21 protein-coding genes are annotated in these 48,265 nt (G+C 53.0%); 10 read left to right on the forward strand and 11 right to left on the reverse strand.

Features of this window, described 5'->3' with window-relative positions; translation table 11 throughout:
- Both WCO56_08435 and WCO56_08440 read right to left on the reverse strand, forming a co-directional pair.
- The coding region (locus WCO56_08435) for a hypothetical protein (protein MEI7729587.1) at positions 1 to 226 on the reverse strand (226 nt) is incomplete at its 3' end.
- A 194-nt stretch (positions 227 to 420) separates the two neighbouring features.
- A complete protein-coding gene (locus tag WCO56_08440) occupies positions 421 to 1,395 on the reverse strand; it encodes a hypothetical protein (GenBank protein MEI7729588.1) in 975 nt (324 codons plus the stop codon).
- A gap of 121 nt (positions 1,396 to 1,516) precedes the next feature.
- On the opposite strand from WCO56_08440, the gene WCO56_08445 reads away from it, so the two are divergent.
- Together WCO56_08445 and WCO56_08450 are read left to right on the forward strand one after the other, a co-directional pair.
- Positions 1,517 to 1,720, forward strand: coding sequence for a type II toxin-antitoxin system VapB family antitoxin (locus WCO56_08445; protein ID MEI7729589.1), 204 nt, complete (start codon positions 1,517 to 1,519; stop codon positions 1,718 to 1,720).
- Positions 1,717 to 2,160: a PIN domain-containing protein gene (locus tag WCO56_08450; protein ID MEI7729590.1), complete on the forward strand. Its 444-nt coding sequence runs from the start codon at positions 1,717 to 1,719 to the stop codon at positions 2,158 to 2,160. The genes WCO56_08445 and WCO56_08450 overlap by 4 nt, the downstream gene beginning before the upstream one ends.
- 8 nt (positions 2,161 to 2,168) lie before the next feature.
- Here the strand turns inward: WCO56_08450 and WCO56_08455 are convergent, their stop codons facing one another.
- From WCO56_08455 to ispF, 8 genes are all read right to left on the reverse strand, one after another.
- Positions 2,169 to 4,058: a hypothetical protein gene (locus WCO56_08455; protein ID MEI7729591.1), complete on the reverse strand. Its 1,890-nt coding sequence runs from the start codon at positions 4,056 to 4,058 to the stop codon at positions 2,169 to 2,171.
- 29 nt (positions 4,059 to 4,087) lie between these two features.
- Positions 4,088 to 7,624 (reverse strand): AsmA family protein, encoded by a 3,537-nt coding sequence (locus WCO56_08460; protein MEI7729592.1) that lies wholly within the window; start codon positions 7,622 to 7,624, stop codon positions 4,088 to 4,090.
- Positions 7,621 to 8,229: a flavoprotein gene (locus WCO56_08465; GenBank protein MEI7729593.1), complete on the reverse strand. Its 609-nt coding sequence runs from the start codon at positions 8,227 to 8,229 to the stop codon at positions 7,621 to 7,623. Before WCO56_08465 ends, WCO56_08460 begins: the two co-directional genes overlap by 4 nt.
- A 42-nt stretch (positions 8,230 to 8,271) precedes the next feature.
- Positions 8,272 to 9,717: a sulfatase gene (locus WCO56_08470; GenBank protein ID MEI7729594.1), complete on the reverse strand. Its 1,446-nt coding sequence runs from the start codon at positions 9,715 to 9,717 to the stop codon at positions 8,272 to 8,274.
- A 110-nt stretch (positions 9,718 to 9,827) separates the two neighbouring features.
- On the reverse strand, positions 9,828 to 11,381 hold the full coding sequence (locus WCO56_08475; GenBank protein ID MEI7729595.1) for a PAS domain S-box protein: 1,554 nt from the start codon (positions 11,379 to 11,381) through the stop codon (positions 9,828 to 9,830).
- A gap of 59 nt (positions 11,382 to 11,440) precedes the next feature.
- On the reverse strand, positions 11,441 to 12,775 hold the full coding sequence (locus WCO56_08480; protein MEI7729596.1) for a Gfo/Idh/MocA family oxidoreductase: 1,335 nt from the start codon (positions 12,773 to 12,775) through the stop codon (positions 11,441 to 11,443).
- 48 nt (positions 12,776 to 12,823) lie between these two features.
- Positions 12,824 to 13,093, reverse strand: a complete 270-nt coding sequence (locus WCO56_08485) for a hypothetical protein (protein ID MEI7729597.1) — start codon at positions 13,091 to 13,093, stop codon at positions 12,824 to 12,826.
- 13 nt (positions 13,094 to 13,106) lie between these two features.
- On the reverse strand, positions 13,107 to 13,586 hold the full coding sequence (gene ispF, locus WCO56_08490; protein MEI7729598.1) for a 2-C-methyl-D-erythritol 2,4-cyclodiphosphate synthase: 480 nt from the start codon (positions 13,584 to 13,586) through the stop codon (positions 13,107 to 13,109).
- Positions 13,587 to 13,853: 267 nt separating this feature from the next.
- Between ispF and WCO56_08495 the strand changes: the two genes are divergently transcribed.
- On the forward strand, positions 13,854 to 16,691 hold the full coding sequence (locus WCO56_08495; GenBank protein MEI7729599.1) for a DNA methyltransferase: 2,838 nt from the start codon (positions 13,854 to 13,856) through the stop codon (positions 16,689 to 16,691).
- 450 nt (positions 16,692 to 17,141) lie between these two features.
- Here WCO56_08495 and WCO56_08500 read toward each other — a convergent pair whose 3' ends face one another.
- On the reverse strand, positions 17,142 to 17,444 hold the full coding sequence (locus WCO56_08500) for a hypothetical protein (GenBank protein MEI7729600.1): 303 nt from the start codon (positions 17,442 to 17,444) through the stop codon (positions 17,142 to 17,144).
- Positions 17,445 to 17,793: 349 nt separating this feature from the next.
- On the opposite strand from WCO56_08500, the gene WCO56_08505 reads away from it, so the two are divergent.
- The 7 genes from WCO56_08505 to WCO56_08535 all read left to right on the forward strand — a co-directional run.
- A complete protein-coding gene (locus WCO56_08505; GenBank protein MEI7729601.1) occupies positions 17,794 to 18,810 on the forward strand; it encodes a hypothetical protein in 1,017 nt (338 codons plus the stop codon).
- A gap of 49 nt (positions 18,811 to 18,859) precedes the next feature.
- Positions 18,860 to 20,023, forward strand: a complete 1,164-nt coding sequence (locus WCO56_08510; protein ID MEI7729602.1) for a hypothetical protein — start codon at positions 18,860 to 18,862, stop codon at positions 20,021 to 20,023.
- Positions 20,024 to 20,051: 28 nt separating this feature from the next.
- Positions 20,052 to 29,432: a PA14 domain-containing protein gene (locus tag WCO56_08515; GenBank protein ID MEI7729603.1), complete on the forward strand. Its 9,381-nt coding sequence runs from the start codon at positions 20,052 to 20,054 to the stop codon at positions 29,430 to 29,432.
- 213 nt (positions 29,433 to 29,645) lie between these two features.
- Complete coding sequence (locus WCO56_08520) at positions 29,646 to 32,162, forward strand: cadherin-like domain-containing protein (protein ID MEI7729604.1); 2,517 nt, start codon at positions 29,646 to 29,648, stop codon at positions 32,160 to 32,162.
- Positions 32,163 to 32,211: 49 nt separating this feature from the next.
- Positions 32,212 to 33,153: a peptidyl-prolyl cis-trans isomerase gene (locus WCO56_08525; protein ID MEI7729605.1), complete on the forward strand. Its 942-nt coding sequence runs from the start codon at positions 32,212 to 32,214 to the stop codon at positions 33,151 to 33,153.
- A 176-nt stretch (positions 33,154 to 33,329) separates the two neighbouring features.
- Positions 33,330 to 45,032 carry an Ig-like domain-containing protein gene (locus WCO56_08530; protein ID MEI7729606.1) on the forward strand — a complete coding sequence of 3,901 codons (11,703 nt, stop codon included), beginning with the start codon at positions 33,330 to 33,332 and terminating at the stop codon, positions 45,030 to 45,032.
- Between the two features lie 202 nt (positions 45,033 to 45,234).
- A partial coding sequence (locus tag WCO56_08535; GenBank protein MEI7729607.1) for a filamentous hemagglutinin N-terminal domain-containing protein occupies positions 45,235 to 48,265 on the forward strand: 3,031 nt, incomplete at its 3' end.

A 48,265-nucleotide genomic window follows, 5' to 3' on the forward strand; every position in this document is an offset into this window, starting at 1 on the left:
GAATCCGGCGGATAAAGTCTATCCGAATGGGTTCACGGTGAATCCCCGGCTGTTGCTGCCATAAAAGCGGGAAACCTTTTGCAGAAATAAGCCAAAACCATGGCAGAAAAATTAGCTGGCAAAAAAATTGGAACCAAATTCTTTTGCAGAAAAATATACCGGCAGAAAAATGATGTGCAGGAGATAGGAGATGGAAGTCAGAAACTAGAATTGATTGCTTGGACATTGCCGTGAAACGTCCGGGTTCTGGGAATCTGTGGTGAATCCGGTATTTCCAAGGTTAACTGGCTTTCTTTCGTGTTTTTGGCATGGCCGTTTTTCGCGCTTGTTTTCGGCGGGGAGATCGGCTTACATGCAGCCCGACGCGCATAATGGGTTCACGGTGAATTCCCGGCTGTTGCTGCCGTAAAAGTGGGATCTTCAGCGTTTCCCGACCACGTACCGTTTGCAAAAATCGCGGACGGACCGGGTAAAGGTCCAGTCGTCGGTTTCCGGCACCGCCGTCGAGGGAGCGCCCACCCAGCTTTCAATGACAAACTGGTCCGGTGATCCGCCCACGAAGGCATAATCGTTGGCTTGGCGCATGATGCCAATGTACCAAGTGGCGTCATCGGCCAACTTCAAGCTGTTCATTTTGCCATAGTCGGCGGCCCAGTATATCAGGCTGAAGGGAATTTTTCTCTGGCGGCAGGCCAGTTCCAGTTTTTTTACCTCGGGCCAGTTGCCCTGATAAATCCGATTGCCAATGGTAAAATGATTCCAGTCCACATCCAGCCGGAAGAAATCCAGTCCGCGCACGTTCAATTCCTTGAGCCGTGATTGCAAGGCGTCAATCCAAGTGGTCAGATCGTTGAGTTGCAAAAACGGGTAGGGCTCAATATCGCCAATGAGCAGGTCGGGATAATTTTTGCGCACCAGCATGATGAACTGCGCGGTTTCCTCGACGGCATAGGCATCCGGCTTCTTGAGGTCTTTGCGGACACAACAAAGCGGCTCATCCATCGCCAAGGCATAGATGCGCCCGCCCAGCGACTGAAACCGATCCCAATACTTGCGCTCAATGTCAAAGGTCTTCTGGCCGGTGGGGCCCCACGGCTTTACCGCACCAACTTCCAACCCGAGCTTGAGCCCCCACTGGCCGATCATTGGCAGCCATGCCCGCAACTCGTCGTCCGTGAATTGACGGTTCAACTGATGATCGGCGTAGCCCAACACGTGAATGTTCGTGCGCGTTTCCTGCCATTGGTCGGGATGCGCAAACAGTTGCCGCAAACTCTTTCCGTCTGCTGCGCCAGGAGGCATCATCCAGACCTCCCGTTTCGGGACTGCCGCTTGGACTTGAAACAACGTGGCGCAGACATAAATGAGGCTGAAGAGTGACGCGATGCATTTCATGGGCTTGCTGTAGCGGAGTACTGTTATGGCGTCAACACTGGATTTGAAGGGCGAAAATATGCATAAAAAGATGAAAAAAGTGTTGTAATAAGATGCAAAATGATGTATTTCTTATTGAGTTATGAGAATTACAGTAGATATTGACGATTCTATTTTAACCGATTTGATGAAAATAACCGGTGATAATAAGAAGAGCCCAGCGGTGAGCCGGGCAGTCGAAGAATTTGTAAAAAGAAAGAAAGCCCGGGAATTTGGCCGGATGTTAAGAGAAGGGTATTTCGATTATAACACCACCAACGACGCCGTTGAGAAGTTGGATGCGTGACGGAACCATTGCGCACTTCGAATATGGTCATCGTAGATTCATCGGTTTGGATTGAAGCCGCCCGAAAACAAGGGGCGGTGGCGTGCAAAGTGGCGCTGGAAGCCCTACTGGAGGAATATGAGGCGACCTTGTGCAGCCCGGTAAAACTGGAAGTGCTGGGTGGCGCCCGCGCGGAAGACCGGCGCGGATTGGCCGCCGGCTTTGCGGTGATCCCTTACTTGCAAGTGGACGAAACCATCTGGGAACTGGCCGTTAAGAACGCATGGCGACTGCGAGATGCCGGTCTCACCGTGCCATGGAATGATGTGTTAATCGCCAGCTTGTCCATCCACCATATTTGCAGGGTATATGCGCTGGACAAACATTTCGAGCAAATGCAATCCGTGATTGGCGTATTACCATATCGGCCCGGATATGGCGGCAGTTATTCGGTGGATTGATTCCCCATTTACTTTGCGCCCAGCCACACACTGCCGCTCTGGTTGGTACCGAGGAAAGAGCCGACCCCTGCATTTTGTTTCTGCAATACCACCCCATTCATGGTGATCACCTTTCGGGTGGCTGGGTCGGTCATCGTGCCTTGGAATAAGCCCGAAGCGGTAATTGTCAGGCTCAGTTTATTCGAGCCGGTCACCTTGTTATTCACATCCAGCACAACCTGATTGGTAATACTTTGCGGCAAATTACCATCGGCCAGAACCGTTTCCCCGTTGGTCCAATTCAGCAGCCGCAGGCCGTTCGTGAAGGAATAAAGCGAACCCGACACTTCCAGGCCGTTGGTACACACAAAACCATTTGGATAAAATTTACCCGGCTGCGGCAGTTTGATCCACTTCACCACACCAGTTATGTCGGTGTCTGTCTGGTTGGTAAACTGCAGCCAGCCCAGGGCGACGCCTTTTCCAGAATACAGAGGGAGGTAGAAGGGCCAGTCTCCATGCTTGGAGAGAAAGGTGGTTTGAACCACCTTGCTGCCATCGCCCAAGGAACCGCTGAATGCAAGGTTGCCGAGCGCATCCACGCTGACCGTACCGAAGCTGTAACCACCAGGCTGGGTTTGGGAATCTTCACTCCCAAGCAGCATGACGGTGAACTTCCTGCCCGCTTGGGGTGCGGGGTTGGTTTTGGAATAGACGGCACGATTGGCCGTCAGTTCCGCTGTCCACGCGCCATCGCTGATGAATCCGGTGATAACGTCCGTACCCGCCAGACCTAATTGCAGATACACGGAAAGCGGACTCTGCCCCCGTCGGACGATGGTGGTTGAGAATACTCCGCCGACGGGAAATTGGCTGGCGATCGAATACGAGGTTCCAGCTTGTTGCAATTTCGCGCTGAAGCTACCTTGGTCGGTCAGCGTGGCGGTGAATAAGCCGACGTTCGTTGGCGTTACGCCGTTGGTATCAGCGAACAAGCCCGCGTAATTGCCTTTCATCGGGATAAACGGATTGGGCGTGAAGTTGGCCTTTAATACCAGGTTCGTTTGCATGGTGAATTTCAACGTGGCCCCATTGGTCAACACAAGATCCGCATTGTTCACCCAGTTGGAAAACACCCAGCCAACCGCGGGTTTGGCGGTAATGCTGTAGCCTTTGCCGAGTTGCAGACCCTCGCGGCTGTAGTCTGGCGTGGTGGTTCCAAACCCATTGGTCTGCACCACCAGCAGCCGGGTGGAACTCCAATCTAGAATCGGGACATTGCTTACCGTTCCGCTCAACAAGTCTGCCCATACGGCCGGTTTTTTACTGGTTCCCGCTTTGATCAGTTTCCGGATGATGCCGACGTGCGGCGCAAGGACCGCCGTGAGGGCGTTCGTGGTTTGGGTTCCATAACCGGGGATGGTTTCCCGTAAGGTCACGATGATATTTCGACAATCCGAGAAAGTTCCCGCAGGCACCTTGACGGTCCCGGCTTTGGTAATGGCGACCGTATAGGTGGCGGAATAGTTGGAAACGCCTGATTGGCTGACGCTCGTCTCCGTGATTTTCACTCCGCCTTGCTGGAGCAGGGTGTCATTCATGAGCAGGACCTTCGGGTTGAAAGACCGGCTGGTTGAACTGGAGACGGTTTGAACCAGGAAAATGCCATTGGTAGTGACTTCATGCACTTCGTAGTCGGCGGAGTGATGTCCAGTGCCTAAGTTGACTTGGAATTGGTTGGTGTTCCAGATGACAACGCCAGTGTTCAACTGTTTTGTCCACTCGTACAGGAACGATTTTTGATCGCCATTATTCAGCGGCCAGTACAAATCCGTCCATTGCCCGCATAATCCGGGCCAGCTAAACAGCATAGCTCCTATTAGCGTCAAGAATTGACGCGTCACTTTTGTAAGTTTCATCCGTTGTTTAATTGACTTGCAGTCATGGACTATTTCTTTTTCGGAACCCGTTTGAAAAACTCGTCCATCAGGGCCGGAACGAGTTGCTGCGCGGGCGGGTTGGTGCGGACGGTATCGGTTTGAGGCGCGGTGGTGGCGTTGGTGGTGGCGGGCTGACGACTGCCACCCAGCAAACCGCCAAATTTATTGATAAGATCCGCATTTTTATCGCCTAATTTATCGCCTAATAGTTTTTTCGCCTGGGCGGTGGCGACGGTGGTGGCAGTGGCGACCGCTAGTTTCTCAAGTGCTTTCTGCTTATCCATAGTGGGAGCACCCAAGGTGCCCTCGAGTTGGACGAATTGAGGCAGCAAGACATACGTGTCCGTCGGGTTGGCGGGTGCCAGGGATAAATTTTTAGCCAGGCCCCGTGCCAACCAGATATCCACCGGCTGGTTCAACGGAGAATTGGTCAGCACCTCGGCAATGGGGATGACCCCCCGTGATTCCACGATCAGCAGCGGGCTGTGCGCGACAAAGGATTGAATGTTAATTTTACTTTGGCCCAGGGTCAGGTTGGCGCTGATGTGATCCAGCGGCGTTCGCGTCAACGAGGGGGTGCGCAATACTGCGGCAAGCGTCTCCAACAAAGGCTTGATCCGCTTGGAACTCACCACCACGTTGGCGTTGGTAAAGTTGAGGAGAACCTGGCCCGTCAGATTTTTTTGCAGGCTTCGGCCGGTAACACCCGCGCCTTTGATGCGGACATCCGCGATTAAATCGCCCTTGGCAATGCTGCTGTTCTCGGGCGAGAAACTGTTGACGATCGGCTCGGCGGGGATGCCTTGGGCTTTCAAGGCCAACTCATATTCATAACCATCCACGCCGAGGTTGGCCCAGACTTTGGCGCTGACCGGCACGCCATTCAGCGACAACTGGCATGGATCGAGCTGAATCACACCGCGATTGAGACGCAGACCAGTGACTAGGTTGGAAATGGCAATCTCCCGCAGATAGATTCTGGCAATGCTGGTGTCAAAGGTAAAATTGGTGATGGCCAGCAGGGCGGCCACCTTGGGCGGTTCCTGGTTGGCTGGCGTAGCGGCGACCACTGGTTCCGGCGCAGATTCTGGCGTGGCACCGGCCGCCGCGTTTTGCTTGCCAAGCAAGTCGTAATACGAGGTGAAGTCTAATCCGTCCGAACGCAACTTCAGCGCCCCGGTGAGAGCATTCGTATCGGTAAGATTCACTGAGCCACTAAAATCAAGCTGATTGGCCGCCAATTTGGTGGGCGTCAAATTCAGCCGCACTTGGCGCAAGGTGAACACCTTACCGTCCATCGCGGCGTCCAGTTTGACTTTGGCTTCCAGCGGCTGGTTGGGGAGTGACTGTTTGGGATCTTTGACCACGAGTTTGGCGAGGCTCAGGTCACCCGCCACGGAGGCATTGCCCTTGGCATCGAAGCGGCTTTCAGTTTGCAGGCTGATGGATACGGTTTGCAGTTGTTTATCTCCCAAGGCAGCAGCCAGGAAGGGGCGCAACGCATTTTGATTCAGATCGGTTACCAGCAGGCTCGCGTCGCCAGTTTGTTTTTGCAGATCATAATGGCCTTTGATTTCAAACGCTCCGCCGGGGGTGTTTTGCTGGCGAAGGTTGCCGGCCAGCTTGCGGATTTCCGCCTGTGTATCTTTGAGTAAGAGATCGCAATCCATGGAAACCGCGTATTGGTCCAGCACGATCTGGCTCAGGGTGACGCTCAAATCTTCCACCGTCAATTTGCCGGTCACGCTGCGCTCCATGGGCGTCGGTTTGCCCGCTTGTGTCGGCAAAGGCTTCTGTACCACATGGCCGTCAAACCGGACTACTCCGGACTTCACCTGGACATTCGGCACCCCGGCCATTTTGACCAGCGGTTCGAGGAATGCCTGCACCTTGGCATCCAGGATCAAGTCTTGCGTCTTGCTGTCCATCTGCCCCGAACCATCCAGGGTCAAGGCTGTTTGATTCTGGTGCCGTGCGGCCAGGGAAAATTTAGACAGCTTAACCTTGCTGAGGTCATCCACATCGGTGAGCAGTTGCACCTCGAGGCTGGAAAGACTGAGGCGATTAGGACCACTTTTGACGGAAAAATTGTTTAGCCCGGCTTGGAGGTCCACATGGATTTGTTTGCCCATGCCGCGTGAGAGGACGTTTAATTTCATGCTGGCCAAGCCGACCGGATCAGAGCCGGCGGCAAACGCCTTCCAATCGGCCAGATTCAGATTATCCAGCGTCAGCGTGAACACTGACTCGTCGGCGCTGGTGCCGGTTTTACCCCAACCCACGGTCATGGGTTTGGTCAAGCTGCCGTGAATAAACTCCTTCTTGTTTTGCAGACCGGCCAAGTTAAACGAGCGCACCGTGGCGGTTTCGGCGACACGATCCACCGCCAAGTCATACGCAATGTTCACATCCAATTCCGGGGTGGACTGGCCCAATTGCGTCACGCTGAGGCGCGCGGCAGAAACCGCCCCTTGTATTTGGATGGATTTTCCACCATTGGCCAGTTCGACTTGGCCCGAGGAACTGATGGTGGTGGAATTGAAATCCACATTGAAGGCCTTGCCGACCAAGTTCAGCACTTGTTTATCAATGGCAGTGATGTCGCCGCGTAATTTACCTTCGAGTTTCGCGAGGTTCAAGGGGCCGGAAATGGCCAAGGTTCCCAATCCCTTACCGGATTGGGTAATTTGCACCGAGACGTTCTTAAGTTCGGTAGGGGTGAGATCACTAGCCAGGTTCACGGTCAGTCCGGATAGTTGCTGAAAAGTGCCCAGCGCCTGGCTGACAGCCAATTGGGTGCCACCTTTCAGGGTAGCCGGCATCAACTGGTTATCGAGAGCCACTTGGAATTGGCCGGACAACTTGGCCTGTAACGTGTTATTGGTCGTGCCTTGTTTTTGCTCGAATTGAAGGTCGGCCGCCAGATTGACCATCCCTGATTTGCCGTTACCCAAGTTCTCCAACCCAAGGTTAATCCCGTTGACCTCCGCCGTCATCTGGCCACCAGCCTTGTCGGCCTTGGTGTAACGCACTTTGGCATTGCTCAAGGCAAACTTCTTGAGATCAAGCTGAAGGGGTTTCGCCGGTTTGGCTTCGGCTTTGGGTTGGCTGGGCTCCGCCTTTTTGGCGGCGAGCTTTTCCAGTATGGGGTCCAGATTCCTTTTCCCAGTGGCGTCCTCGGTAACCACGATTACGGGAGTACTGATGGCGACTTCATCCACGTTGATATGGCCGCCGATGATATCCATCAGATGATAACGAAGCGCGATGGATGCCACCGTCAAAATCGGTTCCCCCGCGCCGGCCTGCACTTTCAATCCGGAAAGGGAGACGGAGGAAAACGGGCTGATGCTGGCGGATTCGACCGTTACGGTCGCGTTGATTTCCCGCCCGACTCTGGGCAAAACGATTGACTGGAAAAACCAGGCACTCGTGGCGATGAAATAGACTGTGACAAGCAGGGCGACCACCACGCCGGTGGCGATGCCCAACATTTTCAACCAGCTCCGTTTTTTCGGAGCGGTAACGGATTCATTAGTACTCATAAAACATTATTTTGCTGACGGATTGCCACAGGGCGCAGGATTGCCAAGGTTCGGCTGACGATTTGATCCACTGGGCACAACCGGCCAATGCCGTCGTAGCCGCAACTGAGAAGCCCTTCCTCCGGTCCGATGAATTCCACGCCACGAGACTTGAGGGTCTGCACGTTTTTCTGGGTGGCTGGATGCAGCCACATTTTACCATTCATGGCCGGAGCGATCAAAATGCGCGCTTGAGGGTTCAGCGCCAGGGCGATGCAGGTCAGCGCGTTATCGGCCAGGCCCAGAGCCATTTTGGCAATGACATTCGCCGTGGCGGGTGCCACCAGTAACAGACTTGCCGCGTCTGCCAAATGGATATGCGTGGGTTTCCAGCCTTCCGCCTCATCATACAGGCTGGTCACTACTGGTTGCCGGGAAAGGGTCTTGAACGGGAGCGGCGTGATGAATTGCTGCGCGTCCGCAGTCATGACCACATGGACTTCGCAGCCCTGCTTGGTGAGCTGGCTGGTCAAATCCACCGCTTTATGCGCGGCAATAGAGCCGGTGACGCCAAGGATAACAACTGGCGGTTTCACGGTCCCCGATTTCGATTTCGGTAACTTCATAGTTTGCTTCATTTGCCGTAACCCGACGGCAATCCATGAGTATCACCGAATTTTCTGATCTGGCAATTCTTGTTTTACGCCTTCGTCCGGTGGCATTTTGTCCGGCACGGCTCCGGTGCGGACCAATTGCCGGATCAACGCCTGTTGCAAGTCCCGGAGTTTGCCTTGGTAACGGGGATCCGCCGCGAGGTTGAAACGTTCTTCGGGGTCGTTCTTCAAATGATAAAGCTCGGGCAAGTGCTGGTCGGGACGGCCATCCCCGGTGGGATAATGGATATACTTCCAGTCATCGGTGCGCACGCCCCGCACATTGGGGGTGTAGGGGAATTGCTTTTCATAGTTGTACTCGTAAAGAAACTCGGTGCGCCATGGTGCGGATTTACCTTGGGCGAGTTTCACAAAGGATTGCCCGTGGATGTTGGGCAGCGGCGCGACGTCGCACAGATCCAGCACGCTGGGGGCAATATCTTCAGTGAGGACCATTTTCTCCACGGATCGTGGCGTTTTAAACGCGGGCGGATACCGGATCAGCAAGGGAATGCGGATGCTGGGTTCGTGCATCGTGCGCTTGTCCACCATCCCGTGCTCGCCATTGAGCAAACCGTTGTCGCCCATCAGGATGATGATGGTGTTGTCGAGCTGCCCCATTTCCTTGAGTGCCTGCCACAGCCGCCCCACGCTATCGTCCACGGACAGGATGGTTCCCCAATACGCGCGCGTCATGGCGGCAAAATCCTTGACCGCTGCCGGGCTGCGATCCGGGAACTTTTTGCGCCAGTCGAAGAGCGGACCGTAAATGCCGTGCCAGGTGTCCAAGCGCTGCTTGACCCAGTCAGGTTTGCCATCCAGTTGGAATGCGGTATCCGGATATTCGATATTCACATGGTCAAACGTGTTAGAATACTTGGATTCAGGCAGGTAAAAACTATGCGGCGCCTTGTGGCCGAGGATAAGCATAAACGGTTTCTGGTGGGGTTGCTTGAGAAAGTCCAAGGCGAAGTCGGTCACGACGTGGGTGTAGTATCCTTTCATGACTTCCCGCTTGCCGTTGCCGTTGAATTCAGTGTCGTAATATTTACCCTGGCCCTTGTGACTGATCCAATAATCGAAGCCGGGCCGGGGATTGTCGTTGTCCTCGCCCATGTGCCATTTGCCAATATAGGCGGTTTCCCAGCCGTTATCATGCAAGCGGCGCGGAAAGCTGGGCAGGGTTTCCGGAAATTCCGTAAAATTATTAACCACTCCGTGCGTGTGCGCGTACACCCCGCTCAAGATGGAGGCCCGGCTGGGCGAACACAGGGACGTGGTGCAAAAAGTATTGCGGAAACGCACGCCTTCAAACCCGATTCGATCAATATTGGGCGTTTTGAGGTAGGGATGGCCCAAGCAGCTTAAGGCATCCCAACGCAGGTCGTCGCACAAAATGAAAAGGACATTGGGTTTATTGACGGGCTTGGCGGCAATCGTCGTCCAGCCGCTCATAAGCATCAAGTTCAACCAGGCAATTCCAAAACAGAACACTGTACGGTATCTCATCAACATGGCCACATCTTAGAATCCTCCATCCACTTAGACAAGCCCGCGATGCAGAACCAAGATTATGGATTCGGCAGCACCGCGATGACGGTGGTCCCGTTTTCCCCGGTTTCGATCTCCAACCGCCCGCCCAAATGCCGCAGCCGTTCCCGCATGCCCGAGATGCCCACGCCGCGATAGGCCGCCATCATTTTATCGTCCCCCCCAAGGGCCATCGGCATCCCGTGTCCCTGATCCTGCACTTCCAGCCGAATTTCCGTTTTGTTCCGTACCAATTTGACCATGGCGGATTTGCTTTCGGCATGGCGATGAATGTTGAGCAGGGCCTCCTGTAAAATGCGGAAAAAGGTCAGCTCATATTCGCGCGGTAGCCGTAACCGGTTGGGGGGCAAATCCAACACCATTTTGAGGTTGCTGCGCCGGCCAAACTCCTCAGCCATATCGCGAATGGCTCCCACCAGCCCGAAATGCTCCAGTTGCGGCGGATGCAGCAAAAAGGACAAGGTGCGCACCTCGTCAATGCTTTGCTTGGTCAGCAGCATGCTTTCGTCGAGCATCTTGCCGCCCTCCGGGTCCAGTGCCGCCACCCGGTGCTTGAGGGAACTCAGGATTAACAGCAGGCCCACCAACCCCTGGGCGGTGGCATCATGCAGCTCGCGTGCAATGCGGCGGCGCTCCTGGTCCTGCGACAGCAATAATTGCTGCGTCAACTCGCGCGACGCAGCTTCCGCCTGTTTTTGTCTGGTGATGTCATTGAAGATCACCATCAACTGGCCGGTGATAATGGTGGTCATGCCCATTACTTGTCGGGTGGAACCATCTTTGCATTGGATCGCCACCTCCATCGTCGGCATGGGCGTGCCATGCTGTCGAGCTTGCTGGACGGACGTCTCCCATGGCCCAACGATGGATTGACGATACTTGGGATCGGGGTAGGCAAACTGATACCATTGTTCGATGCGCTGGATTTCCTCGTGCCGATATCCGAACCAATGCTCAAACGTGTGGTTGATATAGGTGATCTTCCCTTCAAAATCCGTCAGGGCAATGGCTACCGGCGAGTGGTTCAGCAGCGCTTGCAGCTTTTCCTCGCTCTGCTGCAACGCGGCTTCGGAGCGTTTGCGTTCAGTGATGTCCCGGGAGATGCCCACCACTCCGATCACCCGGCCTTGCGCGTCCTGGCAAATATTTTTGATCGTAAGCAGGCTGGAAGTCTTACTGGGAAAAACGTACTCTTTTTCATATACTTTCATTTTTCCGGAACACAGGACGTTCTGATCCTCCGCCTGGAGTTGCCGGGCAAATTCAGGGGCAAAGAACGCAAAGTCATCCTGGCCGATGAGTTCCGTCACGGGTTTTCCCACCGCTTGGGCCACGGCGGAATTCAGGAAGACGTAGCGTCCTTGCAGGTCTTTCACATAGATAAAATCCGGGATGCTTTCGATGACGGTGGTTAAAAGCCGGTGCTTGGCCTGTAACGTTTCGAGCGTTGACGAAACGGGTTCGTCTGCTGGTGGCGCTACGCGTAATGGGGGCAAGGTCGCTTGCTTCGGCAACTTGGGGTCCGAAGTGGTGATTCGTTTTTTGCGGGCAGACGTTGTTTTTACTTTGGCCATGGCATAGGTCGCATTGTTAGACACTCACGGCACATGTTAAAGCGTTTCCGGTTGATACTTTAGCCGTCCAACTGCGTGCGGCGGCGGTACGGCAGCTTCCACGGGGTGCGGTATTTCGCGCCCACGTACTGATCCGCCACCGGATCGCCGACGACTTCTTCCTTGACCGGGTCCCACGTGATTTTGTGACCGCTGCGGTACGCCACGTTGCCGAGGTGGGCGATGCCCGTCAGTTGGTGGGCCAGCGCCACGTCCATCACCGGCGTCTTGCGGGTGCCCATGCAATCCAGGAAATTCCGCACGTGCGCGGCGCGCGGGTCGCCGCTGCTCTTGTTCTTTTGCGGGTCGAGGCTGGCCTGCTTCTTCTCGATCAGCAGCTCCCAGCCGTCGCTGTTCAGCACCACCGTGCCCTCCGTGCCGCTCCAGGAGACGCCCCAGGGCCGGCCGTTGATGCCCACGCCCTGGCCGCGCTTGTGCTCCCAGGAGAGCAGGTAATCCGGGAACTCATACAGCGCCACCTGCGAATCCGGCGTTTCCGTGTCGTCGTCAAAAATGTATTTGCCGCCGCTGGAGCAGACCGTCTTGGGCCATTCCTGCTTGAGGCCCATGAACAGCATGTTGATCAGGTGCACGCCCCAATCCGTCATCAGGCCGCCGGCGTAATCCCAGTACCAGCGGAAGTTATAGTGGAAGCGGGTCGGATGGAACGGGCGCTTGGGCGCCGGCCCCAGCCACATATCGTAATCCGCGCCGGCCGGGGGAACGCCCTCCGGCGGTTTCCCCAGGTTGGAATGCTTGTCCAGCCAGGCCCAGCCGCGCGCCATCGTGATCTTGCCCAGCTTGCCGGACTTCACGAACTCCCCGGCCTCCAGGATGTGCTTGCAACTGCGCCACTGCGAGCCCATCTGCACCACGCGCTGGTGCTTCCGCGCGGCCTCGACCATGGCGCGGCCCTCGTCAATGGACAGCGCTAGCGGTTTTTCCACATAGACATCCTTGCCCGCCTGGCAGGCCATGACGGCGCACAGCGCGTGCCAATGATCCGGCGTGGCGATCAGCACCGCGTCCACATCCTTGCGGTCCAGCACGCGGCGGAAGTCCTTCACCGTCTCCGGCGGCTTGCGGTCCTTTTTCTTGCAGACCTCCAAGCCCTTGGCGAGCATCGCGTCATCAATGTCGCAGATCACCGGGCAATCCACATCCGCGTTGCCGAACAGGCAGGCCAGGTCCCCGCAGCCCATGGAGCCCGAGCCAATCAGCGCCACCCGGATCTTGCTGTTGGGGCCGGCCTCGGCGGCCCGGGCCGGGTTCAGCCAGGGACCAGCCAGCAGCGGGAGGGCTCCCACAGCGAGCGTGGACCGTTGCAGAAAAGTGCGGCGCGGCAAGTTTTTCATGGTGTTTTCAATCAAAGAAAACGTTGATTACAGTGATTACAGTGCCCCTTACTCCTTCCATTCTGGAAAGCGGTCGCGGATGTTTTGCATGACCCGATGCTCTTCCTCCGGTCGTTGACGGCGGCGCGGGATGGAGCGGCGGACGGCGTCCAGCAGTTCAAGCCAGTCTTCCAGTGGCGGGTTGGGCACCGCCTCCCAGCAATCGTAACGTTTGCCGCGCCGGTAAAAAATCCATTCGCCGCCCACATGCTGGGCGTACACCTGAAGTTTACCGCCTTCTTCCGTTTCCCGTTTCCAACTGATTTCAGCCTTTGGCATACAATTCTTTATTTCACTCGGGCAAGTCCACGCAGGCCACGGCCATTACCGCAATGCCTTCACCGCGCCCGACAAAGCCCATGTGTTCATTGGTGGTGGCTTTAATGCCCACTTTGGCTGGCTTCAGCCCCAAGGCCGCGCCGATGTTGTCCTTCATCGCGGCGGCGTGCGGCATGATTTTCGGCTCCTGCGCGACAATCGCCGCATCCACATTCACGATGCGCCCGCCGCGCAATGCCACCTGGTGTGCCGCCTCCTCGAGAAAGATACGGCTCGGCGCGCCACACCACCGGGGGTCCGTGTTGGGGAAAAACTGGCCGATGTCCGCCTCACCGATCGCCCCAAGGACGGCGTCGCAGATGGCGTGCATCACCACATCGGCATCCGAATGGCCAGCCAATCCCCGACTGTGCGGAATCGCCACGCCGCCGAGGATACACTTTCGATCCGCCACGAGCGGATGAACATCATAACCCATGCCTACATGAATCATAACGGGAGTTAAACAGATCACCGCGCGCAACGGAAGCACCAAAACCGGAAAACTGCGCCGCCCGGCGCCGGGCACCTCGCCGCGTCAACCATGGGCTTCATTGACGCAATCCATCCTCCCGGACGGGATGAAAGAAGTACCTATACGGAGTAGTCATGCGGGGAGATTATGCCAGCCATTCACGATGTCCAACGCGATTTCTAGTTCTCACGCGCCAGCCTCGATTGCCCGGTTGACCTCCGCCCGTTTTTTCCCTACCCTCCGCCCATGCCGATCAGTTGGAATGAAGTTCGCAATAACGCCATTGGTTTTGCCAGGGAATGGTCTGGCGCAACCCGCGAGGAAGCCGAAGCCAAATCCTTTTGGGATGCTTTCTTTCAGGTCTTCGGGCTGAAACGCCGCACCGTTGCCAGCTTCGAGGAACCCGTCAGGAACATCCGGGGCCAATACAGTTTCATTGACCTCTTCTGGCGCGGCGTGCTCGTGGTCGAGCACAAATCCCGCGGCAAAAGCCTCGCCAAAGCCGAAACCCAGGCCTTTGAATACATCCAGGACCTCATCCGCGAGGGCCGCCACGATGAAGTGCCGCGTTACATCATCGTCTCCGACTTCGCCCGGATCGTCCTGCACGATCTGGAGCCGGAAACGGAGGAAGGCCTCCCCCTCTTCAACCAGAAACGTATCCGCACCATCGAATGCCCCTTGGCGGAGCTGCACAAAAACGTCCGCGAATTCGCCTTCATCAAAGGCGAGAAATCCGTCCGGCTCAATCCCGAGGACCCCGCCAATGAAAAAGCGTACCTCACCATGGCCGGTTTGCATGACGCGCTGCATCACGGCGGGTTTACCGGCCATGAACTTGAAGTCTTCCTCGTCCGCATCCTCTTTTGCCTCTTTGCCGAGGATACCGGCATCTTTGATGAACCCAGCATGTTCCAGAACTACCTGGAACGCCACACCCGCGAGGATGGCTCCGACCTCGGCGCCCAGTTGAACCGCCTCTTTGAAGTCCTGAACTCCGCCGAAGACAAACGCCAGCGCACCCTGGATGAAGACCTGGCCGCCTTCCCCTACGTCAACGGCGCGCTCTTCAACGAACGCCTGGGCTTTGCCGATTTCAACCGCGACATGCGCAACGCCCTCCTGGCCTGCTGCCGTTTCCACTGGGCGCGCATCTCCCCCGCCGTCTTTGGCTCCCTCTTCCAGGGCATCATGGACCCCGCCGCGCGCCGCCAATCCGGCGGCCACTACACCAGCGAGCGCGACATCATGAAAGTCATCCGCTCCCTGTTCCTGGATGCCCTGCAAGCCGAACTCGCCGCCATCAAGGCCGACCGTTCCAGCCGCAAAACCGCCCGTTTGGAAGAATTTCACCAGAAACTGCGCCAACTCCGTTTCCTGGACCCGGCCTGCGGCTGCGGTAATTTCCTCGTCCTCACCTATCGCGAACTCCGCCGCCTGGAACTCGCCGTCCTGCGCGAACTCCACGGCAACGCCATCGAGCAACAACAAGTCTTGAACGTCCGCGATCTCTGCCTCGTGGACGTGGATCAATGCTACGGCATCGAAATCTCCGAATGGCCCGTGCGCATTGCCGAAGTGGCCCTGTGGCTGATGGACCATCAGATGAACGTGGAAGTCGCCGAAGCCTTTGGCCAAACCGTCCGCCGCCTCCCCCTGAAAGCCTCCCCGCATATCCGCCAAGCCAACGCCCTGCGGCTCGATTGGAAAACCCTCCTCCCGCCGAAACAATGCAGTTATGTGCTGGGGAACCCGCCGTTTGTGGGGAAACATTATCAAACGCGCCAACAAAAGATTGATTTGAATGGAGTGCTTTCCAATTTTCGTAACGTTGGCGATGTGGATTACGTTGTTGCTTGGTTTAAACTAGCTGCTGAATATATCTATGACACAAACATAAAAGTTGGCTTCGTGTCCACAAACTCTATTACCCAAGGGGAACAGGTTTCCCTGGTATGGGGTGAGTTATTAAATCGATATAGTCTGACGATTCATTTCGCCCACCGCACCTTTGCCTGGATGAGTGAATCAAAAGGTAAAGCCCATGTGCATGTGGTAATAATTGGATTCGGCGTCTTGGGTGGCGGCCCCAAGTTTCTCTATGATTATGACGCTGATCCGGAACATCCAGTCCGCACAGAGGTGAGTTATATCAGCCCTTATCTTACTCCAGGCCCGGACGCGCTGGTCACGAAACGGCAAACGCCATTGGGAGATGTACCAGAGATGCGATGTGGCAACAAGCCTTCGGATGGTGGCCACTTAATCCTAACCGATGAGGAAAAAGATCAGTTTTTGGCCGAGGAACCTGGAGCGAAAAAATACTTGCGCCGCTATACTGGTTCAGAGGAATTTATTAATGGAAATATGCGGTGGTGTCTTTGGCTGGTTGATGCTGATCCGAGTGAATTGCGTGCATTGCCTCGAGTTTTGGAACGTGTGCAAAAGGTAAAAGAATTCCGGAAAGCAAGCACGGCAGCGCCAACGCGCGCTTCAGCACAACAAGCATCGGTGTTTTTTTATATTTCACAACCTGACAGTCACTATATAGCTATCCCGGAAGTGTCTTCCGAGCGAAGAACCTATATTCCCATCGGCTTTTTACCTCCAGAAATCATTGCCAGTAACAAAATTTATATTATTCCATCTCCCAGCCACTTCATTTTCGGCATGTTATCAAGCAGAATGCACATGGCATGGACTAAACAGGTTTGTGGCAGACTAGAATCCCGTTTCCAATATTCAGGCTCCATTGTTTACAACAACTATCCCTGGCCGCAGAAATCGACTGAGAAACAAAAGGCGACAGTTGAAGCCGCCGCGCAGAAGGTTTTAGACGTCCGCATTAAATATTTACCGCCTAAAGGCAACTGTACGCTCGCCGACCTGTACGATCCGTTGGCGATGCCGCCGGATTTGGTGAAAGCGCATGCGGGGTTGGATAAGGCGGTGGATGTGTGTTACCGGCCCCAGCCGTTCGAGAACGACCGGCAACGGGTGGAATATCTCTTCGCCCTGTACGAGCAACTCACCGCCCCCCTGGCCGCCGCCATGGCCGCCAAACCCCGTAGGAGCCGACGTTAGACGGCTGTAACTTCAACATACCCGTAGCAATGAACGCGGCTGCTACCGTCCCACGCCTCCCGGCTATATATATTAGGCCGTTTCCCCCAAGAGCCTTTACTTTAACGCCCGCCACTAAAGCTGGGAATCCTCATTTTTGATGTTTTTGGCGGTTTTTTTGCATAAGTGCCTTATTTTCAGGATGTAACCTACATGGTTTTGGGAGAAAAGTAGGTTCAACCGGCCCAAAACCATCAAAAAACGTCGAAAATCCATGTGGTTTTTCTCCAATCCGCCCTGGGTTTGGATGAATCCGCCCTAGGATTAGGCCAATCCGCGCTAGGATTGGCTCAATCCGACCTAGGATCGGCTCAAACCCACCTAGGATTAGCTCAAACCCACCTAGGATTTGACTGGAACCACATGGGTTGTTGCCAAAGCTACTGACCCTTGAATTCGATTCACGTTGCCCTATGCACTGGCCGCGTAAATCGCCGCCATCCCCGCCGGTCCGCCTGAACCGAAGGGCGACAAGGGTGATCCCGGCGAGGTCACTTCCGCCCGATTGGCGAAGACCATGAGTAACCTCAGCGCGGCGCTCCTTGCCAACCGTAGCGCGAACAGCAACGGGATTTTCACGATGGACTGGACCTTGAGCGATCCCCCAACGGCCTGGGAGATGGGCACGCTGTTTAACACGATCAATGGCTTGATCTTGGCCTTGCGGCGGTTGGCGTGACGGAGCATATCCCGCCCGGCGCTGGCGGTTGACACATTGGTGAAATCACGGTCTTCGCCTGGCGGCACTTCCGCAAGCGCCCATAAGCGCCAACCCGCCCTTGCCCGGGCGTGGGTATATTATCTAAATTTATGATAACTGGAGACCCATAAAAAATCGCGAAAAGACATTTGACACTTTGCCTTATGTGATGTTTAGTAGCGAAGATAATTCGGGTTAGTAGCTTGCGAAAAACAACCTAGGGCATCCGACCGGATGCAGACTGATAGAGGAATGTGTGAAGAAGATGGTGCCATACGCGGTAAGCAACGTCAGGCATTTTGCCGTATTCTCGGCAAGGCGTCATTCCGTTATTTCAGCCCACTCAATCCATCCATCGTATTTATGAATACAAAAAACAGACTTTTCCCAATTCTTCTGTGGGTTGCCGGCCTTTGCTTATGCGGCACCCTCGCTACCCAGGCGGATTCCATCCGCACCCAAACCATCGCGTTGCAGAAAGGATGGAATGCGGTGTATCTGCAAGTGCAACCCACGAACGTAGCCCCGGCCCAGGTGTTCGGGGCGCTGCCGGTTTCCATTGTGGCGGCCTATTTCAACACGGGCAGCTCGGTCAAGTTCCTCAGCTCCCCAACCAATACCGCGTGGAAGAAGGAGGGGTGGGGAGTCTGGTATGCGCCCACGCGGAAGGATGCATTTCTATCCAGCCTATTTTCCATCAACGGTAATCGCGCCTATTTGATTTACGCGAACCAGGCGTGCATCTGGACGGTAACGGGTAATGTTCTATTTGAACCAATGACTTGGCGGAGCGATTCATACAACCTGACAGGGTTCACCTTGGATGCCACCTCACCGCCGACGTATCAAAAGTTTTTCAGCGGTTCAAAGGCCCACCAGCCCTTGAAGATATTCCGATTGCTCAATGACCGTTGGGTTCAAGCGGACCCGATCTTCACCCCGATGAAAGACGGAGAAGCATTTTGGGTGTATTGCACGGGCGGTTCACAGTATCAGGGGCCGTTGGGAATCCAGGTGCTCATGAATGGCGCGTTGGACTTTGGCCTTTCCACCTCAAAATTGGACCTTACCCTGCTCAATGACAGTCCCACGCCATTGGGAATTTCAGTGATCAACAATGGCAATTCCCCTCTGCCGCTGGCGTATGTTTTACAGAAAGTGATGACGGGAAGCATTGTGCAGATGAACATTGATCTACCGCCACAGTTTGATATGCCAACCCAAGACCCATACTCCAGTACCGCTCTCCGGCTAACCCTTAAGCGGGAAAACATGACGGTGGCGCGCCAGGTGAGCCTGCTCAAAGTGGTATCAGACTATGGAACGGTCTTTTGGCTGCCAGTGGCCGGGAGCCGCCCGGATCTGCCGGCGACACCCTAACTCTTTTCATCCATGAACAAACCGGTTTCAACCCTTAACTGAAATAAACATGCAAACCAGATTTCTGTTTCAACAATTTCGACGGCTGCTTGGTATCACTCCGCTATGGTTAGCCATGCTGTTGCCCGCAGCAGCTCCCTCCACCGGCCTCTGGGTGGGCGATGTGACGGTTAATCAAGTAAACGAAGTATCCATCCCCATTAACGCCGCGAACATTCCCATCGCTCCCAACCCAACCACGACCACCCCGACCAAGTCACCGGCCTATTTGCGCCTGATACTGCATGTGAATGGCGCCGGGCAGGTGCGTCTGTTAAAAAGCGTGGCCATTGTGGATACGACCCAAGTCACCCGCACGAACATTGGATCAGTCACCTTGACGAATATTCCCGATTACTCCGGCAGCGGCTCGCAATCGGAAAGTAATATTGTGCTGTTGACCGACCCAACCTTATTCGTAAATTATCCAGGAATTGCCAAACGGTTGGCCACGGCCAGTTATGATTTCAGTGATTTATCAGCGGTAAATGCTGTGCGTGCCATCACCCCAAAAGCGGTTGCCGCCGGAACTGCTGCTTCCACGGCGGCGCTCGGCACAGGCACATCGGATAGTGCAGCGACGATTCAAAACGCAGTCTTCAACGCGGCGCTGGCAGCAGCACTGGCTGCGCCTTCGACTTCCGCAGTGGATATGGTTTCCATGACCAACGTGGTGAACTCCATTGTGGCGGCCACGGTGGATCAATTAAATCGCGTACGAGCCAAACCGACAACCACATCAGCGGATCAGGCAAAAGTCCGCAAGGCTGCGAGTGATACGGCGCTCCTGTCGGTCTCCAGCCAAGTACGCACAATTGGTGCCATCCCTGCGAATCAGGTGCCGCTTAGTGGAAGTTTAAGCGCGGGAAACACGGTAAGGGGTTCCTTCGTGATCGGCGACGATCACCCGACTAACCCCTTCCGCCACAAATTTCATCCTGACCACCAGTATGGCTATGAAATCACCCGTAATATCATATTGACGGTAAATCCGCCACCAACGGGTGGTTCGACTGAGTCAGGAGGCTATGGAGTGGACCGCTTGAGTGGGACTTATCAGGAGGAAATATTCGGACTGCACAAGCCATTGGGCACCAGTCAGAACATCGGTTTGCGCACCGCTGGAACCTTTACGTTGAATCGAATTAGTTATAAAGCGGATCTGAACCAGTAGAATTTAAAACCATTAACCTAATTTTACCATGAAAAAAGTTATTTTGAGCGGTGGAAGGCTGTTGGGTCGCCTGGCCATGTTGATCCTTCTGGTAGTTGGTGCGGCTTGGGAGACAAGCGGTGCCACGTCATTTATCGAGGGGTATAGTGGGTTCAAGCCAGCGGATACTGGTGTGGACACCGATGGCAATACCTATGTGGTCGGGACTCAGAACGGCATCGGCACCATGAAAAAATATGATTCGAGCGGCGCTTTGATTTTTAGCCGTCCGTTAACGAATGCAGTTGGTGCAATCACGCCCAAAAGGATGAAAGTCGCTCCCGGTGGCAAGATTTATATCATGACGCAGGACAGCGTTTATAATGCCAACTACGAAAGTTCTTTGTTAGGTGGTAAATTTACCCCAACCGGTAGTGTTGCGCTAAATGGCATCACCTACTTTCCTGAGATGGTGAATAACCAATTGGTTGGGACGGTTTACATGTGTGGCATGATCGGCGGGCGGTCAATTGTCATCAAAGCCGCCGCAGACTTAAGCGCTGAGACAACGCGCACAACGTATGGTGGCATCAGCATCAGTATTTTTGGTATTACCATAACCTTCCCGGGATTCGTCACCACAGCGGATGACTTGGTCGTGGATGATGCGGGGAATGTTTATGTGGGCGGCGCCATGGGAGCCTATGCACCAGGGTTGGTCACTGCGGATTTTGGTAATTTCAACTTGGCGAACGGCTGGTTGCTGACCAAATACGTGGCTAATGGCAATTTGGGAAGGATTGACAGCCTGAGCAAAGTGGACCAACTGGAAAGCAACCCGGCCAATGTTAGCAGCAAGTCAGCTTGGTACTCGGATAAGATTGACATCTCGGGCGGCGGAGATAACTATGCGATTATCGCCAGAGGTAAAATCTTCCTGCCGGAAACCGGTGAATATACCTTCTATGCAAATACGGACGATGGTTCGGCCTTTTTTGTGGATGGAAACTCGGTCTATAAGGATGACACATCACATGGGCCGAAGGAGTTCTCAGGAAAAGTGACTTTAAGTTCCGGAATGCATGATGCGGAATTCCGCTACTTCAACGGAGGCGATGGCGCGGTTGGCCAATTAAATTATTCGTCACCCGGCGATAGCAACAAGGTCTTTTTATCATCCGTCAAAGTGACCGGCCAGTCCGCTTATGTGTTCAAATTAGACAAAGGTCTGACCACCATGCAGTCCTACTTTGTTCCCTCGATGGTGCCCAGCAGTGGGGGCGAGTACACGCGTATGGCGTATGCGGCGGGGTGGATTTATGCGGCAGGTCATTGGATTGGAAAAGTTGAAGGAGATGGCATTCTACTGGATAAGGCTGAAGGAACAGACATTGAAATCGTACGCTTGGATACCAACTGCAGGATGTCAGGTCGTGCTACCGTCAAGGGCGCATCAGACCAAATAGTTCATGGGTTGAGCGCTGATGAGGATGGTTATGTTTATGTTACGGGAAGTTTTGGGCCTGGCTCAGTGAATCTGATCGGCAGCAACGATCGCACCAAAGTTCGCGGCCAACCGGATGGCCGGTTTAAGAATATCTCCGCCTCACAACAGAGCCGCTTTATCGCCAAGCTCGATGGCGACATGAATTTCCAATGGGTAAACAGCCCCATGACGGTTCCCGGCACGCCACCTGCGTTTGATACGACGGCTTTGGATACGATTGTCTGCTGGAATCCGATCGTGGGCAGAACATTTTGGGCAGGTTCTTTTGTAAACGGCACTCTCACATTGGGGGAAAAGGATTCCTTGGTAGCCATTCCGGCAACTGGGATGCAAGGTTTTGTTGCCGTCATTGATCCGGATGGCACTTACACGGAACGGGTGGATTTGACCATCGTCTCTCAATACGGGAAGAGTGGGAGCCAGGTGCTTCCGTTTGGCGGCCCTCCTGACATTCCGGTGACGCAAGCGGTCATTAAAGATTCCCAGGTTGTTGCCTCCGTGCCCAAATATATTTATCGGGATCTCTATAATAATGAGTTGCCCAATCCCTCGCAAGCAACGATTGAGCAACAAGCGCAAATCCGGTTTTCGGCTACGGGATATTCACTGGATGACGGAAAGATCACTGGGACTACCGAAGCGTACACGTTCCGGGTGACCCAGGATACCAAACTGATCTTCAAATGGGCTACGGAATACGCCCTGACGATCAACAGTGACTTGACTGGGACACGTGGAACCACTGGCGGGCTGACTTCGGATGCCTCAGGCAGTCCCAACCCCATCGTCAAAAAGCATTGGATATTGAAAGACGAATTGGTGGCACCGCAGATTGATGGTTCAGTGGTGGATATGAGCAGCAGCACGCTGGCGGGCCTCACGCGGTACATTGTGACGGGCTATGATGCTTGGGGGCCCCCTAACACTTGGGCATCTCCTTCGGACTACTCAACAACATTTTTCTCGTTCCCTAGCATTGAAAGCCGACAGCAAATCACGCAATTCGCCATGCGGAGTCCGGGTGGAATCACGTATCGATGGAAACGGCAAAATGCCGTGCAGATGACTACAGTGAGTTATCCGTTATCAGGACTGCCTTTGGTGCATGTTACCTATAACCCCCCGTCTGCATTGCAACCGCAGCAGGATGGGTTTGGTAGCGGCACATTTTGGTATGACGAGCATACCGGTGTCCAAGTTGGCACGATTCAAAAGCGTGACCTGAAGCAACTAAAAGGATGGTACAACGGTGACGGAGCCTACTTTCCATCACAAGGCACCACGAACGATCTCAGCAGCTTCACCATTAATGGCCAGTATTATCTTGGGAAGATCATCAAAGACATGGTTAGCCCTGCCCGTGCGATTTGGGATTATGGCGAAAGAATTTTTGTCCAGACGAACTTTATCGGTAACCCTGTGAAATTGGACATAGCCACCATCAATGATTCGGGGATTCTGGGGCGCATGCAAACCAGCACTGCTCCCCCTGATGCTGAAATCATTGTGGAAAACGGCCCCGCAGGCAGTACAACCAAAGACATGGCTGTCTGGGATGATGGCGGAAAAAAACTGTATCCACTACGCCCGGGCCAATTGCTTGTCTCTTGGAGGACGACGGATGCGGACGCGACGTCGCGCGTTTTTACGCGCGTATATATACAGTATCCGCCCCTGCCACATTATCGTCATGTGGCCAGCACACCCGTGGTAAACCTGGATCCCGATCCAACTGATAGTATCGCGTTCAAAGAAATCAAATACTCTGAAAACGGTGCCACAGTCCTTAACTCCACCGGCTTCAATGCGAGTCAGGCAGGACGTTCGGTTCTCCTGTTTACCGAGACGGTGCGTGGCCGCGGCACGCCTGTGACAACGTATCGGGTTCGGGTCGTGGAAACCAAGTTGTATTCGCAAACATTGGGAGCAATCCAGACGGCGACCATCGGCACCAAAGTCACCAGTTCATACGATACCGCCGGGTTGGACACGGGTTATGTATTTTACCCCAATGCCCGTTACAATCCCTATATTTACGACCGCCAGAATGTGAAAGGGCCGATCATCCCGGTTAACCAGGAGTATGAGCAGAATATTGAGAATAAGCTGATTGTGGTTTGGTATGAAAATCGCGATAAAATTCTCTGGCCCTACCAGGCGGTCCGTTACGCGCCGCAATGGCCCACACCTGGCAATGGATTAAACCGTATTGTCATCGCCAGCCGCTTCGGCAGCGAAAGTGTCGCGGACGATGGCACTGACCAGATTATTTCTCCGGCCATGACGGTGGGCACGAATGTCATTCCGGCGGAAACAACTTTTAACCCAGCCCGGTTCCAGCAGGCTAAAATATATAACCAGCCGGATCGCACCAAGCCGGGGTACAATCCCAACGAAGAACATGGCGTCATGGCTCCGTCGTTGCGTTACGCGGCAGTTTCTCCGCGTCCGTTGGCAGCGTATGCGTTGCGGGATAACGATTTGAATTTGACTTCACGCGATTCGAGTTATACCTCGGACCCCTACGTGCTGGTGCAGTACTTGGATACTTATAATAATGAGTATAAAATGCAGGTTTTCAACGTGGTGCGGAAAGCGTCCAATCAAAATGTCGGCGCGCTCAATTATTACTATGATTTTGAGTTGTCCATGAACGCCGGAGAGCCGGTGATACCGTTCTATCCGCTGGTGCAGGTGATCGGCGCCCAACCCAGCCCAGCCACGTATGGTCGGGATGGGATGCCTACTGTCCAAAAGACCTTTTGGAAAGATCACAAGGGCACCGGTTGGGCCATTTCCGGCGATGGATATTTTTACAATTATTTCTATTATCCACTGTCCACGGATTTCTGGTGGCCCCCGCAGGATAACAAAGTTCCCGGTGACGCGGTAGCGTGGTTGCCGAACCAAGCGGGATACACCAACGAGTTTTTTGATGCGGATATCAATGGAAACGCATTCGACTATAACCGAAATGACATGATACCACCTTCCCAGCAGGTGAAATACAATACGAAATGGCCGGCGATAACTCCGGTTCTGAAAGTTGGCGAAACCCTTACTTTTTCTGGAGGTGAAGTCCGAGCTGATTCCCCCACGACACAAATTATCAACGATCAGGGGCAGGTCCAATTGATTGACACTCCAGGATTGCCCGGGGTAGTCGCATGGGCAGCGGGTGAAGTTGTGTATGACTCGCTGAACCCTGTGATGGATGATCAACGGATTTTCGATAAATATACGGTTCGTCTTTATCAAGCATTGGAGGAGCGCACGGTAACGCTGACTTTTGACAAATTCCCAATCGCCTTGGCACCGGCTGGTGGACGTTCCCGAGTCAAGGGCATCAGTTATGTGTTTAATGAGTTACCTGCCTCATTGCAGAAGCGTGTGTATTATGACCCAATCCGCGGCAAACTATGCATGAAAGGATTCTTGAATGACAAGGATATTGCCGATTCAACCTTAACTGCCTCACCACCTGCGGTTTATGTGTTGGAGCCCAACATTATGACGCGCGCCGAGTTAGACGCTCTCGTGAATTTGGCTCCAGACAACAGTGATTGGACAGGTGCGGCCCTGGCGCTTGGCAAGTTATGTCGCAATCCAAACCTGTTGGATCGTGGAAATAATGGTGCCCTCGATGACACCTACTATCCCGGTTTGGGGAAAGCGGATGATGACTATCGCGTCGGCATTGAACAAAAAATCATGCGGGACGTGAATGGCATACCCATCAAGACTACCAACGCTTATGGCATCGTAACCATTAAACGCTATCAATCCAAGGCGTCGCCGATGCAGGCCTTGGGGCCCGGATTGGCGATGTTTACCAATCCCGACTTTATGGACCCACTGTCCCGGACGCCCGACATTAGTTACGTCACGGTGGCAGAGAACAACAGTGACAGTTTGGGATCGTCACCCGTCGCGCTACATATCATAAAAGTGGACAAAACTCAACGGTATCGCGGGGCGATTAAGACCATTCTCTCAGATAATGTTTTTGATGAGAATATTGTGCTGAGGCATACGGGTGATTTTGGTGCCAATGCGGACGCACTCGTCTTTGAGTGGTGGTATCGGCCAGAAGATGGCACGGATGCGCTGACTCCTGAACGGGCGGCGTCTCCCAACCCGTGGAAGGTATTCGCCGATCCTAGTGGGAAACGGGGTCAAGGATACTACCAGATCACCTTGAAGGGCAATCCCAGCGCGCCGGAGGCGCTGCTGGCCGACACTTGGTTCTATGTGCGTTATCGCCACGTCAACGATAACGTGAACGGTGCCGATTGGGAAGTGCCGCAACCCACAGGTGCCTCGACTCTGCCCTATCAATGGGCCGGCGCAGGTAATTCCTCGCCAAATGATTTGAACGGGGATGGATTGCCGGATTACCAACCGCAATTGGCGCAAGGTTGGGTTAAACGGGTGCTGGATGCGGTCAACCCGTACGAGGCGCGCATCACCAGCTTTGATGGTGACGCTCCCGCAACCTATTCGAGCATGATACAGCAGTTTGGCGCTCGTTTTGAGGGACCGGTGGCGCTGAATCCAGACAAGAACGTCATCGAAAATGTGGGGTTAATTGAATTGTACGAAACCGTTTTTGATCGCGCCAAGAGTTTAAGTGTTGACTTGTCAACGCCGGTATCCACTCCCGCTATCGCCAACGCTTTGCAATTAGCCGCCACCCGGTTGTTGGATTTTTATGTGCTGGAAGGCAATGAAGCGTATTCGGATGCAATGAATCCCACCATCTCGTATGGCAGTTCTACCATTGACAACGGGCATTTTAATTCATCGGTATTCGCCTTTGAAAATATGGTAGCCAGCCTGTCGGAAGAGGAATTGGGGTTGCTACGCGGCTTGGATTCCAGCAAGGCACGTCCAGTTTATAACCGGCTCTTTTGGAATTTCACCAAAGGTGAGGGCGAAGCAGCATATGCGGTAAATTACAATATCACCGACGTGAACAACGACGGCTACATTAACGAAAAGGACGCCATGATTCTCTATCCGCAAGGCCATGGCGATGCCTGGGGTCATTTCCTGACGGCGATGAAATATGATTATGAGTTGTTGCGTCACCCATATTTCAACTGGGTTTCCCGTTCGGAATTTTACAATTTGATGGACATTGTTATTCCGGTGGATTTTCTGGATGAGCGAAAGTTTGCGCAAGCCGCCGCCATCAAAGCCAAGGTCGGAACCGAAGTGCTCAATCTGACATATCGGTCCAAGTATGTGGAGGATCCCACAGGACAGTGGCAGGGATATACGGACGTGAACTCGTATCGCAGTTGGGGCGTCGAGGAGTGGGCGCGCCGCACTGGCCAAGGAACTTATTTTGACTGGGTGACCGCCAACGCACTGTTGCCTGCTCAACATCCCAATACTAATCTTACTGGAATCGCCAAGGTGGATCGCACCACGGTGACCGATATTAGCTTGATTGCGGGTAATCTAAAGGCCGTTCAGCAGAAAATGGACGAAGCCAATGCCGGATTGAACCCGCTGGGGCTGTCTGGGAATGTGGTTCCTTTCGATCTGTATCCGTACTTTACGATTACCGGTGGCGGAGTGGATGGGCAGACGCACTTCGAGCAAATCTTTGATCGGGCATTGGGGGCACTGCAAAATGCCTCGGTCATTTTTGAGAACGCCTGCCAGATCAATAATCAAATACGCCAAGTGGCCAACAACACAGCGGATTTCAAAAAACAAGTCAGCGAACAGGATTTGGCGTATCGCAATCAGTTAATCGAGATTTTTGGCACGCCCTATGATGGCACAATTGGCTCCGGAAAACCATACCCGGCGGGCTATCAAGGGCCTGACACAATGTTATATATGTATGCGGACGTGCGTACCGTTGATGATACTACGGTGCCTCATATAACCATGGATTTTTCAAATAATTACGTCAATGCTACAATGGGTAGTTCTGGCACTACGATCATGAATATACCCAATAGTTTCCGGCAACAGTTTGCTCCGGACTTGGCGGATAATTCCATCACGAATTTTTTCGCCTCCTCAGTCAACTGGACTGATTTTTCAAACAACCCAAACGTTCCATTGCAAAACATGAACCTGCCTGTCATGGCACGCGGCTACACCTTCCAAGCCCCGCCGGACTGGGGCCAGCGGGGCAGCGTGGGACAACTGCAATCAATGATTAATCAAATGCTGCAGGCAGAGGCGGATTTGGCAATTGCGATTGACGACTGGGACGGTACTCAAAGTGGCTTGATAACTTCCATGCAGGGCATTCTGGCCCAATACGATATGGATAATGCCATGCGGGATCGCATGCAAACCCGACTGAACCGGGATATTGGCTTCATGGCTTCCGCTTATAGTCTGCGCGTGGCGCAAAAAATCGCCGATTTCATCGCGGATGCCACCGATTCAACCGCCAAAGACATCGCGGATGCGTTGTCAACGCATTTGCCCACTGTTGGCTTGGCTGTGTCGCCAGGAACGGCAGCAGAACCTGCTGGCGCAGTGATCAAGGCCGCTGCATCCACCGTCAATGGAATCGCCAAAATTGCCTCAGCCGCGCTTGAGGCTATTGCCGACGGGTTGGATATGGGGCGCGAAATTGAAGACATGAATGCGGAACTCGATATTGACAAGATGCAACGGGATTATGATTTGAAGATGGCGCTGGCGCAAATTGAACAAGATTTGGGCTCCGAGAAAACTAAGCGTGTGGCGATATTTAAGCAAATTCAAGTGTTGCGCGATTTGTCGGACCAGTATCGCGCCAAACTGTCGGAAGGAGTGCGGCTCATGAATGAACGCAACGACTTCAATAAGAAGACTGCCGCCATGGCTCAACAGAACCGATATCACGACATGACTTTCCGCGTCGCCCGTAATGCCGCGCTGGAAAAATATCGTTCCGCATTTGATCTGGCGGCGCGCTATGTATATCTGGCCGCCAAGGCGTATGATTATGACACCAATCTGGACCCCAATGACGCCGGTTCACCCATTGCATTATTGGCTGATATCGTTCAGCAACGGTCCCTCGGACTGTTGACCACGGCGGCGGATGGGTCTGCTGCGCCTTCGCTGGGAGCTGAAGGTTTAGCCAAGGATCTTGCGTGGTTGAAGGCTAATTACGCCGTGCTCAAAACCCAGTTGGGAATCAATAATCCGCAACTGGAAACGGCGACCTTCTCTCTTTGCGAGGAACTTTTCCGAGCAAATAGTGGTACGATATCAAATGTGCTCAGCGATCCCAGGTTTTATCGCACCAACTTGTGGTCGGTACCTGAATTTCGCACCTACTGTCGTTCATTTGCGCCTGAATCAGCCGGTCCGCAGCCTGGCTTGGTGATTCCGTTCAGTACGCAAATCAGATCGGGCAAGAACTTATTCGGGTGGCCATTGGGGCCGGGTGATGGTTCCTATGACCCGAGTTTATTCGCCACTCGGGTCAGTGCTGCCAGTGTCTGGTTTGCGGGTTACCGCACCGATGCGCTCGCTCGCACCCCCCGGGTATATCTGGTGCCGGTTGGCACGGATATCATGACGGTACCTAATAACCGCAACATGAATGTGCGCTTGTGGCAGGTTTTGGATCAAAGGATACCAGTACCCTTGCCCTCCATCACTTCCAGCCTGAATGATCCAACTTGGAAACCGCTTACCGATAGTCTGAGTGCTCCCTTCGGGGAAACTCGCCAGTTCTCAAGCTTCCTGGCTTATGGATTCGCAGGCGACGATGCTGGGACGATGCCGACCATGGATTCGCGATTGGTCGGACGATCGGTTTGGAATACGCGTTGGTTGCTGATTATCCCAGGGGCCACACTGGGGGCTGATGCCAATGCAAGCTTGCAGACTTTCGTGGGAAGCCTCCACGACATTAAGCTGGTGATTAACACCTTCGCATTCTCTGGTAACTAAAACTTTTTAACGCTGCCCAACATGAAAGCAACAAATACTTTTCAAATGTGCCGCGGGTTGGTCCTCACCAGCCTTCACCGTCTGACGCTGACTCTGGTTTATGTGTTTTGTGCCATGGCCACTTATGCAGGACTGCCCGAGCCTGACAGTGTGGTCTATGGTAAAATCATCAACCGTACCACCGGACAACCTTTTCTGGTAACCACCGGCTCCGTGGTGTGGGTGATGCAATCTCCAGTGGGACAAATGCTTACCTTTACGGGACAATTGTCTGCTTTGAACAATGGCCAGTTTTCGTATCGGCTCAAGGTGCCGCACCAGGCGTTTATCACCGGACTATCAGTGGACCCGGGCAGTGTCTCCTTAATGGCCCAAGTCAGCCGCTATACCCATGTGCAAATCACCGTCAACGGTTCTCAAGCGCGCATTTTAACTCCCAACGGAAATCAGATGCAAGTTTCCCAACCCAATCGAGCAGCCACTTTTCGTGTGGATCTCGAAATATTTGATCATCTTTCTGATTCCACAGGTTCCGGCATTCCCGACTGGTGGTTAGCCAAATACGGCTTGAATCCTGGGGATGCATTGGCTGATCCGGACGGTGACGGGCTCAATAATTTGGCGGAGTTCAAACGAGGAACCAATCCGTTGCACGATGACCGTGCCCCCTCGCTGGCAAACGATACACTGTTGGTTTACGCGGATGGTACTAGTGTGGTGGGACTGCGGGCCATTGACGTGGATAGTGCGGCTTCGAATCTGGTGTACCAATTAGGGTCGCTGCCACAAACCGGTGCCCTTTTGCTCCGCAATGCCCAAACTAACCTGAATCACGATGCCATCCTCAAAGTTGGGGATACGTTCACCCAAGCAGACGTCAATAACATGCGTCTGGTCTTCAAACATGGAGTTGGACAGGATGCTGTGGATGACGGGTTCAATGTCTCGTTGCGCGATGAGAATACAAATCATGCGATATGGCAGGCCAGTGTGAATTTGACGGTTTATCGTCCACTGGACACTAACGCTGTTGCGGAAGCTGCCTTGGCTTTGGTCACTCCGGGAACGGTCACTCCCACACTGCTTGCGTTGCCTGCGGACGAGCAGTTGCGCGTAAATAACTATGTGTTGGGACGGGATCAAGGATATGTGATCTATGATGGATTGAATGACATTGCCTCACAGGTTTTGGCTGCGCCAAGCGCTGGATTGACTGCGGCAGCATATCGTTCCAATTATGTCAGGGCTTATGGATTAGACCGCCGACATGTGATTGTCGGAGGTGCCTATTTCAATCAATTAGCGGGTGGCATGGAGCCAGACGTGTTGGTGGTCAATGGAATGGGGGACGTGGTTACCGGCAGTGGTGGGGCCGATCATTTCATTATGTCAGGGAGAGTTGGCAGCAGCAACGTTATCACCGATTTTAATGTGGCTGACGGGGATGTTCTGGATTTATCCCGGGCATTGAGTACCGCTGGTGGGTGGGCAACCAATTTTATCAAACTTACGATCTCGGGAACCAATACGGTGATTGGACTGAATTTGAATGGCACTGGCACCTACTACACCAATGCGTACATCACGTTAAATGGAGTTCAGTATGATAACAGCACCCTTTATGACTTGGTGCAGAGTGGGGTCATTTTGACAGGGAACAAGGTTTTTACGCCGCGCGTATGTATTGTAGCCACCTCGAATGCCAGTCAAAACGGCTCAGTGGCAGGCGTGTTTACGGTGACGCGTAGTGGTCCATTGACAGATGCGCTTACAGCATCCCTGCAAATCTCTGGGTCTGCGGCGAATGGAACATCCTATCAGTTAATAGCATCTACCATCACGTTCCCGAGCGGAATCAGTTCCATGCCGATACAGGTCATTCCGTATCCCGCATCCGTAATCGTTACGCAGTACGTTCAGATTTCGGTGCTGGATGGCACGAACTACAATGTCGGCAACCCATCCAGTGCGCTGGTCAGCATCGAACCGTTGATGCCACAAGTTTCCATTGAAGCGTTGGAGCTGATCGCGGTCAAAGGGCAATCCGACGGGCTGTTTTTAATTACACGCGCCGGGCCAGCCGAACGCAGCGTGCTGGTGCGGTTAACCATTTCGGGCACGGCTACAGCGGGTACGGACTACGATGCCATCAGTGCGTATGTTAATTTCCAGCCGCAACAAACCACCGCACTACTCACCGTCCACCCTAAAACTACCGCTGGGCTGAATAATGGTTCCAAGTCGGTGGTGATAACCATAAAGCCTGATGCGTCCTACAAAGTCATGCCCCCCGCTTCTGCTGGAGTCGTGATTGTGGATCAAATGATTACGATGGTTTCCTGGCAGCAGCAGAATTTCCCAGCCAGCAGTGCCACCTCTGTCAGCGCCTTCGCCGCAGCGGATACGGGTTCCACAGGCGTCCAAAATCTATACCGGTATGCCTTTGGTTTGAATCCTCTCAATCCGAAGGATTCGAGCGGCCTACCGAAATTCACATATGACAACCACCGGATGTCGGTTTCATTCCGCCGTCCAGTGGCAATTACCGACGTGGACTATTTTGTTGAAGTTTCCAAGGACTTAACAAATTGGAGAAACTCGAATAGTGACGTGCAGAGCGTTCCCTCCAATACCTTATCTGATCCTGAGATGGTAACCTACCAGTCGGCACAGCAGGTGACACCTTCTCAAAATATGTTCATGCGAGTGCGTTTGGTGCAAAAACCTTAAGGAAAAACCGGGGACACCAATGACTTCAGCAATTAATATGCTGCGAAGAATGAAGTTGGCGGTTTACGCCGCTGGCGGTGCCTGCATATTGCTGATGTCAGGTTGTTCCAAGACTTCGGTGGATCCGAATGTTTTGGCCAAAGTGGGTGAAGAGGCCATCACTGTTCGGGATTTTGAGCGGGAAGTCGCATGGCGGCGGCAGTGCAATCGTCCCATCCCGGCAAAAGAAACCCTGCTGGAGGAAATGATTACTCAGCGCACGCTTGTGCAGCAGGCGCGTGCGGCGGGTTTGGAACAAGACATGGAGGTGCGGGAGACCTTGCATAATGTCTTGGTTGATAAACTGAAAGTGCAAAAGTTGCAACCAAAGCAGAAGGCGGTGGAAGTAACGGCCGAGGAAGTCCGGCAACGATACCAGCAAAACCTCGCCCACTACACCACCCCGCCCCAAATGCGATTGGCGACGCTCTATTTGAAGCTGGACTCCTTGATGGAACCCGAGCGGGTAGCAGCGCTCACAAACCAAATGCTGGCGGCTCAGCAGAAGGCTACCCAATTGCCGCCCGCCCTGATGGGGTTCGGCGCGTTAGCCATTGACAATTCCGAAGATCAGTCAAGCCGGTATAAAGGCGGTGATATTGGCTGGTTTAACGAGGGTGAGCCAAGCCGTTGGCCGGAGGAAATCATGAAGGCAGGGTTCTCTCTGAAAAACAATGGCGATGTTAGTGATGTAATACGAACCAGTCACGGGTTGTATGTTGTTCGCCGCGTGGATGCCAGGCCAGGGCGTGTCACTCCACTGGAACAAGTTCAGGATTCCATACGCCGACGGTTGGCCACGGAAAAACGGCAACAGTTGGAGCAAAATTTTATTGCGGAGATCCGGCACGCCCAGCCGGTGACGGTAAACCAGCAGGCATTGGGATCAATCACAGTCGTAACCACTCAACTCGTCAAGAAATCGGATGTAGCGCCACCCGCCATGCCCTGACGTAAATTTTACCAGAACACCTCATGAAAACAATGACACATACAATCATGTCAAACGCGACGAAAGCAATTTTGACAATTTGCTGTTTCCTGGCGTTGGCACCATGGAAGGTCACTGCTGCCCTCTCCCAGATTACTACGCTGCCTGACCAGCATGTCGTGGTAAATGCTTCTTTAATGGATATTAGCCTCGATAATTATTTTTCAGGCGCGACGTCCTATGCCGCTTCGGTCACCAATGCCTCACCGATTGTTTCAGTTTCCCTGGTTAGTGGCGGACGCACCTTGCGGTTGAATTTTGATAACTTCAACACGGGCACCAATAATGTTATCGTCGTTGCAACGGATGGCATCATTAATATCACCAACGTATTCGCGGTATGGGAGATGAAGGCAGCAACGGGTAACATGGGTAACCTGACCGTTAACGAAGATTCACCTACCACAAATTTTAATCTGAGCACCATCTACACTTATGCGGTTGGTTATAAAGTGCTGGCCAATAACCACCCTGAAATAGTAAATGCCAGCATTTCCGGAAGCACACTCACGTTATCTTTCCCAACCAACGCTAATGGAATAGCTCAGATAAGCCTGTTTGCTACAAATGCCGCTGATCCCAATATTGACGTTTTTAATGTCACAGTGAACCCGGTGCCCGACTATCCAACGATCATTGTGCCGGGTGTCATGCCTTTAACTGTGAATGACAATGCGACGATTCCGCCGTTTGCGAATGTAGTAATCACAAATGTGGATGGCGCCAATCAGACCATGGATGTGTTTGTGCAATTAACGAATGCCAGCAAGGGCTCTTTTGGCGGCCCGGCAGTGGGTGCTGGTGGATTCAATATTGTGGGTGATGGGACGTCGGGTAAGTATGCGCTGTTAGGGGCTACCGCGACGAATATTACCGCCCTAATCCAGCAACTAATTTTCACTCCGAGTGCCAACCAGGTGCCGGTGGGTGACAGTGAAACCCAATTGGTCACCATCATCGTAACAAACAATTCATCAGGTTTGGCAAGTTGGAATAGTAATACCCTGATTAAGGTGGTTTCCGTCAATGACCCGCCCTCCATTTCAGGCACTTCGTCCAACTCTCAACTGGTTTTTTCAGGGCAATCCATCAAGCCATTCTCGAGCGTGATCGTCTCTGACCCTGATGTCAGTGATACGGCGGGCTATGGTCAGGCGTTGAATTTGGTTATCACCGTCTCCGGTGACACTGGTGGTAAACTTACTTATTCAGGCTCCAGTGGCTTTACTCAAAGCGGGAGCGTGTACAGCCTTTCCACTCGGCCGGCAAGTGTGATCACAGCAGCGATTCAGGCAATGGTTTGGCAGGCGACTGCCGCCACGTTGGCGAATCCAGTGTCGAATTCCTTCCAGATACAAGTCACCGATTCCTTGGGGGCCAGTGTCTCCGATAACAGTACCACAATCCAAACCGTCACACCTTTTGTCTCCCCGGATATCACGGGTTCCATCTCCGACCAACCTGCGCCTGATAATCAGGCACTATTGTGTTTTTCTCAAATCAAGATTCAAGGATCGGGCACCAAGGTGCAAATCCGTTTGCTGCGGGAGTCGGATCTTGCTTCCAGCGGGGACCAGTTTGGGCAACTGGTTAATCTGGGTTCCAACGGTTTTGTGAAAGTTAACACCGGCTCCAGTGCTTATTACCAATTGGACAACACTACCATGGATCAGGCGACTCCCCTGCTTAAGAATGTCGCCTTCCGCCCCAATGAAAACCAGGTTTCAGGCCCCACCAGGGTCATTATGGAAATCAAGTTATTCAATTCCGGTGGTTCGGTTTTGGGCTCCGACAGCAAGACTTCGGTCATCATTCAGCCCGTGAACGATCTGCCAATCATTCTGGGGGCAAAAGCGGGCACATACATTACTGACCACCAGGTGGCGACTCCGTTCCTGACCCGCACCAATCCCCAACCCAACCTGGTCCGCATCATAGACGTGGATCAGGCTGGTACCCAACCGGTAACCGTTACCATTCAGTTGGATGATGCGCTAAAAGGCGGGTTTACCAACTCGCTTGCCGCTGGATTCCACCTCGTTGCCGGTCAATATGTGTTGACCAATGTCACACCGGACGTGGCATCTTCCAATTTGGAAATGCTGGTATTCAAACCGACTCCAAATCGTTTGGCACCGGGATATACCGAAACCGTGAAATTCACTTTATATGTGGATGACGGCCAGGGGCAAGGCACCGTGAAAAACGATGTGACCACCGTCATTGTTAACGCGGTCAACGACCCACCGGTAATTACCCTGATGCCTTCCAATGTGCTCACTGCCATTGGCAGCAGCGTCATTAATCCATTCGCTGCTTGCACGATCGCCGATCCAAATATAGGCGACGTTCTGAACGTAAACATCACGCTGGATGATCCGGCCAAGGGTACTTTTTCAGCGCTGGGTGGATTCACCAATAGTCCGGCTTACACGTTCATCGGTTCGGCTGCCCAAGCCAATACTGATTTCAAGAATTTGATTTACAATCCCAACCTGGCATACAGCCCGCCGCCGGGACAGTCCGCCAAAGTGGTGACGTTCACCATTACCGTCTATGACTCATTGAATGCCACCTTCACAACCAATCTGACGCTGAATGTTATCAACACAAATCGCACGTGGATCGTCACCACCACTAACGATAGTGGCCCCGGCACTCTGCGCCAGGCGGTAAGCAGCGCTGGCAATGGCGATCAAATTGTTTTCAATATGACGAACCTGCCTGCGATCATTCGCCTTAACACGGAAATCGTTCTGAATAAGGCATTGCGTATTAACGGGCCAGGGGCCGATAAAGTGACCATCTCCGGTGACAGCAACGGTGATGGTGTTCCAGATGTCCGGATCTTCCATATCACCAACAGCGCCATCGTCTCCATTGCAGGGTTAACCATGAGTTATGGCAGCGCTGATTATTTGGGCGGGGCCATAAGTGTGGAATACCTCAGCCAATTGCGCCTCAGTTACTGCACGTTGGCCAACAATATCTCCGGTCAATGGGGCGGGGCGGTGGATGTGAGCGGCGGTAGCATTTATGCTGCCAACTGTCTTTTTGCAAGTAATACGGTAACGGCCGCATTGGGACTGGGCGGCGGAGCGGTTTCCCTTTACACGGACATGGACTGCCACTTTGAGAATGTCACGTTTTCCGGCAATACTCTCGCTGCGGCGCGCGGCTTCGGCGGTGGGGCAATCTATGTGGAAAATGCGGATGTCGGCACTCCGATGGACACTACCGTTACGAGTTGTACTTTTGTGAACAATCGCGATGCATCGGGGTTGGCAAGCTCGTTGCGTGCGATCGCGTTTGACACCACAGTTGACGTGAAAAACACCATCGTTGCGGATGGGCATGGCACCAACCTGGCAGTGGATGCCGGGGCGGAAATACGCACTTTGGGCGGGAACATTTCTGATGACAGTACGCGCATTGTGTTTTCCCAGAGTGGTGATCCGGTTAACGTGGTCATTTTCACTAATGCATCAGATTTGGTCAGCGTCACCAATGTTGGGTTGCTCCCCTTAACCAATAATGGCGGTGGAACTATGACCCATGCCTTGTCTGCCAGCAGTCCGGCCATTGGTCATGCAGTTACCAATAGCTTGGCCACTGACCAGCGCGGATATTTGCGGAGTGCCTCGGTGGACTCAGGCGCATACGAGTATGGGATTCCGTCCCATATTCGAATAAACGAAATCATGTTCAATGCCTCAGCCGGATTAGCCAATCAATTCATTGAATTCATCAATTCCAAAGCCTCCACAACCACTAGTTTGACTGGTTTCACCGTGTGGGTTGATGGGATTTTGGTGCATACATTTACGAGCGTGAGTCTGCCACCCTCAGCGGGCATTGTGTTGGCTGCCTCAGCCAGCGTAAGCGTACCGGCTCCCGTTGCGCGACAGAACGCCAATGGTCCAACCGGTCTGCTTAACCTGAGTGCCAACTCCAGTACCATAACGCTCAAGAATGCGTCTGGACAGGAAATCATAAGCGTCACATACAACGGTTTATTCAATTCTGCAAGTTCTCCGCTGGTGGATGAATCCATCAATTTATCTCCTGAATTCCTTGGTTTCTCGTATGTTCCATACACGCAAGTGCCGTCGCGGCTCGATGGCTTGACTTCCTCACCAGGAGCAGACAATCAGGGTAAGCTTTTGGTCAAGGCCAATACACCGCCCATTGCGATCAATGACTTTGCGGCCACGGACCAAAATACCGCGACGAATCTCGCTGTGTTGGCCAATGATATCGAACTGGACTTGGAGGATACGATCCATATTCTTTGGGCAAGCAACAGCACTTTGGGTGCCACGGTGACCGTTTCGTTGGACCGTCAGATCGTCACCTACAATCCCACCACCTCGGTGATATTGCGCGGACTTCCGGTTGGCGCGGTGACGAATGATACTTTTAAGTACTGCATTATTGATTGCTGTGATCCGGCGACCGGGACCAATTGGGCCATGACCGGACTGAATTATACCGGTATGGTTACGGTCGCCGTCACCGGCCTGAATGACGCGCCAACTCCTCAAACGGATACGAATCTAACGGGACTGGCAACGTTGGCAAACCTCATTTTAAATATCAACGTTCAGACAAATCTGCTGAATAACGATACCGACCCAGATACGGACGACAACGCTAATACTCTTTTGATCGCCGCAGTCCACAGTACCAGTAATTATGTTTCCAGTCTGGTTGCGACAAGTACACTGGGGGCGGTGGTGACGTTGGATGTACGGGCGGATCGCAATCAAACACGTATTCTCTATGACGGACGATTTTCCTCAAATTTGATCGCGCTGGCACAGGGCGAAGTGGCGATTGATCAGTTCTGGTATTCGGTGGTTGATCGGCATGGAGCTTTGGGCCAAGCCGCTGTTTACATCACAGTTACCGGGGTAAACGATCCACCCATTGCCATGCCTGATTTTCTGAGCACCGATGAGAATACCACCATCATTAATCCGGCATCCCGATTTCTGGTTAATGATTACGATCCCGATCATGGTGCATCCACTAATTTTTCCATCGTTGGTGTCAGTAGCAGCAGTACCATGGGCGCGTTGGTGACCCTCACCGGCGCAAACGTCATTTATAATCCTTCTGCCTCCACCAATCTTTTAAAATTATCCCGCAAAGAATTCGCGGTTGATACATTCACCTATGTGATGACCGACGGTTTCGGCAGTTACAGCACCGGCCTCGTAAGTGTGACTGTGGCAGGAGTCAACAACCTGCCAGTCGCCATGCCGGACCACTACAACTACACCAATTCAGGCCAAATACTCACAGTTTCGGCCGCGAATGGCGTACTGGTGAACGATTATGACCCGGACGTAAACGGCATTCCTCCTGACGACGTAATTCGCGTAATTGCTTTCACCAATCATCAGACCGCAGCCAGGGCAGTGGTGAACATGGACATTTACGGTGCCTTTACGTTTGATCCGAGTAACCGTTTTGACTGGCTTCCCCCCGGCCAAACCACCGATGAGATCTTCACCTATACACTGGCCGACAACTCCATGACCATTGCCACCGATGATGACTTTATGATTCAATCTGGCTCTGTCAGCAACAATTTGCCGGTTTTGGCTAACGATGGGTTGCTGACCGCCTCCGGCGGCACCTTGACGATCAGCGCGGTGGGAACGTCTGATAAGGGAGGGATCGTGAACATCGCGGCGGACAAGAAATCGTTAATTTACGCTCCTGCTCAAGGTTTTGTCGGCCTTGAAACTGTCACCTATACCATCTCGGATGGCCAGGATCGTAGTGATACTGCGACCGTGCATTTACATGTTCTCTCCACCACCGTAAACGGCATCTTGACGGCCAACCCCGACAAGTTTTCTGTGGCCGCAGGGGCCACGGCCAGTCTTAACGTCTTGGCTAATGATTATGTATTGGGAACCAGCGGTGCCAACCTTGGCATTACCGGGGTAAGCACCGGTAGCGCGGGGGGGGTAATCGTTATCGCCGGCGCAGTTCCTAATAATACGTTGACATATACACCGCAACCGGGTGCGGGCGCTTCATTCCCATACTACGAAACCTTTAACTACGTGGTTAGTGGCACTGATTTGGGGAGTGCTACTGGCGCAGTGACCATTACTGTTGTCAGCCTTAGTAACTCATTGCCAGTTACTGCTGATACGTATGACGTGGCCGCGAACACTGGCAACAACCCCTTGGATGTGCTGGCCAACGATAAGTTGATTTCGGGTGTGAACCCGACCTTGACGATTGCCAGTATTCAAGCGACTGGCTTGGTGGGCACCGTTTCTTTGGACACCGGCAATAATCGCCTGCGCTACACACCAGCGCTCGGGTCCAACGATTATGTGGAAACTGATTTTTACTACACGGCGGTGGATGGCTCTGGCGCAACCGGCACCGGAACGGTTTCAATCAAGGTTAAAAACGCTGGATTGTTCGCTGTGGACAATGCCTATACGGTGCTCAAAAATAGCACCAACCTTTATCTGCCCGTATTGGCTAATGACACCGCGCTGCCCGCCAGCGGTCAGGTGCTGACGATTTCCGCGATGGGCTTGGGAACGAATGCGCCCAATCAAGGGGGGACGGCGACAATTAATGGCGGATCAAGCGCTATTCTCTATACTCCATTCAACAATTTTGCCGGCAATGAAACTTTCACCTATGAAATTTCGGATGGTTCTCTTTCCAGGGCGGAAGGGCGGGTGCGAATTAAAGTGGTGGATGTCGGTGCCATTCCGAGTAATCCGGACTACTACAGTGTCGCGCTCAACAGTTCTGGCAATTCCCTGCCGGTGCTGGTCAACGATTATGTTCTGCCGCGTGGATCGAGCACTCTAACGGTGGTTGCGCTGAACACCAACGGGCTGTTAGGCACGGTATCGTTGAGCTCTTCGAGCGCAGATAATACTGTGATATACACACCGCCATCCGGTTTTATTGGCCGCGATGTATTCAGCTACACGTGTCAGAACGAGCGCGGTGATCGCAGCACGAATACCGTGTACCTAGTGGTCGGCAGCCTCTATACCACCACCGATTCTTTCTCCGTCGTTTCTGATACCACCTCCAATGTGCTGGATGTACTGGCGAATGATGCGTTTTTCCCGAATACCAATGTCGTGCGTAAAATTGTTGGGGTGGGCGCAACCGATCAAGGCGGCTGGGTTAGCAACGCTGTTAATGCGGTCGTTTATTCTCCCGCCAGCGGTTTTGCCGGTTTGGAAAAATTCACTTACCGTGTGCTTGCTGATAACGGCGGAATGTACACGCAGTCTGTTGCCATCACCGTCATTAAAGTGCGGTCGGACCGGACCAATGGGTTAGTGACGATAGCGGTGTGGGGTGTCAACCATCCACCCGTTGCCCGTCCGGATTTCTTTGCCACCGATGAAGATACTCCCTTGGTCATTCCTTCTATCAGCGTCATGGCGAATGACTCTGACCCGGATACAGGAATCCACTTTGTTTCGGCCGCAACTAACAGTGCTATGGGCGCGCTCATCAGCACCAATAATGGTAAGATTTTATATGATCCTCGCGGTGCCGTCGCGTTGCAAGCCCTCGCTAATCGTGAAGTCGCTCAGGACACGTTCACCTATACGATCGCTGACGATCAGGGAGCCACCGCCAGTACGGTTGTAACCATCACCGTAAGTGGCCGGAATGATCCGCCAATCCCGGGCACCAACAGTTACGCGACAACGGAGAAAACGATCCTCAACATTGTTGCCCCTGGTATTTTGTCCAGTGCCCATGATCCAGATGTAAATGGCATCGCGCCAGATGATACGCTCCACCTTATTCCAGCCACCAACCAAACCACAACTGCTGGGGCCAAAGTTACGCTGCGTGCGAATGGTAGCTTTACCTATGATCCATCGGGTAAATTCAATTATTTGGCTGTGGGTCAGACCGCGACGGATTCTTTTGCCTATACCTTGGTGGATAGCAGTCTCACGATGGCCAGTGATGATCTCTTTACCGTGGTCACCAATACCACTAATAATCTACTTCCAGTGCTGGCCAACGATGCGGTGTTTGCGAATACGGGTGGCAGCATGAGTGTGCTCAGTGTTGGCTCGCCAAGTGCTGGTGGTTTGGTTACCATTACTCCGGCCAAAGATGCGTTATATTATACTCCGGCGGCAGGTTTCACAGGCACGGAATCCTTTACTTACACAATTACCGACGGCCAACAAGGAGTGAATACCGCCACGGTTCGTGTCTCGGTCCTCGCGGCTCCGGCCAGCCCGATGTGCAACGCCGATTCATTTGTGGTCATGGGAAATACCACGGCGAACATATTAAACGTTTTAACTAACGACTTTATCCTTCCAGGGACAGTCAGTGTTCGCCCCATCTCCTCGGTCGGCAGTGGTAATCGCGGTGGTATTTTGGCGCTGAATTCTGATGCCACAGCGATTTTGTATTCTCCCGCATTTGGCTTTGCCGGCGTGGAAACGTTCAACTATCAGGTGATTGGGCTGACCGGTTTGGTGCAATCGGTAACCGCCACAATAAATGTCATACCAGTGATTCCCGACCGCACCAATGGAATCACCACCATCACGGTCACTGGGGTTAATGATCCGCCAACGCCCGCAGCGGATTACTTGAATGCGTACGCTGCCGTGGCATTGCAGGTCAACGTCCAGACGAATCTGTTGGCCAACGACACCGATCCGGATTCTGATGACAATGCCAATACCTTGTTAATCAGTTCCTTGCAAGCCACCACCAATAGTACGCCAGGTTTGCAAATATTCACCACGTTGGGGGCCAAAGTTGTTTTGGATATCCGTTTTGATAGGAATCAGTCCCAACTTACGTATGACCCGATAACGAGCGCCACGATTCAGGGGCTCTCTTATGGTCAAAGTGTGACGGATTGCTTCTATTACACAGTTTTGGACGGCCATGGCGCGAGCGGTTCAGCGCCTGTTTATGTTACCGTTAGTGCGGTCAATGTGCCGCCACAGGCCAATCGTGATACGGTGACCACTGATGAAGATACGCCATTAACCATTCCAACTGCGGTTTTGCTAAGCAACGATACTGATGTTAACCGTGCCGACGTGTTGCAGATCATCAGTGTATCCACCAACAGTGTTTATGGCGCGTCAGTCACTTTAAGTGGGACCAATGTTATATATAATCCAACAGTTTCAACGGCATTAAATGCATTGGCGCGCAAAGAAACCGCCTCTGATTCATTCACGTACATTCTTTCCGACGGAGCGGGTGGAACCAGCACGGGCATGGTTACAGTGGTGGTGCTGGGACGCAATGACGCCCCAGTGGCGATGCCGGATTTCTTTGCCACCTTGGATACCGCGATGCTGTCTGTGGCTGCCCCGGGAGTGTTGACCAATGATTACGATCCGGACGTGAATGGAATATTGCCAGACGATCAAATTCGCATGTTTTTCGCCACCAATACGCATTCAACACTCGGCGCGCCGGTAACGGTGAATTTGGATGGCAGTTTCACGTATGATCCGCGCGGTGTATTCACGAATATGGTCGTGGATCAAACAACTAACGACACATTCACCTATGTCATTACTGACAGCAGCCTTACCATTGCCAACGATGATGTCTTCAGCGCAAAACGAGGCAGTTCCAATAATGTGCTGCCTGTGTTGGCAAACGATGCCCTGCTATCGGGCATCGGGGGGTCTCTCAGCTTGTCCACCGTTGGCGTCCCAAATCAGGGTGGGAATGTCACCATCAATACTCAAAGCCAAGTGCTGGTTTATACTCCAGCGGTTAATTTCACCGGCACTGAAACGTTTACCTACACGATTACTGATGCGCGTGGTGGCACCGATACAGCCACCGTAGCTATCAGGGTATTCGGCGACGTGGATAACCCCGTATTGGCGGCGAATGCAGACCGATTCACGGTGGCCGCAGGCACTGCAACCGATCTTGACGTCTTGGCCAACGATAACATTTTGCCAAAATCAGGCAGCGCTCTCACCATCACTTCGACAAGCCAGCCAAATCTAAATGGTACGTTAAGCATTGTCGGCGCCAGCCCGGGCAATCATCTCGCCTACTCGCCAAATCCTGGCATCACTGCGTCATTCCCATATTTCGAAACGTTCACGTACACTGCCACCGGTGCCAACGGTTTATTGGCTACAGGGGCGGTCACGATACAGGTTATCAATCGCACCAATACGTTGGTAGTCAACCCGGATAGTTTTGTGGTAAGCTCCACCAGCAGCAATGTGCCATTGGATGTGCTGGCCAACGACATTGTACTGCCGGCGATTTCTACCAACCTGTCCATCACTATGTTGCAAACCAATGGAGTCATGGGGCGAGTGGCGATCGAGGCCTCTGGAAAACGCCTCTTATATACTCCATCTGCACTCACGAACAATTATTCCGAACCGGTCTTTTCGTACACAATTTCCGATGGGGCGGGCGGTAGCGCCGTGGGGGCGGTTTCTGTGCGCGTCAAGCCAACGGGCTTATATGCGGTTCAGGACACCTATACTGTCATCAAGAACAGCACGAATGTCATCTTGCCGCCGTTGGTTAATGATCTGGTGTTGCCGGCGAGTGGTCAAACGCTGATGATACTGAATATTGGCTTGGGCACGAACGCTCCCAGCCAGGGTGGTACGGTTTCAATCAATGCCTCCAGCAATTTACTGACGTATTCTCCGGTTGCCAATTATGTCGGCGATGAAACATTTACCTACGAAATCACGGATGGCACATTGGCGCGCGCCCAGGCTCAAATTGTGATCCATGTGGTGGATACGGCAACCCTCAATTCAAATCCTGACGCCTTCACTATCGCTCGCGATGCCGGCGCGCAAACGCTGGACGTGCTTCGCAATGATCGGGTGCTACCCACTTCTCTTGCGGTGTTGACCATTGCCGGGATTACAACCAATGGAGTGCGCGGTGCTTTGGCTCTGACCGGAGCGGGAGCCAATAATGCCATCACGTACACACCGCCGGCGGGTTTCATTGGGCGTGAGGTTTTTTCGTATGCCGTTACCGATCAATATGGAAATCGCAGTACCAATTCAGTGACTCTGCAAGTGGGTGAATTGGTAGGTCGCAACGATCAATTTGCCGTGTTGGAAAACTCCACCAATAGCGTGCTGGATGTGCTGGCGAACGATCTTATCCTATCAGACCCTGCCAGCGTGCGCAATTTGGCTGGTGTGGGTGCGGGCAACCGAGGTGGCCTGGTCAGCACCAATCTTGCAGGGAACCGGGTCATATACACCCCAGCTCCCGGGTACACGGGGGTGGAGAATTTTACGTACTACTTAGCCGATGACTCTGGCCGATGGCTCACGCAAATGGTTGCTGTGGCAGTGATGCCCATCGGCTCGGATCGAAGTACGGGTGCAGTGAACATCATCGTTTCCCGTACTGGTCCAAAGTCAATTTGGCGGCAACAAATATTTGCCCCGACCATTCTTGCCAATCCCTCCCTGCAGGCCACCGTGTGGGGTGACAACGCGGATCCGGACCACGATGGTTTAAGCAATCGCCAGGAGTACCTTCTCGGTTCCAATCCGACCAATACCGTTAGCGTCGGGCAATTGGTGGTTGCCAACACTCTAAGCGCGGATTCGCAGCACGTTTCATTCTCTTTCCCGCGACGGCGGAACGATCCAACCATTATTTGTACACTGCTCATTTCTCAGGATTTACGGATTTGGCAGTCCGGACAAAGTTTGATTGATCGGGAAACGGTTATCGCGATCAATGCTGATTTTGAATCGGTGACTTGGTTGATTCGCAAAGATCCGAATCATAAATTGTTCTATCGGTTGGGTATGCAATAGTCGCGTGCGAGTGCCTTGATGAATTGCGATACAAGATGGTTTGGAATGGCATATTTGATTAAACAAAATTTGTAAAAGTGCGTGCAAAATTTGACAACGCCTCAGATGAGGCACATGTTACGGACCTTAGTTTGCGAAGAGTCTGGAGCTTTGGTGGCTTGTGGTCCGGGAAAATAATTTAGAAAAGTGAATAAGGCAGCCTATGAAGAAAAACTCATTAAACTTAACCTTGCTGGCCGGTCTGGCCAGTCTGACCTCCCTTTCAACTTACGCCCAATTGAATCTGCCGGTCCCGGTGACCCCTGGATCAACCATCCGCTCGGATGGTTTCCAGATGACAATCACGCCGGGCACGCAACGGTCCATTTATGATTGGTCAAGTTTCAACATTGGCCAGGGGTATCGAACCACCTTTAAGTTGCCGACCATGTCAGCGGCGGTGTTGAATCGCGTGGGGGCCTCGGGCGGGGCATCGCTAATTGATGGCACCTTGGAGTCATTGGTTGGCAGCCAGCATGGCGGCTCGATATACCTAATCAACCCCAACGGTGTTCTCGTTGGTGCGTCAGGACGCATCAATGTGGGTAGCTTTGTGGCTTCCACGTTGGATTTAGGGCCGGATACCGCCTCTGCCAACGCCAGTTTCCTTTCGGCAGGCAAGCTGAATTTATCCGGCGGTTCTTTCGCGGGTATTAAGAATGAAGGACAAATTTCGGCGCGTGATGACGTGTTTATCGTAGCGCATACCGTTGAAAACGTTGGAACAATCCGTGCCGGCCGTAACGTGGGACTCGCGGCGGGAACGCAGGTGGAGTTGAACGTATTTGATCCGCGTAATCCGCTTGCTGAACGAATTACCGTGGTGGCAGGATCAGGAACCGGAACTCCAGTTGGCGTGAACAACACGGCGGCGGGAACAATTACGGCGGTTACCGAGGAACTTAAGGCTGCGGGCGGGAATGTTTATGGTTTGGCAATCCAAAACGCAGGGAAAATACGTGCGACTGCGCTGGTAAATGAGGGTGGCCGCATTGTGTTGAAAGCGGATAAAGGGAACGTGGCCAACAGTGGTGTGCTTGATGCGTCTGCCACACAAGCAGGCGGCCAAGGCGGGACGGTGGAGGTGCTGGGTGACTCGGTCAGTCTGAATGGTGACTCACGCGTTGATGTCCGTGGTGATGCCGGGGGGGGCGTCGCATTGATTGGCGGTGATTACCAAGGAAAAAATGCCCTCGTTCCCAATTCGCAACAAACCTTTGTCGGGCGTAACGCGGTGATTGCTGCGGATGCAATCAATTCCGGTAATGGCGGCAAGGTCATCGTCTGGGCGGATCAGATCACACGCTTTTATGGAACTCTGACTGCAAAAGGCGGCAAATTCAGGGGGAATGGTGGTTTGGTGGAAATTTCCGGGAAACACTACTTGGATTATCAGGCGCTGTTGGTGGATTTGACGGCCCCGGCTGGACGTCTCGGAACCTTGCTCATGGATCCTGATAATATATTTGTTCGAAATAATAATCCACTGGATGTGCCAAATTCATGGACAACCGCGTTAAATGACGTGGATTTGGCATCGGATGCGAATATCGGTGCGGGATATACCACCATAAGCGCTGGTTCGATCAATGCTGCGTTGGCGAATGTTACGCTTGCAGCGAACAACAACATTACCATTGTTGATGCGATTAATATTATCGATCCTGCGGTAAAATTCACTGCCAATGCCACTTCAATTGATGTCAACGGCGTGATCCGCGCCAATGGTGTTACCCTGAATGCTGCGACCATCAATCTGAATTCCATGGGCACTCAGGCAAATCCCACCATCAGAACTACCGGCGGCGGTCAAACCCTGAATGGTGCAGTCACCTTAAAGGCAGATGCTTGGTTGACCGATACTGCGGGTGGCGCGGTTGCGTTCAATAACACGGTGAACTCTCTGGGCGGGAATTATAATTTGGTTGTCGATTCATTGGGACCCATCAATTTCGCTAATACGGTCAACAATATCGGGGTAATGACCCTGAAGGGCGGCGGCAATACTACCTTTAACAACGACGTGGGTGCTGCTTCACTTACCGTACTGAACAAGCTTACTCTCAAGGGAAATGTTACTACCACCTTTGAACAACAATATACGGATACGCTGACTCTGGGTGGTGCTGGAACAACTCGGACCTTAAGCGGAACCGATATTACTTTTGCTGGAATTACCGGTGGTGGAAACAGCTTGACCATCAATGGTTCCGGAAATACCACTTTTGGCGATAACGTTAGTGGAGTAAACAACCTTATCACGGATGCTGCTGGCCATACATATATCAATACCCTTGTAATTAGTACTGCTGGGGGACAGACTTATAACGATCCCGTTATCCTCGGAGCCAATGTGGTTCTCGTCGATACCCTTGGAAATGGCAATATTTCATTTAACCAGACGGTAAACGCGGATAATTTTAACAATAATCGAACCTTGGTGGTGAATACAGGCGGCAATACCAAGTTTGCGGGCGCGGTTGGCAACCTCCAGGCGTTGCGCAGCGTTACCACGGATGCACCGGGGAAAACCCAATTGGGAAACAACGTCTCCACCCTGAACGAACAAACCTACAATGATCCGGTTGAATTAATCGGCAACGTTGTTATCTCAAGCGCCAACAACAACAACATTGGGACAATTTTATTTAATTCAACTCTGAACGCGGATGCGGAGGCAAACGCCCGTACCATCGCCCTGACTACTGATGGGATCACCAAGTTTGTCGGTGCTGTGGGTGGCATTCAACGTCCTCAAAGCGTCACCATCAATTACAGTGGACAAGTCGGTGAAAAGACCATCGTCGGAAGCGACTTTAAGACGATTGGCAGCATGATTTTTACCGAACCCTTGGAGCTTATTGGAAATTCCACCATTGCCAGTGGGGCGAATGTGACTTTTCAAAAAACAGTCAATGGGACCTATCAACTTGCAGTAAATTCGCCTACTGCGATTACTTTTAATGACGTGGTGGGTGGCACTCTTCCGCTGACCAGTTTGACCACCGGTAATGGCGGTAACACCGCGATCAACGGCGGGGCCGTCACCACTACCGGTAATCAGGATTACAACGACACGGTGACGCTGGGGGCGAACACGGTGGTGGCGAGCACGGGCAGCGGGAACCTGACGTTTGCGAAGACGGTGAATGCGGATGCGGCGGCGAACAACCGGACCTTGGTGGCGAATACGG

It is taken from the genome of Verrucomicrobiota bacterium (genome assembly GCA_037139415.1).
In the GTDB taxonomy this organism is placed as follows: domain Bacteria; phylum Verrucomicrobiota; class Verrucomicrobiia; order Limisphaerales; family Fontisphaeraceae; genus JBAXGN01.

What these genes read in the sequence shown, in the direction of transcription:
- WCO56_08440 (MEI7729588.1), bottom strand. Translation starts at nt 1,395, where the DNA reads ATGAAATGCATCGCGTCACTCTTCAGCCTCATTTATGTCTGCGCCACG.
- WCO56_08445 (MEI7729589.1), top strand. Translation starts at nt 1,517, where the DNA reads ATGAGAATTACAGTAGATATTGACGATTCTATTTTAACCGATTTGATG.
- WCO56_08455 (MEI7729591.1), bottom strand. Translation starts at nt 4,058, where the DNA reads ATGAAACTTACAAAAGTGACGCGTCAATTCTTGACGCTAATAGGAGCT.
- WCO56_08460 (MEI7729592.1), bottom strand. Translation starts at nt 7,624, where the DNA reads ATGAGTACTAATGAATCCGTTACCGCTCCGAAAAAACGGAGCTGGTTG.
- WCO56_08465 (MEI7729593.1), bottom strand. Translation starts at nt 8,229, where the DNA reads ATGAAGTTACCGAAATCGAAATCGGGGACCGTGAAACCGCCAGTTGTT.
- WCO56_08470 (MEI7729594.1), bottom strand. Translation starts at nt 9,717, where the DNA reads ATGCTTATGAGCGGCTGGACGACGATTGCCGCCAAGCCCGTCAATAAA.
- WCO56_08475 (MEI7729595.1), bottom strand. Translation starts at nt 11,381, where the DNA reads ATGGCCAAAGTAAAAACAACGTCTGCCCGCAAAAAACGAATCACCACT.
- WCO56_08480 (MEI7729596.1), bottom strand. Translation starts at nt 12,775, where the DNA reads ATGAAAAACTTGCCGCGCCGCACTTTTCTGCAACGGTCCACGCTCGCT.
- WCO56_08485 (MEI7729597.1), bottom strand. Translation starts at nt 13,093, where the DNA reads ATGCCAAAGGCTGAAATCAGTTGGAAACGGGAAACGGAAGAAGGCGGT.
- ispF (MEI7729598.1), bottom strand. Translation starts at nt 13,586, where the DNA reads ATGATTCATGTAGGCATGGGTTATGATGTTCATCCGCTCGTGGCGGAT.
- WCO56_08495 (MEI7729599.1), top strand. Translation starts at nt 13,854, where the DNA reads ATGCCGATCAGTTGGAATGAAGTTCGCAATAACGCCATTGGTTTTGCC.
- WCO56_08505 (MEI7729601.1), top strand. Translation starts at nt 17,794, where the DNA reads ATGAATACAAAAAACAGACTTTTCCCAATTCTTCTGTGGGTTGCCGGC.
- WCO56_08510 (MEI7729602.1), top strand. Translation starts at nt 18,860, where the DNA reads ATGCAAACCAGATTTCTGTTTCAACAATTTCGACGGCTGCTTGGTATC.
- WCO56_08515 (MEI7729603.1), top strand. Translation starts at nt 20,052, where the DNA reads ATGAAAAAAGTTATTTTGAGCGGTGGAAGGCTGTTGGGTCGCCTGGCC.
- WCO56_08525 (MEI7729605.1), top strand. Translation starts at nt 32,212, where the DNA reads ATGAAGTTGGCGGTTTACGCCGCTGGCGGTGCCTGCATATTGCTGATG.
- WCO56_08530 (MEI7729606.1), top strand. Translation starts at nt 33,330, where the DNA reads ATGGATATTAGCCTCGATAATTATTTTTCAGGCGCGACGTCCTATGCC.